Origin of the sequence: Apibacter sp. B2912, from assembly GCF_009827835.1 — a bacterium.
Classification (GTDB): domain Bacteria; phylum Bacteroidota; class Bacteroidia; order Flavobacteriales; family Weeksellaceae; genus Apibacter.
The window spans coordinates 1-57,671 of record NZ_WINV01000004.1 but is presented as its reverse complement, the minus strand read 5'-3'; the positions used below and the strand labels follow the sequence as shown (position 1 = coordinate 57,671).

The window sequence follows — 57,671 nt, the reverse complement described above, 5'->3', positions numbered from 1 at the left end:
AAAGCAAATAGTTGAAATATATTCAAATTTATCTCATTCAGGTTCATGGAAATTAGTAATAGTAGGAGAAGGAGTTGAAAAAAAATTTTTAGAAAATTATATAAAAGACCATCCTAATTGTAATATAGAGATTACAGGAAACAAAACAAAAGATGAAGTTTGCGAGTATATGAAAAATAGTAAAATACAAATATTAGCATCGGAGACTGAGGCATTTGGTTTAGTATTAGTTGAATCTATGTTTTGTAGTAATGCTTTAATTTCATATGACTGTGAATTTGGTCCGGCCTCCATAATTAATGAAAATAATGGATTTTTAATTAAACCACATGATAAAAAAGATTTTACGGAAAAGTTGCAATTATTAATAGATAATGAAAATTTATTAAAAAAATTAAATATTTCTTCGTATCAAGAATCTCAAAAATGGAAAAAAGATAATATTTTAAACTTATGGGAAAAATTGTTAAACAAGTAAATAAAAAAAAGAAAATACTCATAAGAATAGGTTCATTAAGACATGGTGGAGCTGAAAAAGTTTTAGTAACCTTTTTAAAAAATTTACCCAAAGATAAATATGATATAGATCTGCTTTTAAATCTTAAATCAGGAAAATATTTAAAAGATGTCCCTTCATGGATTCCCATATACCATCTACATAAAGGAGAAATGATAATTACTAATAAGCCTTGGGAAATACCCATAAAAGCTTATAGAAGATCTTATGAAGAAATATTAAAGTTATTTCCAAAACTTCTTTATAAATTCATTTTAAAAAAACAAGATTATGATATTGAATTAATAGCCAATCATAGACTTTTAGAAGAAGTTCTGAAAAGTCCTATTAAATCTTCTAAAAAAGTTGTCTGGGTTCATAATGATTTATTTAGTATATCTGATTATACACCGAAACGATTAAAAAACTTTTTCAAAGCAAATGAAATTTGGGTAATATCAGATAAAATAAAGTCTGGATTTGAAAAATTAGCTTCAACAAAGGAAGATCTTGATAAAATAAATAAAATTTATAATCCCATAGACGCAGAAGAAATTATAAATAAATCAAAAGAACAAATTAACTATAATTTCAAAAAAGAAGAAGGAGAAAAAATATTTGTTGCCGTAGGAACGGTTACTCCACAAAAAGGCTTTGACAGGCTTATTAAAGTGCATAAAAAAATTCTTAATGAAGGTTTTAAACATAAAATTTATATAGTTGGAGATGGATACTTTAAAGATTTACTAAGCCTCATTAAATCTTTGAAAGTTGAAGAAACTGTAACTTTAGTCGGTTATCAAGAAAACCCGTATCCTTTTTTTAAAAATTCAGATTATTTTATCTTATCATCCCGTTATGAGGGATATCCAACCGTTTTATTTGAAGCATTAACCTTAAAAAAGCCTATAATAGCTACCGATGTTTCCGGTGTTAATGAAATATTAGAAAATGGAAAATTAGGGAAAATCGTAGAAAATTCTGAAGAAGGTATTTACAAAGGAATGAAAGAATTCTTAACAAATTCAAATATTCCCAGTAAATATGTCGAAGAAATGAACAATAATGATTTGCCCTTTATGCTTAAAAATGCTGTTAATCATTTAAGCAATAGTTTAGATAATTTATAAATAAGACAATATTATTTAAATTAATTATAAAGGAATAAATTATCAATAAAACATTTCACCTAAAATTATTTAAAATTTCATAGTAAAATATTATTAAAATCCTTACAAAGAGATATATAGGATAATTATATTCGATTAAATCATAAATGAAAACCATACTATTTATACTTCCGGATTTAAATATGGGCGGGGCGGAAAGAATAATTACTTTGCTTATAAATAATTTGGATAAAAATAAATTTACTCCAAAGCTCCTTCTAATGAGAAAAGAAGGATATTATCTTGAGCTTTTAGATAAAAATATTGAAATTATAGATATAAAAACATCTCGAATAAGAAATGCATTTTTTCCCATAGTTAAGGCTCTTAGAAAATTAAAACCGGATATTGTTTTTGGCGGATGGGGAGAAGTATCGGCCTATTTAGCACCCATAATACCCTTTTTTCCAAAAATACGTTTTATAGCAAGAGAAACCAATATAGTTTCTCAACATGTAACCCGACCGGAAATAAGATTTTTTTATCGTTTTTATAATAATTTTGATACAATCATTGCACAGAGTGATGATATGAAAAATGATCTCATAAACAACCTAAAAATACGTGAGAAAAAGATTATAAAAATCAATAATCCGGTGGATGTAGATGCAGTTGAAACAAAATCACTCGAACCTATGAATTTTCCATTTTCCGAAGGCTTTAAAAATGTAGTGGCTATCGGCAATCTTTCCTATCGTAAAGGCTTTGACAATCTATTAAAAGTTTTTTCATACCTTAAAAATGAAAATATATTTTTATATATCATAGGAGAGGGAGACGATAAAGAAAAATTGATAGAATTAAAAGATTCTTTACAAATTAATAATGTAAAATTTTTAGGAAAAATAACTAATCCCTATCCATATTTAAAAAATGCAGATTTATTTATCCTCTCTTCCAGATATGAAGGTTTTCCCAATGTATTGTTAGAAGCAGGAGCTGCTGGAACATTTTCATTAGCAAATAATTGTAAAGGAGGAATCAATGAAATAATTGAAGAAAATGTTAACGGAAGGATAATTTCCATTGAAGATCATAAAAATTTTGCAGAGGAGATAAAAATAACATTAAGTAAAAAATACGATAAAAATCGTATAAAAAATTCCATAAAAAATAGATTTTCAAAAGATAAGATCATTTACCAATATGAAAAAATTTTGGAAGCTAATAAAAACTAAATTAGGCGAATAAAGCCCGTTAACATAAAGTAAAACTCCTTAAAAATAAATTTTCTGTAAATTTGAACTAACTTTGATTTTTTTTAATCAATTAACTAGATGAAATATTATGCAGCTCAACATAAAAAATGAAACATCAAAGCTGAAAGTGGTTGTTCTGGGTCAACCCTGTTCTATGGGAAAAACACCGGAACTAAATGAAACTTATGATGCAAAGTCTTATGAAAACGTAAAAAACAACAGTTACCCTATAGAAGAAGACGTAATACATGAAATGAAGGAATTTAAAAAAGCCCTTCAAAAATATGATGTTACGGTTTTATCTCCCGAAATTTTAAAAGATTATAACCAAGTATTTGCAAGAGATGTAGCCTTTGTTATAGAAGATAAGATCATTATATCTAATATGATTGCAGATCGAGCAGAAGAACTCTATGCTTATAAAGAAATATTCAAATCCATATATTTTCAGAATATTTATAATCTTCCTAAAAAAGCAAAAGTTGAAGGAGGGGATATTATACCTCACAACGATGTTGTTTTTTGCGGAGCTTATGAAGGAAAAGACTTTGCGAATATTAAAACAGCGAGAACAAACCAATATGCTATAGATTACTTAAAAGATTTATTTCCTAATAAAACCTTTATAAATTTACCGTTAAAAAAAGATGATAAAAATCCGAGAAACGGAATTTTACATCTCGATTGCACCTTTATGCCTGTTGGAAAAGATAAAGCTATTCTTTACAAAGGAGGTTTTGCAAATGAAAAAGACTATCATTTCTTACTTGATTTTTTTGGCACAAATAATGTCTTTGAAGTAACTGACGAAGAATTGTATTACATGAATACTAATGTATTTTCCATTTCACCGGAAGTGGTTATTTCGGAAAATAAATTTGAAAGGCTTAATAATTTTCTGGAAAACGAATGGAATATAAAAGTAGAAAAAGTTCCATACCATGAAATATCAAAAATGGGAGGCCTTCTAAGATGTTCCACTTTACCTTTAATACGTACAAATGAGTAATAAGCAGATAACAAATACCGTATTGATGATAGAACCCGTTTCCTTTGGGTATAATTATCAAACAGCAAAAAATAATTTCTTCCAACAAAATGATTCGGTTTCTGTAGAATCTATTCAAGAAAAAGCAAAGGAAGAATTCAGAAATATGGTTGATAAACTTAGAAAATTCGGAATAAATGTTTTGGTTGTTAAAGATACGGAGCAACCGCATACACCGGATTCAATTTTTCCAAATAACTGGATTTCTTTCCATTCAGACGGTAAAGTAGTGCTTTATCCTATGTATGCTGAAAATAGAAGAGTAGAAAGAAGAGAAGATATATTGGATAGTATAGAGAAGGAAGGATTTATAATTAATGAAATAATAGATTACAGCCGGGCTGAAGAGGAAGATATTTTTTTAGAAGGAACCGGAAGCATGGTATTGGATCGTACTAATGAAATCGCCTATGCTGCCATTTCAGAAAGAACCAACGAAGAACTTTTTATAGAGTTTTGTGAAGATTTGGAATTCTCACCTGTAGTTTTTCATTCTACACAAGAAAAAAATGGTAAAAGATACCCGGTGTATCATACCAATGTAATGATGAGCGTAGCAGAAGATTTCGCCATAATTTGTAAAGAATCCATCCAAGATGTAAAAGAAAGAAAACTAGTAATAGACTTTTTACAAACTACGAAAAAGGAGGTAATTATCATTTCAGAAGAACAAATGAATCATTTTTTAGGAAATACCTTACAACTGGAAAACGATAAAAAAGAAAGATTTTTAGTAATGTCCAATACAGCCTATCAATCCTTGAATCCAGGTCAAATAAATGCCATAAATAAATACAGTCAAATATTGGTATTTGATATTCCCACAATTGAAAAATACGGCGGCGGTGGCGTACGATGTATGTTAGCAGAAATATTTTTACCTAAAGCAGAAAGTTAAAAATCGGCTTTTACTATTAAATAATTTTGTAAATTAATGAAATCCCGTTATATTTGCACCTCCAATTAATTGGCGAGGTAGCTCAGGTGGTTAGAGCGTTGGATTCATAACCCAAAGGTCGGCAGTTCAAGTCTGCTCCTCGCTACAAAATTATAACCCTCATATAGAATTATGAGGGTTTTTTTATTTAAAAATATTTTTGATTATAAAGTAATTAATCATCTTGTTTTCCATCAATACTTTGTCGACACTCTATTTTTTGGGAAAAATAGGGTATGAGAAAAAAAATGAAAAATAAACAAGAAGTAAAACTGATCTTATATAAAAATAAATAGAATATATAGTATAGTTATATTTTAATTATATATAAAAATATATATTTTATTAATATAAAATAAACATTTTTTTGATTTTTATTTGTTTAAGTGTTTTTTATCATTACTTTTCACTCATAAATATTATATGAATTGAATTAACATTTTATATGTATATTTGACCAATTTTTATAAAAATATAGAAGCTTTTAACCTTTGGAAATGCTGGTAAATAAAGTAAATATTTATCTATATGAAGTTGGAGATTTTTATAAATTTTAAGAATATTTAAATTTATAATTAACAGTCGGATCTATATGTTTATAAACAGATCATTATATTTTAAATTAAATTTATTATACAAATAGTTTATTATTAAATAATTTTATTTTTTTATGGAAAGGAATAAATCTTTAGATTCCGCTAAGTTCATTTTAATATTTTTTGTTGTATTAGCACATACTTGTGAATATGATTTATTTACATCTAAAATCAAACTTTTAATTTACATTTTTTCTTCAACCTTTACAATACCCTTATTTATAATCATTTCAGGTTATTTCTCAAAAAATTTAACATGGGATAAGTTTAAAAAATTCTTCTTAGGCTTTGTTTTAGTATATTATTTATTTCAGCTTTTTTATTCAATCCCCTCCATGGCTGCCGGGCATTTCAATATCGTACGATATATACTATTACCCATAGGTCCTCTCTGGTATCTTGCGGGATTAATACTTTGGAGATATTTTATAATACTAATAAAAAAGTTTAATATACCGGCATGGGCAAGCTTACTAATTTCAACGGTTATTTCGTTATCGGTTGGATTTATAAAGATAGATCCTATTTTACATCCTGATTATGTTTCTGCATTAAGAATCTTGGTTTTTATACCTCATTTTTTTGTAGGATATTATGCTCCACAGGATATATGGTTTAGAATAAAAAGTATTAAAAAAATATATTCCGTATTATTTTTTACAATTTTTGGTATTTGGGTTTGTTTATATGGTACAACCTATCATGCATTCACAACATTTGGTGGATATTCCTATAGTGTATTTCCTACCATTACCGATGGATTAGTTCAAAGGATTATTTTTCTTGTTTTTGCCATATTTAGTTCAGCAGCATTTTTTAATATCATTCCGGATACATTCTATAAATTTGGTTCCGCTAGTTTGGGTATCCTTTTATTACATATTATGATTGTATATCCTGTATATTGGGGGATAGTTACTAAACATTTTAGTCATATATCACTTATAGTAGATATATTAGCAACTATAACAATTACTTTAATATGTCTGTTTTTAACTAAGCTAAAAATTATTCAATTAATAATGAATCCTTTGAAATTAATTGAAATGATTTTTTCAAAAAATAAAAAGATAATTAATAAATAAAATAAAAGTTCATAAAAAACAATCATATAAAACTATATGATTGTTTTTTACTAAATAATATTAAACTAACAAAAACTAATTGAAAAATAATTTATTAAAAAATTAAATTGTTTAATTTCACTTTGTTTATAACTCAATTAAAGTATATGAAGATAAATTAAATATAATCAGTTAAATAATTTATTATATCATAAGACTTTCAATTTGCTTAACATATCATTTATTCATTTTTCTTCTTAATATGAACCAGTTTATTAAATAATAATTGATTAAGATTAGTTTGTTTAACTGATCTGGTTTTAAAAATTAATAAAGGAAAAACAACACCAAATGCAAGTGATAATAAAGTAAACCCTGTACGAGTAGCTTTTTCAAGCATTTCTACTAAATAATTAAATTGCAGAGGTTCCCCTTCTTTTAAAGTCATAACCTCGATCAAAGAAATCATAAACTCATAACCCATTTTACCGGGAATAATATTAATGACAGCGGGAATCGTAAATACAATAGGAGGGGTGTGTACTCTATGAGCGAAATATACGCCGGATATACCTACTAAGCTGGCAGCGGCAAAACTTGAAAATACAATTTGATTTTCAAAATAATGTAATAAAACAGCTCGGCAGCTAAACCCCATAGCTCCTAACAAAGCCACCACCCACATCGAACGGTAAGGCGTTCTAAATATAACGGCAAAGCCTATGGATACCCACATAGACCAAAATACTTTTTCCCAAATAGTTACATTCTCACAAACGGTAAAAAAATTAATTAAATCCATATCCAAATAAAAATAATGATAAAAATAGGCCCATAGCGATAACAAAAATTAACATTGATCCGTGTATTCCCCTGGCAATACCTTGTGTAACATATCCTTCTAAAATATCTATGAAAGAATTAATTAAAGGCACACCCGGTATTAAAAATAAAACACTGGCAGCAAAAGCACTTTTAAGATCAAGACCGGTGATTAATCTAAAAATATTCACCACAGATACGGCAGTAAAAGAAGCAATAGTAAAAATTATAAAAATGTTGAATTTTTTTTGAGTTAAAAATTGTCTGGAAAGGATTCCCAAAACAGTCGCAAGGAAAGTTATAAAAAACTCAATCCAACTACCATTAAGAATCCTGCATAAACTAGCTCCGGCAAGACCTACAAAAAACCAAATGGCGGGTTTTGGGTAATGATTAATTGTCTTTATAGAATTAAATTGTTCATTAACGGCATTCACATCCATTTGTTCATGAATCACTCTCCATGATAATATGCTGATCTCGGAAACAATTTCAAAATTTACTCCAATATGAGGTATAGCACGAACTATAGTATGCATAACATGAGTTTTCTTATCTCTCACACTAAGTACAACGCCTGATAACGAAAAAAATAAATCAGCTTCATAACCAAGAGCCCCGGCTATTCTTTGCGTATTTTTTAGTGTTCGCGAAGTATTAGCACCATTCATGATAAGGCTTATAGCAATATCTGAAATAACTTCACTTACAAATTTTATTTCGATTGAAGTATCAGTCATATAGAAGTATTAATTAACAGGTGTAAAATTATAATAAGGAAGTAAAGTTTTGAGATAAAATAACGTAAACCTGATAACAATCACATAAAAGGTACATAATTTAGATAGGCAAGTAAAATATGACTAAAATATTAGTAAATTTGTTACTTATGTTGAATGTAAATTATATAAATATATGAAATCACATTGGCTGTTATTTATTTTACTAATTACATTGGTTTCATGTCAAACCAATAATCTATCAGTAGATTATGATTCAGGATATAATTTTTCTACAGTAAAAACCTATAATTATTATGCAGATAATAAAGTAAAACTTAATAATAAAATAGACAGTACCAATTTTATGAAAAACCTGGATGCGGTGTTGCTTTCCAAAGGTTTAATAAAAGATGTTGATAACCCCGATGTTTATATAGCCGTGGAAGTTTATACCCAACTTACACACCCTGCCAACAGTTCGGTCAATTTAGGAATTGGAGGAGGAAGTGGCTGGTTTGGATTAGGTACTAATGTAGATATTCCCATAAAAAATAAAAGTAAAATTGTTAATTATTCGTTTAAAATCGATTTTGATGATGCAAAAACCAAGAATTTAGTTTGGACATCAAAAGTTGTAGATTCTAAACCTTTTAATACTTCTACCGCTTCTAGAGCTTCCTTTTATAATTCATCAATTAATTTGTTGTTTAAGAAATATCCGCCTAAGAAAATTAGAAAATCCAAACCAAGCAAAACGAACTATTACAATTAGTTTAAATTTAATGATATATACCCCTATATTAATATAATAGGATATTAGAACAAAGAATTATTAGGTTAAGATTATATAGCTTTCTTAAGTAAGATTGTATGATGTATTTTAATATATAAGAATTATAAAGCATATTTAAATCTATAGCAAATGTTTAATCGTTTAAACAATAAATTCGAAAAGATAAAAGATTTATATTTTTTAAACTAAATATCTTTTTAAAGTTAAAGAATCATTTTTTTCAATTTAACAATATTTAAATTTAAGAATTCATTTTGTTTACATTTAATAAAATTATTTTTGAATCATTTGAAAAAATAAGAGATATAATTTTGTACTATCAATCTCCACGCCTATAAAAATATTATCTTTCTTTAATATGATATAACTCATTTCAAATAAAATCATTTAATCGGTTAAATGATATAATTTTACTGCATGAAACCACAAACATAAATGTAATATGAATACAAAATATCTATATTGGATTACTTTCGTTGCAGTAAATGGAGGTTTATTGTTCGGTTTAAATATGGCAGGAATTGCCGGAGCCAATGATCTCATAAAGCAAGATTTCAGTTTAAGCGATAGCGGATTAGGTACGGTTGCCAGTTTTTTAATGATTGGTTGCTTAATTGGAGCTTTTTTTACCGGTAGTATAGCTGAAAAATATGGTCGTAAAAATGTTATGATCATAACAGCAATCATATATATAATTTCATCTTTAGGTTGTGCTTTTGCAACCGGCTTTATAGGATTAACAATTTTCAGGGTTCTTTCCGGTTTCGCTGTAGGAGCTACTTCAGTAGTGGGTCCCATGTATATTTCAGAAATCTCCCCGGCCAATAAAAGAGGAACGTTGGTATCATTCAATCAATTTGCAATAACCATCGGTATCTTTTTAGCCTATGTTTTTGATTATTTCTTGATTAATTTAGGTCAAGAAAGTTGGAGGTATATGTTGGGAGTTCCGGCCCTGTTCGGAATCATTTTTTTACTATATTTAATATTCTCATTTCCGGAAAGTCCGCGTTGGCTCTTAGCTAAGGGAAAAAAAGACGAAGCCGTAGAAATTCTTAATAAAATAGGAGGAGATAGTTATGTGAAAAACGAACTTCCAGAAATGGAAAAATCCATAAATGCTGAAAAGAACAAAGAAAAAGCCAGCAGTAAAGAATTATTTAACGGAAAGACTGGCAAAATAGTTGCAATAGGAACCCTTATAGCAGCATTCCAGCAGATTACCGGTATAAATGCTGTATTAATATTTGCACCGGATATTTTCCGTTCTGCCGGAGTAGGTGGAGATACAGCTTTACTTCAATCCATGATCGTGGGAATTGTAAATGTATTAATGACCATAGTTGCCTTGAAATTAGTGGACTCTAAAGGTCGTAAAACTCTTTTATTATGGGGCGCTTTTGGAATGGCTGTTTCATTAGGATATTTGACATATGCTTTCTTGCAACCTGAAAAAAATAGTGTGGGAGTTTTAATAGCCTTATTAGGATATATCTCCTTTTTTGCTGCATCCTTTGCTCCGGTAATGTGGGTAATTATATCCGAAATTTATCCTAATAGAATTAAAGGATTAGCAATGTCTTTTTCAACTGCTGTTAGCTGGGGTTGTACATTTTTAACTGTGTATTTTGCACCAATTATACGAGCAAATTTAGGAGACAGTGCATTATTTGGAATTTTTGGAATATTTACTGTAATTGCCTTTATTTTTGTTAAATTTTGGATTCCGGAAACCAAAGGAAAATCTTTAGAACAAATTGAAAAAGAATTAGGGCTTATTGACTAAGCTATAAAATACAATTACTATGAAAAGAGTTTCAATTAAAGATGTTGCTTTAAAAGCAGGGGTTTCGACTGCGTTGGTTTCATATGTTTTGAACGGTCGTCATACCGATAGAATAAGTAAACTAACAGCAGAAAAAATAAAAAATGCAGCTAAAGAACTTAATTACCGACCCAATAGCATAGCGCGAAGTCTCAAAGCCAAAAAAACTCATACCATTGCCTTGTTGGTTGCAGATATTGCCAACCCGTTTGCTTCTCAAATAGCAAGGATTATTGAAGATGAGATAAGCAGCAAAGGATATGTAATATTAATTGGAAGTTCCGATGAAAACGCAGAAAAATTGCAGCAATTAATAGATATTTTTCTTACCAGACAGGTAGATGGTTTTATAATTCTACCGGTAGAAGGCTCAGAAAAGTATATATTGGATTTAGCTAAAACCAATGCTCCGATAGTTTTAATAGACAGATATTTTAATAATAATATGGAAATACCCGTAATTACTACTAATAATTACGGAGCATCCTATCAAGCCACAGAACATTTAATAAAAAAAGGAAAAAAGAATATAGGCATACTATCATTTCAAACGGAATTAATTCATATAAATGAAAGAGTAAATGGCTATAAAAGAGCTTTGTTGGATAGGGGTTTAACTATTAAATCAGAAAATATAAAATACATTAATGAAGCGAAAATAGATATAGAAGTTTCCCATGCTATAGATGAATTACTATCAAAAGAAGAACCCATTGATGCCTTATTTTTTGCAACAAATAAATTAGCATTGGCAGGACTTAAAAAATTAATGACGTTAAACATAAAAATACCCGATGAATTAGCACTAATTACCTTTGATGAATCAGAAGCCTTTGACATCTTTAAAGTACCGGTGAGCCATATAAAACAACCTTTGTATGAAATATCCAAAGAAGCTGTAGAAATAATTACCGGCATGATTGAAGATAAAAATTTAAAATTCAAACCGAGAGTGTACAACTCCAAATTAATAATAAAACAATCTTCTTAATAAGATACATAATGAAAAATAATATGAATACGAAGCCCATCATTTGTTTTGGAGAAATATTATGGGATATATTCCCATCAGGAAAGAAAATAGGAGGAGCTCCATTTAATGTTGCATATCATCTTAATAAAATGGGTGTTGATGGAAGAATGATTAGTTGTGTTGGAAATGATGAATTAGGCAGAGAATTGCTTAACAAAGTACAAGAAGCAGCGATTCCGACAGAAGAATGCCAGATAAGCGATAATTACAACACAGGTACTGTAATAGCAGAAATAGATAAAAATAACGAAGCTCATTATACCATTGTAGAACCCGTAGCTTGGGACTTTATAGAATGGAAAGATGAATATGAAAATTTAGTAAAGAATTCACAAGGATTTGTATTTGGAAGTTTAGGAAGCAGAAATAATTTATCCAAAAACACTTTGTCAAAATTAATTGAAGTTGCGCCATATAAAGTTTTTGACATCAATCTACGACCCCCATATATTTCTCAAGAATCGATTATCGATTTTATGAAAAAAGCCGATTTAGTAAAGATGAATAAGGCAGAATTAAGGCTTTTGTTAGAATGGATGGGGAAAGAATATACATCCGAAGAAGATGCCGTTAAATATGTTCGTAAAACATTCTCTTTAGATGGACTAATTGTAACCAAAGGAAGTAAGGGAGCAGTATATTGTGATCAATATCAATATATATATTCAGAAGCTATACAAGTTGAAATTAAAGATACAGTCGGTAGTGGTGATTCTTTTCTGGCCGGATTTTTAGCTAAACGAGCTCAAGGATTTTCAAATTTAGAGGCTATGAAAGAAGCGATTGCTTTAGGAGCATTTATAACCAATCACATAGGAGCATGTCCGGTATATGATTTAGAAGAATTCCAAAAATTCAAACAGGACAAATCGATAAACAGTAACACATTTATAGAAGATCAAACAATCAATTAGCATACTCTAATCTTATCTATATATAGATAAAAAGCAGCTTATATTATTAAGCTGCTTTTTAAATATAAAGATAAAATTAATTAGCAGTTACACGAAGTATTTTTTATCTGTTGAAAGAAATCATTACCCTTGTCATCCACGAGAATAAAAGCAGGAAAGTTTTCAACCTCTATTTTCCAAATAGCTTCCATTCCCAGTTCGGGATACTCCAAACATTCTAAATGTTTAATATTAGTTTGCGCAAGAATTGCAGCAGGTCCCCCTATACTTCCTAAATAAAAACCGCCGTATTTATGACAAGCGTCTGTAACCTGTTGGCTTCTGTTTCCTTTTGCAATCATAATTAAGCTGCCTCCATGGGATTGGAAAGAATCCACATAAGAATCCATTCTTCCGGCAGTTGTAGGCCCCATAGATCCCGAAGCATACCCGGCAGGTGTTTTAGCCGGTCCGGCATAATAAATAGGATGATCTTTTATATATTGCGGTAACTCTTCTCCATTATCCAATTTTTCTTGCAGTTTCGCATGAGCGATATCCCGTCCTACAATAATAGTTCCGGTTAAAGATAGTCGAGTAGAAACAGGATATTGAGACAATTCGGAAAGAATCTCTTTCATCGGTCGATTTAAATCAATCGCAACACCTCCGGCTTCTCCTGCCTTTTGATATTGTTCAGGAATTAATCGGGCAGGATTATCTTCCAATTTTTCAATCCAAATACCGTCTTTATTTATTTTTGCTTTAATATTTCGATCGGCAGAACAAGAAACACCCATTCCAACCGGACAAGACGCTCCGTGTCTTGGTAGTCGTATAACTCTGATATCATGAGCAAAAAATTTACCTCCGAATTGTGCGCCTAACCCTAATTCTCGAGCGGCATTCAATAGCTTTTTTTCCATTTCAAGATCCCGAAAAGCCCGCCCGCCTTCATTTCCTGATGTTGCCAAGTTATCATAATATTTAGTAGAAGCAAGCTTAACTGTTTTCAAGTTAGTTTCAGCCGATGTTCCTCCAATTACAAAAGCAATATGATATGGAGGACAAGCAGCAGTACCCAACGATTTCATTTTTTCAACTAAAAAAGGAAATAATTTATCGGGATTTAATAATGCTTTAGTCTCTTGATATAAATAAGTTTTATTTGCCGAACCTCCTCCCTTTGCAACAAATAAAAATTTATATTCCTGTCCGTATACAGCATATAAATCTATTTGAGCGGGAAGATTGGTTCCTGTATTCACCTCTTTATATAAGTCTAAAGGAGCATTTTGAGAATAACGCAGATTATCAGATGTAAAAGTATTATAAACTCCCTTAGATAAAGCTTCTTCATCATTTCCTCCGGTCCATACCTGTTGTCCCTTTTTTCCCATTATAATTGCTGTTCCGGTATCTTGACAAAAAGGAAGAATTCCTTTAGCTGATATTTCAGAATTTCGTAAAAAAGTAAGAGCCACAAACTTGTCGTTTTCACTGGCATTCGGATCTGATAGTATACTTGCTACTTGTTTTTGATGTTCCGGACGAAGTAAAAATTCAACATTATGAAATGCATGTTGAGCCAGAAGAGTTAAACCTTCCGGTTCTATTTTAAGAATTTCTTTTCCTTCAAATGTAGAGGTTGAAATATAATCTTTAGTTAGTAAATAGTATTCTGTAAGATCTTTTCCTTGTTCAAAAGTTTCTTGATACTTAAAATCCGGTGTTGCCATATAGTACGCCTAGTTTTATAAATTTAACAGCGCTAAAATTATATATTAATAGATTTATAAAACATGACATTTACCGCTTTTAAAGACTATTACGAAATTTATAATCATTATAAATAAAGGAAAAAAAATTTTTAAATAGTGGTTTATATTTACAATTTTATAAAAGAAATATTTAGAAAAAGATTAAAAAAGAGGGTTGATAATTCATCAACCCTCTCTCTCTATAATAAATATCTATTGAAAATTAAATCAATTTCGCCTATCTTAATGTAAAAAGTAATTCTCTATATTTTGTTAATGGCCACATTTCGTTGTCTATTAGCATTTCCAACGCATCAGAATGTTCTCTGATCTTATCAAATAAAGGTTTAACTTTATTACAAAAAGTTTCAGCTTGTTTAGCAGGATCTGAAATAGCGATCGCCTTGTCTCTTTCTTTAAACAATTTATCTACTCCGCTTTTAATTTCTGTAATATGAGAAGAGATATTTTTAATAAGATCCAATTGCTCTTTACACATGGACTTCATTTCATTTTCACCAAAAATATCTTTTAAGCCTTTTGCATTTTCAATCAATTTAGTTTGATAATCAACAGCCACAGGGACAATGTGATTACGAGCCATATCTCCTAATACTTTAGCTTCAATAGAAATCATTTTAGAATATTTTTCCAATTTGATTTCATTTCTGGCCTCAATTTCCTTGTGAGATAAAATATTTAGCTTTTCAAATGGCTCAATATATTTTTTGTTTAATTCAAATTTTAATGCCTCAGGAGTAGTTTTTTTATTTTCCAATCCTCTTTTTTCCGCTTCTTTTACCCAATCTTCACTATAACCGTCTCCTTCAAATAATATAGATCTTGATTCAGTAATATAGTCACGAAGAATATTAAATATTGCTTCATCTTTTTTAAGTCCTTTAGCAATCAATTCATCAACCTCTTTTTTGAATTTTTGTAATTGATAAGCCATTATAGTGTTTAAAACGGTCATAGGCTCACCACAATTAGCTTGAGATCCGACAGCTCTGAATTCGAATTTATTTCCGGTAAATGCAAAAGGCGAAGTTCTGTTACGGTCTGTATTGTCAAGTAATAGTTCAGGGATTTTTCCGACAATATTTAATTTTAAATCCGTCTTTTCATCCGGAGAAAGTTTTCCTTTAGTAACTTTTTCCAATTCATCTAAAACAGCGGTTAACTGAGATCCAATAAATATAGAAATAATAGCAGGGGGAGCTTCATTAGCACCTAACCTGTGATCATTACCTGCCGATGCAATCGAAGAACGTAGTAAGTCACCATAGTCATGAACAGCCTTAATAGTATTGATGAAAAAAGTAAGGAACTGGAGATTTTTCTTAGGATTCTTTCCGGGACTCAATAAGTTTTCTCCGGTATCTGTTGAAAGCGACCAGTTATTATGTTTTCCGCTTCCGTTAACACCATCAAATGGTTTTTCATGAAATAAAATACTTAAACCGTGTCTGCGGCTTACTTTTTTCATGACATCCATTAATAATGAATTATGATCTACCGCTAAGTTAGCTTCTTCAAATAATGGAGCTAATTCAAATTGATTTGGAGCAACTTCATTATGTCTGGTTGTTACAGGTATACCCAATCTCATACAGTCAATTTCCAACTCTTTCATAAAATTTCTTACGCGAGTTGGGATAGAACCGAAATAATGGTCTTCGAGTTGCTGTCCTTTAGCAGGGGCATGACCTAGAAGAGTTCTTCCCGTTAAAACCAAATCCGGACGGGTTTGAAAAAGTGAAGAATCCACTAAAAAATATTCTTGTTCCCAACCCAAAGTAGAATAAACTTTGCTTACATTTTTATCAAAATAGGCTTGACATACTTCAGTAGCTGCTTCATCTACCGATTGTAATGCTCGTAATAGTGGGGTTTTATAATCTAAAGTCTCACCGGTATAAGAAACAAAAATTGAAGGAATACATAACGTTGTATCAATAATGAAAGCAGGTGAAGTAGGATCCCAAGCGGTATAACCTCTTGCTTCGAATGTATTACGTATTCCACCATTAGGGAAGCTGGAAGCATCCGGTTCTTGCTGAATTAATAAGGATCCGCTGAATCTTTCAATGGCCCGACCTTCTCCAATAGGATTAAAAAAAGAATCATGCTTTTCAGCTGTCTCTCCCGTTAAAGGTTGAAACCAATGAGTATAATGGGTAGCACCTTTAGACATAGCCCATTCTTTCATGGAAACAGCAACCTGATCTGCAATTTCTCTTGTGATTTTCTTTCCATATTTTATCGCATCTAAAATGCTTTGATAAGCTTCTTTAGTCAGATATTCACGCATGGTGGATTCTGAAAAGACATTTTCACAATATAATTCAGATAATTTTTTTGGAATTTCTATATGTTTAGGCTGTAAATAAGGAAGCCTTTTTAAAGCATAAAAACGTAATGTTGACATAAAAGGTATTTTTTTTAGAGGGTAAATATAAATATAATATTAAAATAAATCAAATGCCCCTCATTTTTTATACATTATTAATGAAATTTTTTAATAAATCACTCATTGAATTCTTAACATATTATCAAAAAAAAACTTCAATTTTAATAAATAAAATAAAATAAACAAGTAATAAGTATTTTAATATGAGAATGTCATAAAAGCAGAATGTATAAAAAAAATAAATTATTTTATATTCATTTATTTGTTATCGGACTTTATTAAGAAAAAAAATAGATATCTTATTAATAAATAGTTAACTTGTAATACGTTACGAATGGATAAATTTTTCTCTGTATAGTAGATAAAATATTTTAATACGTTTTTTATATGAAATAAAATGTGAGAAACAGAATTCAAAAAGATAGAATATTTAAAATAATTATAAAAACTGGATAATTGTAAAATTTTTGTTTATAAAATCTTGCGTTGGTATAATATTTTCATTAATAATTTTAAATAAATCTCATAAAAGATAAGATTAAAAAGATAAAAATAACAACAATAATTAAAATTAATCAAAAACCTAAAAAACATGGAACATAGAAAAATAGGCGATTCAGATTTATCTTTATCCGTAATAACTTTTGGAGCTTGGGCTGCCGGAGGATGGATGTGGGGAGGAACAGAAAGAAAAGTTGCCGTTGAAGCAATCAAATCAGCTCACGATGCAGGAATAACATCTATCGATACGGCTCCTATATACGGACAGGGAACCAGTGAATCTATAGTAGGAGAAGCTATTAAAGGAATTCCTAGAGATAAAGTTCAAATTTTAACGAAATTTGGAATGCGTTGGGATTTAGCTAAAGGAGATTTAGCCATGCACAGTAAAGACAATTCAGGAAAAGATATCGATATATATAAATATGCCGGAAAGGAAAGTGTTATCTATGAATGTGAACAAAGTTTAAAACGTTTAGGAACCGATTATATAGATCTATATCAACTGCACTGGCCGGAAACCGTTACACCCATAGAAGAAACGTTTGAAGCAGTTGCAAAATTAATCGAGCAAGGTAAAGTACGTCATGCATCCGTATGTAATTGCTCTACATCTCAAATTGAAGCAGCAAATAAAGCATGCAAAATACTTTCCGATCAGGTTCCTTATAGCATGTTAAACCGTAAAATAGAAAAAGATATAGTTCCTTATTGTATTAAAAATAAAAAGTCTATCTTAGCTTATAGTCCAATGGAAAGAGGATTATTAACCGGTAAAATTAAACCGGATCATAAATTTGAAGAAGGTGACGCTAGAAGAGACATGAAGATGTACCAACCGGATAGTATTAAAAGAATTGATGATTTCTTGGCTAAAATTAAACATATTGCAGATGATCAAGGAGCAACACTGGCTCAGTTAGTACTAAAATGGACTGCTGAACAACCGGGGATTACCATAGCCTTGGCCGGTGCAAGAAATGCAGAACAAGCAAAACAAAATGCAAAAGCTGCTGAAGTAAAAATCAGCAAAGAACAAATGGATTTTATCGATTCTGAATTAGCAAAATTATAAAATCATATAAAGAATTATTATGGAAAAACTGACAGGTAAAAAAGCAATAGTTACAGGTGGAAACAGAGGATTAGGAAAAGCAGTGGCTTTAGCTCTGGCTGCTGAAGGGGTAGATGTAGCTATTACAGGAAGAGATGAAAAAACAGTTAAGGAAACTGTAAAGGAATTAGAAGGAAAAGGAATACAAGCTGCATATTCAATTTTTGATGTTTCCAATCAAAAAGAAGTTGAAACGGAAATGGAAAAATTACAAAACAGTTTCGGATCCTTTGATATTTTGATCAACAATGCAGGAATTTCAGCATTTCAAAGTTTTTTGGATATGCCTGTTGATCAGTGGCAAAATATTGTACAAACCAATCTCTTCGGACCTTATTTCATGTCAAGAGCAGTTTTGCCTGCAATGATTGAAAAAAAAGGAGGAGATATCATTAATGTTTCATCCACGGCAGGTTTAAAAGGAGGAGCAAACACTTCAGCCTATAGTGTTTCAAAAGCCGGTTTAATATCCTTGTCGGAATCATTGATGTATGAGATGAGAAAGCACAACATAAGAGTTACAACTCTTACACCAAGTACCATTGCATCAGACATGTCTGTAAAATTATTAAAAATTACGGATGGAAATCCGGAAAAAGTTTTACAGCCGGAAGATTTTGCAGAATTAGTGGTTGATATTCTTAAGTTAAATAAACGAGCCTTGTTGGCAAATGCATCTTTATGGTCAACCAATCCTTAAAATTATAAACCCATAGATAAAGTCCGGCTAATAGTACCGGACTTTATTATTTTAACATTAAAAATAGATGAAAGTATTTATATCCGGCAAAATACCGGAAGTAGGAATAGACATGCTGAAAAAGGCAGGTTATGAGGTCGAAATGTGGACAAATTCGGAACCTATTACCCTTGCAGAATTAATAGATAAATGTAAACAATCCGATGCATATATAAATGTAATGTCTCCTGTGCCGGAAAGTTTTTTTAAAGAAGTTACAAATTTGAAAGTTATTTCCACATTTTCGGTTGGTTATAATCATATCGATATCCAATCAGCCACACGTTTGGGCATACCAGTGGGAAATACCCCGGATGTTCTCAGTAATGCAACGGCAGACATTGCTTTCTTATTACTGTTGAATGTTTCCAGAAAAGCTTTTTTTAATTATCGAAGAATAATCGAAGGAAATTGGAAGCCCGGTTTTTTATCGGTAGAATATTTAGGGCAAGAATTGAATGGAAAGACCTTAGGCATATTTGGAATGGGACGTATAGGAATCAAGATGGCTCAAAAATGTAAAAATGCATATGGGATGAATATACTTTATAATAATAGGCATAAACAAGAAGATGCCGAAAAAGAATTAGGAGCGCATTATGTTTCTTTTGAAGAATTATTGGAACAATCGGATGTAATAAGTTTACATGCGCCTTTAACAGATGAAAATAAAGGTATTTTTAATGCCTCAGCGTTTAAAAAAATGAAGAAAACATCTATTTTAATAAATACGGCCAGAGGTCCTATGGTTAATGAAAAAGATTTAATACAGGCGATCCAAGAAGGTCAAATTTGGGGAGCCGGATTAGATGTAACAGATCCCGAACCCATGAAAGCAGATAACCCTTTATTATGCATGGAAAATGTTGCAGTAACGCCTCATATCGGATCAGCAACTATACAAGCGCGAAATGCGATGTCGGCTTTGTGTGCTAAAAATATTATTGCCGGTTTAAAAGGAGAAAAATTACCTTGCGTCGTTAATCCCGAAGTATATAAATAATTAAAATATTATATTGATTTATAGTAGTGTATGAGCTTGTAAAATCTATATGTGTTTATTTGAAAATTATAATTCCATAGTTAACTTGATAGACATATTTTGATCTAAATTTCCAACTTTATAAGCACCTAAACGAGCATATACGCCAACACCTACCAGGCCTAATAATAGCTTATTTGCTTCAAATCCAACTTCCTGATAATAATCTTTAGGAACATCGAATTCAAAAAGCGAATGAACATCTTTATTCGGCATCCATCCTATAAGACCATTGTATAATACGGCAAAATGTAGAGATTTAAATTCACTTACGCGTAAAGGACGGAAATGGTGGGTAAATTGAAAAGAAATAAATCTATCTGAAAAAAAGGAGGAAGGTCTCATAGTTTCAAAACTTTGAAAGCCTTTAAAAGCAAATCTTCCCCAAATACTGTTTCCGTGCTTCGCAACCCCGTTGCCCTCGAAAGAATTTATAATTGGAGTATCTCCGAAAGTGGCTCCTATATTCCCGATAATTTCGGTTTTGCCTAATTTGGACAAAAAAGTATATAAAGCCGAGAGGTATAAACGATGAATACCTGTACTGTTCTCAAATAATTTCCAAGATTTAGCGTAAGTAAAATAATAATAAGGAGGCTTATCTTGTAATGTATATTTTCCGTTATTCGATTCGATATATTTTACATTGGGAGCATATCGTAAACGTATGGCCGTATTAACATAGTTAAACCAAGTACTTTCATCGTAATCTTTAAATTTATAATGAAAATTCACCCGTTGTCTTTGGAAATCAACCGCAAAAGTAATATCAATATTTTTTAAAAAATCTTGTTGATACGATAATTCTACTTTCCTATAGCTAAAATAATCACCATTGTAAATATTATTTGTTTTAGCCGTAAGCTCATCTTTTGGAGTTAAATATTTAATTTTGGTTCTTCCCACCGGCAGCACATCGGTTTCTGCTTTTATAGATAATTCTCCCCCTTGGTGCTTATTTACAAAAAATGTTACATCTGCTCCTCCCTTAACTTCTTCATCTCGAGTTCCTTTAGCTATATACCCTCCAATACGAGTATTTTTACTGAATTTATGGTTAGTATGTCCTCCTAGTTGATAACGGAAAGATTCATACAGGTTATGACTGAATATACTGTATATATCAAAATTAAAAAATCCCAATTCCAAATCCCCCTCGGTAAGTTTTCTTAAAAATCGTAATTTAGGTTCCAGTTTATATTCTTTTGATATTCGATATAATTCATTATAAGTTGTAGCTTCTCTATGAGTTAAAGAATCATCTCGCAGTGCTGAAATTTTTTCATCTGCATTGTGGGAAACTTCTTTTGAGATAACATATTCATATCCTTTGAAATCATTAGCAGTATAAGAAACATCGTTGGTGAAATTGGTTACATGAGAATCTATGGTTGCCGTAGTAGTTAATCGAGTTATCGAATGCAATCCCTTAGGCAGTAGTTTATTTATTTTTTTGATGAAATTACTGCTTAAAATTTCTGTCTTCATATATTCATCTTCTGTATACCAAATTCCTTCATAGGGAGCATAAGTTATTTCGTAGTATATATTGGAGATTTTCGAATTATTGCCAATTAATTTTACGAGCGCATACGATTCAGAATCTACAAAAACAGTTAGATTTTTGTAAAATTGAGCTTCACTTTTTCCATGAGAGTAGGTATAGATAACATATGTTTTTCTGTTGTTAATATAGACACTATCTACCAATCGGGATATAGTTCCCTGCGTTTCCCTGGGCTTAAGCATTTCAGGATAATCATTGACCATTGATTTTGCAATGGAAAAATTAAAAAATTGCGGATTACTAAATCCTCCTGCTTTATAAGCTGTTACAATGGCTTTTTTACCATATTTTTTATCATATTCATAAAGCATAGTTCTTTCACCAATAAAAACCATGCTTTTTTCTAAAAATCCTTTTAATTTATTGTTTAAAGTATCCAGTTTTCTTTTAGGATGGTTAATATAAGTAACAGAATCAGAAGGCATGTCTAAAGTAAATTTCACATACGAATCAAACTTATATGCATTGAGATGATCAACATTATTTTTACTACTGTTTTCCCATACTTTTTTTAGTATAGATACAGCCTTAGGATCATTCTTTTTTTTAATTTTTTTAAATAAATAAATAGTTTTATCCAGTTTGCCGATCATTTCTATTTTAGGCAAGTAACCATCAACACGAATGATTATTTTGTTTATATTACTATCTAAAGTAATCATTCCTTCAGCATTGGTAAACCCTAACAGGCTATTTGATTCATTGTAAATAAAAGCTTTATCAACAGGTAGATTGGTTTCAATATTTACAATTTTAATGTGTATTTGACAGAAAAGATGTAGTGAAAAAAAGAGAAAAAATAATAGAACTAAGTTGCTTCTTATAGATGTTTGCATTTATAGAAATAATCTTTTTTGCTTCAATTGATTAAAAAATCCAAATATTTAGCTTGTACTGAGATCGTAAATTTATAAAATTATTTTTTATACAAAAATGGTTTAAAGTATTTTAATAACTAAAAAAGCCGATTTATTATAAACCGACTTTTTTTATATCTGAATTAATAATATTTATTAGAATAAAGAAGTGGCGATTTGGACTCTTGCTTCTTTGCGTGAAGGATTCCACATGGCGGTGGCAGAAACAGGTAATTTATATCCGAGAACTGTTACATCTTTAGAAGCTGTAATTCCGGCATTTACAATGTCGAAATCGTGTTTTTCATTACCATAGAAGTTAGATTTACCTGCAAGACCAAAAGCAGCACCGCAGAATATATCTAGATCCACCACTTTCCCTTTTATAATAGGATAATTTAGTCCGGTATAGGTAGACCATCTTTGATCTCCTTTTTCATTTCTGTCTGCCCCGTAAAAAGAGGTTCCATAATCTAGTTTTAAAGGAAAGCTGTCACAGAAGACAAAATATCCTCTGAAATCAAATCGATGTCCGGATGTTTTATGATCATAATTCCAAATGTCATTATCCTTAGCATCTTTTAATCTTCCGGTAGAATTGAATACATCCCATACACCGACACCCCATTTTCCCGTACTATAGTGCAGATAATAATTAATTTCATGATAGTGTTGTCCGTTTGTATCCCCGAGACCTATACCGCCCCAAACTCCCAATTTGAGATATTTTTTATGGTCTAAAGCATAATTAATGTCTACGTCGGCCATAGCACCGTCTGTAACAGTTATACCTCTCCAAAAGTGGTTGGATCGTAAACTTAGATTGAAATCTAATCTTTCTATTTCTTGACTATATAATGAAATAGAAGAAATAAGAACTGTAAGTAAAATAAGAGTTTTTTTCATATTATTGGATTTTAGTTTTTTTTTATTTTAAATCAGCATTGAAATTTGAATGTAAAAATATAAATATTCTACCGGAATAAATAATTTCTTACTAATTATTCGGAAATATATTGAAACTTTTGTATCAATTAGATTAAAAAAATAGGATATTTAGTACAAATATTTTAGAGATTATTATAAAGCTGATAATTATCTTGTCTAAATATTATAATATATTTTTTAGATAGATTTACAGATGCCGAATTCTGCAAAAATTTGAAATTTAGGTTCAGAATTAGCATCAGTAAAACCATCTATATTCTATGGGTACGATTAATCAATCCATGGAAACTATATTGTTAGTTACTGTTTCCATTTGTAATTAGTTTTACAAAAAAATCACAAAAACTAACGCTAAGAACTTTTAGAAGCATTTAATTACTTCTTTTAATTGCTTTATATAATTTATAGTAAATGAAAGTCTTTGAGTGAAACTTTATTTGTCTTCATCATCAACCCAATTAAGTACTCTGCTTACCGCTCTTTTCCAACCTTTTAAATAATGTTCGGCTTTATCTTTATCCATTTCAGGTGTAAATACACGGTCTACAGATCGTTGAGCTTGAAGTTCATCAATGCTTTTCCAATAACCAACAGCTAATCCGGCCAAATAAGCAGCACCTAGAGCGGTTGTTTCCAATGTTTTAGGTCTAATTACATTAAATCCGAAAATATCAGATTGGAATTGCATCATTAAATTGTTAGCACAAGCACCCCCGTCAACTCGAAGTTCAATTTCATGAACGCCGGAGTCAGCTTCCATAGCTTTTATTAAATCATACACTTGGTAAGCAATACCTTCTAAGGTTGCTCTGGCAATGTGTCCATCGGTAGTTCCTCTAGTAATTCCTAAAATTCCTCCACGAGCATAGGGATCCCAGTACGGAGCACCTAAACCGGTTAATGCAGGAACAAAATATACCCCTCCATTATCTGGAACAGTTTTAGCTAAATTTTCAGTGTCAGCAGAGGTTTTAACAATTTTAGCTCCGTCTCTTAGCCACTGAACTACAGCTCCACCAACGAATACACTACCTTCAAGCGCATAATAAGTTTTACCGTTAATTTTCCACGCAATGGTAGTTAATAAATTATTTTTAGATAAAACCGGTTTTTCACCTGTATTCATTAATAAGAAACACCCTGTACCGTATGTATTCTTCGCCATTCCTTTATTTGTACACAATTGGCCGAATAAAGCAGCTTGTTGATCTCCGGCAATACCTGAAATAGGAATTTTTGTTGAGAATAGAGTAGTGGAGGTTTCACCATACACTTCACTGCTTTGTTTTACTTCAGGAAGCATAGATTTAGGAATGTTGAATAATTTTAATAAATCTTCATCCCATTCCAAAGTATGAATATTAAACAATAAGGTACGAGAAGCATTAGAAACGTCGGTAACGTGCATTTTTCCTCTGGTAAGTTTCCAAACCAACCAAGTATCTACTGTACCAAAACAAAGTTTTCCTTGCTCAGCTTTTTCTCTAGCACCCGGAACGTTGTCCAATATCCATTTTAATTTAGTTCCTGAGAAATAAGCATCCAGTATTAAACCGGTTTTTTCACGGATCATATCAGTTAAACCTTGTTCTTTAAGTTCATCACAATATTTGGAAGTTCTTCTGTCTTGCCAAACAATTGCATTGTAAATGGTTTCACTGGTTTCTCTGTCCCATACAATTGTGGTTTCCCTTTGGTTGGTAATACCAATCGCAGCTATATCCAATCCGGATATACCTTTTTTAGCTATTGCTTCGGCAGCAACAGACATTTGCGAAGACCAAATTTCTTCAGGGTGATGTTCCACTAATCCCGGTTTTGGAAAGTATTGGGTATAATCTTTTTGTGCAACCGATACTATTTCTCCTCCATGATTAAATAAAATAGCTCTGGAAGATGTAGTTCCCTGATCTAAAGCTAAAATGAATTTTTCTTTCATCTTTATTGATTTTAGTTATTTAATTTGTCCGTATAAAATAAAACAAAAAATACATTTAAAATAGGATGATTAGTAATTTAATGATCTTTTTTTAAATGTATTTTAAATTTTATATGTTTTTTATTATGTTAAAAAACTCCTTTCGTATTATTGTATAATACGATTTGGTAACTCAATCCGAACCAATCATTAGCAATGCTTGGTCCACCGGTTTCCGCTCTATGCTGATAGAACGCTGTTATTTTTGCCATTCTTGGACTGTTAGGGTATAAATAAAAATTCACCCCGGCAGTATATAAGTAAAGCTTTTCATAGTCAAATCCGGAAATATCTTTATTTCCTTGATTGAAATATTCAAATCTTGCAACAGGTTCAATTTTTGGAGTAATATTAAATCCTGCTAATAAAGAGTAACCTAACTTATTAACCTTAACAAAATCATGTTTAGTATAATCCATATTGTTAGGGGTTACAAATATAGTATTTCCATTTTCATCAACGCTTGTAAATCGTACATTTTTGTAAGTACCGTAATCAAATTTAAATTTGTATTTGTTAGGATTTATATAATATAAAAACCCTGAATAAGCCCAAGCTTGTTTAAAGCCCATTCCCGGAAGATTAACAGCACCCATATGACCACCGAATTCAACATTTTTTACAGGGAAAAAACGTAGGGATGCATCCCAGCTTTTAAATTCTAAACCGTGGTTTCCTTGTCCTTCCGATGGACCATCGTTGAATGAAGACCAATATCTGTCTCGATTGCTGTCGCTATTATGCAAAAAGAAGGCATATCGTACAAAATTTTTAACGTTACCTGAAACGTTAATACCATAATGTCTTAAATCAGGAGCTCCTTGAGCAGCACTTTGATTTTCAGATGTATAAGTAAAGTCGGCTAGATCTAAGTCATAAGCAGATGTTTCATTAGCAGCTCTGTTTCCGGCTCCTTTAAAACGTCCTAACTGTAAATTAAGCAACGGATGGAAATTATATTTAATAAAAGCATCAGAAATTTTGCTTGCGTGTAGGTTCCAAGTTATGCTAGCGCTCAATTTAGGAGATATAGCCATATCTGTATGTAAAAATCCTATTTTGAATGCAGCCGGTTGAAAATTATAGCTTGAATTTGCTTCTTTATGAGGTCCTTTTTCACTAGGAACTTGTTGGTAAATAGTTTCCAGAACCATACCGATTCCGTATTTCAGAGTAGGAGTAAAGCTATTTTCATCTCCTCCCGTTAATTCTTTAATAAAATTTAACTTAATACCTTGAGAAAGTTGGGAGCTATCGCTGTTCATACGTTCCACAAGTGAAGGTCTTTTTTTAATAGAATCGCTGTCTTGTTGGAATTTATCCAGGGAGGCTTTTTGGCCATAGCCTAAAATAAATGCTGCCGTAAAGAAAAGAGATAAAATGCGTTTAAATTTCATGTTAGTTGTTTTTGTTTAGTAATTAATTGGTTTCGTAATGTAGTTGTTGAAATAAGGCAAAGATTTGGTATTTAATGCTTTGCCTTATCTTTTTATGTTAATAAGTGGAACGAAAGAGAATTATTTTTTAGTTTTTTCAAAAATATACAATTCGTGAATTTCTCTGTCATAGCCTGGGTAGAATCCGGACGGCATACCCATTTTAATGATTGCTCCTCTATTATTAAGGATAACGAGGTCATTGGTTACAGGATCAATTGAAAGACCTTCAATTTCTCCGGCTCTTTTAAATTCAGGAATTGATCTAAATAATGAAACTTCCGCACGAGTTTGGTTCGGATCGCTTACGTCAGCAATATAAACATTATCTGCTTCCGGAATATCGGAATCCCCGTCATCAGAAGTTATTAAAAGTTTTCCATCAATATGATAAACCCCTTGTTGCCATTGCGGAGAGGGTTGTAAATGAACTTTACCAATATATTTTCTAGTTTTTAAATCATATTTATATACATACCATCCGGAAGTCCAATCAGACATCCAAGCAATGTTGTTCTTTCTGTCAATAGTAATTCCACTAACTTCCGGTTGTTCAATTTCTCCAAAGTCTATAGAATATTTATAATCTAAAGTTTCAGCATCGTAAACGGCAATTTGAATATTGCGTACAACTCCTGAATCAAAAAATTCTACTCCGGTATAAACTTCTCCATTATAAATATCGATATCTCCGAAATGATTTACTTGTTTTTCAAATTTGGTAAATGGTTTATCGTTTTTTGTAATTAGATTCCCATTTTTATCGTATTTGAATAAAGCGGTGCTGCTTGATACATAGTAGTAATCTTTGTCTATAGCAATACCTTGTCTTCCTTCAACAGGAATAACTTTTTTTAGTTTGTAGCTACTCCCTGATTTTGCTAATTTTTGAGCATTCATGGAAGTGAATCCAACTACTAATAGTGCAAGTATTAGTTTTTTCATGATCTTTTTTTTGTAACGTTAATATTTATTTTATTTTTTATTTTGACTCGTTTATTTATTCTTTATTGATCAACTAATGGCTAGATTTTTTACTTCGTGTTTTTTTATAAGATTATTTTTATTAATAGGATCTGATTAAAAAATGAAATGTGATAGTAAACGATTGACGCGTATCTAATTTTTAAATTTTAATTAGGTGAAATTTTGATAAGTAGTTTTTTACTGTTTGATGAAAGGGTTATTTTCAATTTTGTTAAACTTCTTAAGAAAACAACATTTAAACTATATCGAAGTAATAAAATTGAAAATAACCTATAATTTTTTTGTTTAGTAGCCTAAATCTGCCAATATAGTTTTAGCATCTTGATAAGCCGGTCCTCCTTCTCTGAGTTGCTTTTCATGATAGAAACGAATTGTAAGATCCGATTGATTGGTAAACATTCCATCATAAAAAGAAAAATATTTAATCATTTGTCCCTCATTATCGAAAGAATAAGGATGTATTTTCATACCTGATTGGTGTATTAATTCTGCTTGCCAAGGATTTAATAATTCCGGCCAATTGTCGGGTGGAGTTCCTCCGGCAATAGAAGGACCAATAAACTGTGCTAAATTTTCAATTCCGAAATTAATATGTTTTATATAAGTGGCTTGTTGATCATCATGTATATCATCCGGCCCGGTACCTTTCCAAAATAATAAAGCGGTTGGAATTTTTCCTTTAAATAAATCTTTTAAAATCAGTAAGCTATTATGAGAAAAAGTCTGTAATACAACTTTTCCATTGGTATTTCCGACATTTACTTTACCGTTTTTGAAATGGGCGGTTTCTGTAGCCGGTTTTTCAATAATGTTCCATCCATGTCGATTCAATTCCTTTACTAAAGCATGCTCTATCCCGGGATTTAAACTGGGCTCTTTAGTTTCAATATAAATTCCGGGTCTGTTTCCATTATCTGCCGGGTCATCTTCATATTCAAAAGTATATTTTCCGTTTATTTTTTTCCAAATTCTTTCTCCGTTAGAATCTCTTTTTAAACGTTTTCCTTGTGCAAACATTAGTAAGTCTTCCAAGGTACTGATATATTGTTTTTGGGAAGAGAAGCTTGGTCTAGCTCTGTCGGGAGATGTATTTTTATCATGGTTAAACCAAGTACCGGCATCCAACTTTAATAATTCTTCATAAGTAAAGGTAGAGGCAGGTTGAGTTGCTCTGTCCGGATAGATATCTTTTATATTGGATGTTCGGGTCAGTACATTGTCATGCACTACTAAAATTACGCTGTCTTTGGTAATTTGAAGATCTGCTTCCAAATAATCGGCTCCCATATTTCGCGCCCATCTATATGCGGACTCTGTAGACTCCGGTGCCCAATAAGAGGTTCCTCTATGACCTATTACGGCATTTTCAGGAACATAATCCCTTACTTTTTGCATTTCAGGAGATAAATGAAGAACTTCTTCTTTACTGTTTGTGGATGCGTTATCATCGCTACTGCATGATAAAGCTATCATACTTAAACATGCTAATGTAACCAGCTTATTATTTCTCATATAACTATTATAAAAAAGTGAATTTAGTTTGAATTTAATTTTTGAGATATCTTGCTACTTGATGGTATTTCTTTTCAATGCTAATAGGTTTTGATTGTGAAAAATTTTATTGGTGGCTCTATTTACATCATATTTAAAAACAGGATTTTTAACTAACTCATGTTTTATCTTTTATCAATCATTATTTTTTCAAATAATTTTCAATTAAACCAGAGCTTTTATTCAGTAATGGATTTATATATCCATTTGTAATTCATTCCAAAAAATTTTATCACAATCAAAACTTATTAAAAACAGAAAAAGAATGTATTTTTATATTGTTATTTATTTTTATCCAATTCTTGTTCTTTTTTGTAAGTGAAAGCCATAAATATAATGGATAAAATGCCGCTGCCAATTAACAATTGGAAGCTTGCCGACCATCCAAGGGATTCAACTACTTTTCCCATAACTATATTAGCAAGTAATGAAGTACCGATAAAATAACCGAAGAAACCGGTAAGACCTGCAGCAGTTCCTGCAGCATTTTTAGGAGCTAAATCTAATGCTTGAACACCTATTAACATCACCGGACCATAGATAAAGAATCCAATTGAAGTTAATGCTATTAAATCAACTAATTTACTGTCCGGATTTTGCCAATACACAACTATTGATACAATTACCAATAACATAAATATAATGGTAGTCATGGCTCTTTTCCCTTTAAATATCTTATCACTAACCCAACCACATAATAAGGTTCCCGGTATAGCAGCCAATTCATAATAGGTATAGGCATTGCTGATATCACTTTGGGAATACCCTTTTACTTCTGAAAGATAGGTAGGAGCCCAGTCTTGTACTCCGTATCGGATAAAGTAAACAAAGGCGTTTGCGAATGCAACGAACCAAAGCATTTTGTTATTTAAAACGTATTTGAAAAATATTTCTTTAGTCGATAATACTTTTTCGGAATCTTTAGAATAATTAGGAGGGAAATCATTTTTATATTCTTCAATGCTCGGCAAGCCGCATGCTTGAGGATTGTCACGAATAAGAATATAAGAAATTATGGCGATTAGGATGGCAATTCCTGCAGGAAACCAAAACATTCCTACTTTCCAGCTTAGAACACTCATACTAAGAGATGAAGCGAAAAGAATTCCCCATTTGGTTACCTGACCTAATAATCCACCACCAACATTGTGAGCTAAATTCCATATAGCCATTTTTGTTCCCCTTTCTTTAACAGAAAACCAATGAGTCATCACTCGTCCACAGGGAGGCCAACCCATACCCCCGAACCAACCCACTAAAAATTGGAAAACGGCCATTACGGTAATATTATACATTCCTATGGAAGTTCCTGCTATAATGGTTGAAACCGCAGCTAAAATTAATCCTAAAGGAAGGAATTTTCTTGCATTACTTCTATCTGAAATCCCCCCCATGATGAACTTAGATAAACCATACGCAGTAGCATTGAATGAAAAGGCAATTCCGAGGTCTGATTTAGAAAAACCCATTTCAACTAAATAAGGCATAGCCAATGAAAAGTTTTTTCTAACAAGATAATAGGCGGCATATCCTATAAATATTCCTATGAAGACCTGAAGCCTCAATTGCGTATAGGAAGATTTAACTTCCGATTCCGGCTTACGTTCAATAGGCTTAGGTGGAGCTAAAAAATTTGACATTTTTTTAATTTTATAATAGAGTTAATTATTTTTTTAATGAAAAAATGATAGACAACTTATTTTAGTAATTAACTAATAAATATCCTTTGGCTAAATCTTGGAACTCTTTAGTTTCTTTAGCAACCCAATTGTCATCATATCCTAATTCGTTAGCTATAATTTTTGCTACCGATTCAGCTGCATCTATAGCAGCGCGCGCATCAACAAATAATAGTCGAACTCTTCGGGCTAATATATCTTCAACTTTTTGCGCCATCTCTTGTCTAACAGCCCATACAATTTCAGCTTTTGTATAGTCATGGTTTGGATGGATTTTTTCTGCATATTCAGGATTTTCTTGCTGAAGTTTTTTGATAGCCGGTATATCGGAACCATAAACATATAAATGATTGGTTCTGTCTACTTGATTTGCCGGCATATTCCCGTGAATGGAAAGATTAACTGTTTTACAAGGTTTACGGTCAATTTTTCCGGTCTCTATGGCTTTATCTATAAAGTCTTCTGCCATTTGTCGGAAGGTAGTCCATTTCCCACCGATAATACTTAATAATCCGGTTTCTGAAACTAAAATTTTATGATTTCTAGATACTTCTTTAGTGCTTCCTCCTTCTTTATCAGGAGCCGCTAATGGTCTTTGTCCCGCAAAGATGGATAATACGTCTTTTCGAGTAGGTTTTTTAACAAGATATTGAGATGCTGTATTAAGTACAAATTCAATTTCTTGTTCCAAAGCTCTAGGCTCTAAACTTGGGTGATCAACTAACACATCTGTGGTACCTACCACTAGTCTGTTATGCCATGGAACGGCAAATAATACCCTTCCGTCACTGGTTTTAGGAATCATCAAAGCATTATCTCCCGGTAAGAATGATTTGTCTAATACTAAGTGGATCCCTTGACTTGGAACAACTGTTTTTTTATGGTTAGGGTCATTCATATTAAGGATGTCATTAGTAAATACACCGGTGGCATTTAATACTACCTTTCCTTTTACTTCGTATTCGGTACCGTTAATTTCGTCTTTAACTTTTACACCTGTAATTTGGTTTTTATCATCTTTGATTAAACCGGTTACTTTCATATAGTTTAAGATGGCTCCCCCATTTTCTACAGCAGTTTGGGCAAGATTTACAGCCATACGAGAATCGTCAAACTGTCCATCGTAATATATTACCCCTCCATGTAGACCGTTAGGTTCCACGGTAGGTAGCATTTCCAGCGCTTTGTTTTTACTGATATGCTCGGATTTTCCTAAGCTAAGTTTTTTCGAAAGCATATCATATATTTTTAGCCCAATGGTGTAAAAAGGACCATCAATCCATTTATAGTTAGGTATAACAAAAACTTGTTTTTTCGCAAGGTGACTGGCATTTCTTTCCAAAAGACCTCTTTCTCTTAGTGCCTCTTTTACTAAGGCAATATCTCCTTGTGCTAAATATCGTACACCTCCATGAAGTAATTTTGTAGAACGACTTGATGTTGCTTTTGCAAAATCATGAGCTTCAAATAAAACGGTTTTATATCCTCTTGTTGCTGCATCTACAGCTGCTCCCAAACCACTTGAACCGCCACCAATTATAATTACATCCCATTCAGAATTTGTATTTAGTTTTGATAATTGATCACTTCGTTTCATTTTGTTTTAATTTAATTGTTTTTTGCTTCTTTTCTGTTGTCGGTAAAATTACAAAAAAAACAATACGAAACAGTATGAAATTTTTTAATATACAATTTTCTGTTGAAATTCCTATAAATTTTAGTTAAAAATTTGATAAAATAAAGGTACAGGCTGTTAATTAATGGAATAAAAATAAAATAATTTATTGACTATATAGTTATTAATGATAATTTAATTGACATATTGATAAAATGTAATAAAGATTTAGATTTTATTCTTAACTTTAAACTTTCAAAAATTTCTGATCATGATTAAGCTTAATAGAAGGCAGCAACTTATTATCGATGAATTAGATGAGCATAATTTCACTAAAGTTAATGAGCTTTGTGAAAAATTAAATGTTTCGGCGGTTACTATCAGAAAGGATCTTCAATATTTGGAAAATACCGGTCTTTTATATAGAACACATGGTGGAGCAAGTAAGCAACCTCTCTATGCTTTCGAAAAAAATATTAACGAAAAAGAATTTGTGCAAGTAATGCAAAAACAAAAAATAGCGAAAGCTGCACTTAAGTTCGTTAACGATCAGGATTTTATTATTTTAGCTTCAGGAACTACTGTATATTATTTAGCAAAAATCATTTCAGGATATGAAAAATTAACGATCATTACCTCTTCGTTAAGTGTATCTATGGAGTTGAGTAAGGATTCTTTTATTGATGTAATTCAGCTGGGGGGAAATCTAAGGAAAAGCTCCATTTCCGTGATAGGATCTTTAGCAGAATCCGAATTAAAAAAATTTTCATGTAATAAATTGTTTTTGGGGATAGATGGCATAGACCTGGACTTTGGTCTTTCAACCTCCAATTCAACAGAAGCCCATCTTAATAAAGTAATGATAGAGCAATCGGAGAAAGTCATAGTTTTGGCTGATTCAACTAAAATAAATAAAAGAGGGTTTGGTCAGATTTGTTCCCTTGATAAAGTAGATGTTTTGATTACAGATAATGATATTACGGAAAAAGATCTTACCACTTTAGAAGATAACGGAATAGAAGTAATTGTTGCCAAATAAATTTTGATTTGTTTATAAAAAAACCCTTATGAAAAATCATAAGGGTTTTTTACTGAAAATATAATATCAATCCTTTAATGCATTGGCAATTATACTAAGGGGATGTTCACATTTTTTAGTGGTAAACATTTCAATTTGCCATTTACAAGTTTCGCAATCGGTTGCAACAAGATCGAAACCTCCCGTTTCAATTTGATTAAATAATGGATCACCAATTTTTTTAGAAACTTCGTGATTTTCTTTTTTAAATCCAAAAGTTCCGGCAACTCCGCAACAATTAGATTCCAAAACGGTTACTTCTACATTTGGTATAAGTTTTAACAATTCAACGGAATAATACGTCCATCCTAATTTTGCCATGTGACAAGGGGTATGATACGCAATTTTTAAAGGTTTATTTTTAAACTTAAGTTTAGTGTCAGAAGAACTCAGTAATCGGTAAATGTATCGAGTAGCTAATTCTACTTGATCTTTAACGGAACTATTATCTACTCCCAAAAGATGAGAATGTTCATCACGTACAGTAAACGTACAGGAAGAAGAAGTAGTGATTACCGGAAGTTTTTTGTCTATTACGGATTTGCGAATTTCAGCTTCATCGATAGTCGCGTTTTTCTTAGCTTTATCTATAAAACCGTTTGATATTAAAGCAATACCACAACATCTTTCTTTTTCAAGAAGTTGAATCCCTATGTTCAATGAGTTAAGAACTTTGATCATATCCTTTCCAAGCTGCGGATTATTATAATTTACATAACAACCGTGAAAATAAGATACTTGTGTTGGATATTTTTTTTGTTCTTCAGCAACATTTTTGTACCAACTTCTGAACGTACCGAATGAATATTTGGGAAGGCTTCTTCTCTTATCTATTTTTAAGATAGGCTCAATTAAGCTTTTAACCGGTTTAAAAGAAGTCATTGCATTCACAATAGGAGCAAATGGAGTAGCCAGTGTACCCATAAAGTCCGTGTGAGCAAGAATTACATCCCTTAAAATAGGTTTTTTCTTGCTGTATTTAATGCGAGCCATTTGGATTATATCTCCAATCTTAACGTTAGAAGGACAAGCAACTTCACATCTTTTGCAGTTAATACAATATTTTAAAGACTCGTCATAAAATTCAGGGTCTTTTAAACGTAATCTTTCTCCATCAGGGCCGGAATGTTTTGGCCCCGGATAATCGGGATTTACTTTGGATACGGGACAATACACCGTACAGATCGTACATTTAATGCATTGTTCGAAATTATTTTCACTTTTATTGAGCAATAGGTTCATAGGTCTTTTCTTTAATTAAAATTTGTTCAGCTACATATAATGCGGATAAAAAGGAAACACCTGCACCGCATCCTTCTTTTAATGGATTGAACCCACTAAGAATGGCACCTGCCACATATAGATTATCGATAGGCATATCGTTTTTTATACCGTGAAAATTTTTGTCAGTTTTAACACCAAACTGTTGATAATTTTGCTTTTCAAATAAATTACTATTATACCAATCTGCTCGATCTTGTAAATAATCCGTATCAAGGTCAAATACAGGTTCATAAACTTGTTTACTATCAGCTAATAATCCTTGACTAAAAAAGCTTCCGGAAGAAAGTATTACGTTTTTGGAAGAAATTGGAATATTTCCGTGGTTAAGTGTATATAATTCGGTAACTTGATTTCCTTCAATGTTGGCATGGGTTACGCTGTCTCCCAGCATAAAAATACCGCCCAATTTTGTGAAATAATCTTTTAGATATAATTGAGTACTAACACCTACTAGGGAAGGAGGGAAGGTCGGTATTAAATATATAGGTTTTCCTACCTTTTGAATGAGTTTAGGTAATACATCCGCATTTCTAAAGCCAATACAATCAGGGAAAATAATAGCATCGCATCCTTGACTTTTTTCAGTGAGAATTTTAGCCAGAAGATATTGGTTAGCTTCTTTGTCAAATACAAAGGACAGGTTAGTAGATCTAAATTCGCTCGGATTTTTTCTGATTGTATTTAATTCCGGTAAGTTGAAATAGTTGATGGTAGTTTCCACACCTATTTTTTCAAATGCTTCCGAAATAAAATCAGGATTAAAATCTAAAAATCCCTCAACATTTATAATTGCTGCTTTTTTAATTGGAAATTTTCCATCTTCAAAAAAAGCAAAATTTGGCATGGTTAACCAAGTGGGTTTTATCATACCCATAGGGGTAATTCGATAATGATTTTTAGTTGAAGACCCTTGGATTTTTATTCCAATTCCATTTAGAAAATTTTTAGCTTCTTGGGCTAATTCTTTAAATTTAGATTCGCCCATTTTGGTATATGGATGATTCGGCGCTTGTTTAGAAAGTTCTGATAGGGAAGCTTCCGGGTTATTAACAGGCGTTCCGTCCGGAAGATTGTTTAACAAATCGAAAGAACCTGAAAAAAAATGTAAAGCACTTTGTCCGGAAGAGATAATAGCACATTTTTGCCCTTTCTGAATTAATCTAATTCCACTAACCAATCCGGTTAAACCACCTCCTACTATTACTGTATCAAATTTCATCTTTTGCTTTTTTAATTTGTTCTTGTGTCATATCTAATCCGCATACTCCTTCATAAACCCAACTGGTAAATTCACTCTCTCTTAAAGTATCGCCCCAGGCAATAGGACGTATACCTTTCCATCTTTCATTAAGGAAAATGGTTAAATCTTCTTTAGATTTATCCGGGCTTAAAACTTGATAATGGTTCATTAATCCGGCTGCTCTACAGGCACAAAGTTCTCCTTGACAGGTTCCCATGCCAACACGAGTTCTTCTACGAAGATCAATTAGATTGTTGACATGTAATTCATTAATAGCATATTCGACTTCTCCGACTGATACTTCCTCACATTCACAAACTAAACTATTTTCCGTAACCTTGTTTGCTTTTAAATTCTCTGCCATATCTCCCAATCTGTAAATGGCAGATTTACGTATGGTAGTTGGTACTGAAGTCATTTTTTGATTTATTTCTTCAGTACTTTGTTGAGATCCCGGAAGATTGGATTCAGCGGTTGTACAAGGAGTTGTATTATTTAATTTTTTACATACTAAGTCTGTAGCCCATTCAGCCATTAATCGGTACGTCATTAATTTACCACCGGTAATGGTGATAAAACCTTCCAGACCATCTCTTGTAGCATGGTCTAATAAAACGATACCTCGGCTAACATTACGTCCTGAAGGATCATCATCGGAAGCTACTAATGGTCGCACCCCTGCATACCCACGTAATATTCGGGTTTGAAGCAGGGTAGGGGATAGTTTTCCACCTTCACGGATTAAGATGTCTACTTCTTCAGGAGTAACATACATATTGTCAATTTCTTCGTAAGGGACATGGGTGGAAGTTGTACCTATTAAACAAATGGTGTCTCCGGGTACGAGGATATCAGAATCTGCAGGTTTACGACAACGGTTTAATACCATATTGTTAACTCTGTGTCCAAAAATAAGAAGCGATCCCTTCGCAGGAAACATTTTTATTTTTAAATCAGCATATTCCGCAATTTTTTGCCCCCATATCCCTCCGGCATTTACTACCACAGAAGCATATAAATTTTTTTCTTGTTTGGTTATATGATCATAAACTTTTACTCCGATGACTCTGTTTTGTTCTTTAATTAATCCTAAAACTTCATGGTAGGTTTCAATAGTTGCTCCATGTTGTTTAGCATCTACTATATTAGAAAGAGTTAAACGGAACGGATCTACAGTTCCATCCGGTACAACTACAGCACCGATTATGGAAGAATTCGCAGAAGGCTCTAAATGTAATGCCTCTTTAGGGTCGATGGCTTTAGCATCAATTCCTGCAGTATGACAAGCCTCTATAAATTTAGATTGAAAAGCAATATCGTCTTCCGGTAAGGTTAAAAAAAGACCGTCTGTTTTTTCAACACAATGGCTGGCGATACGTTTTAAGATCATATTTTCTTTGATACATTCTTCAGCGGATTCTCTATCAGTAACCGCATAACGGCTGCCGCTATGTAGTAATCCGTGATTTCTTCCCGTAGCTCCTGTAGCTATATCGTGACGCTCTAACATAAGCGTACGCAATCCTCTCCTTGCACAATCTCGGGCAGTTCCGGCACCGGTCGCACCTCCTCCGATAACAATTACATCCCAAGTGTTAGTTTTACTAGAATTAGATAATTCTGTTTTCACAAATGTTTGGTTTTATTTTAGTAGCAAAATTACGAAAGAAAACGAAACAATATGGAGTTACTATTCTGATATTAATCATTTTTTTAAAAAACAGATAAGATAATTTTTTCTTATCAATATATGATTGATGAATTAGATTAATTATTACTTAATTAATTGTAAAAGTTTTAATTAATTAAAATTTATTTACAAATTATTATGATGAAAATTTTTCTAAAAATTTTCTAATAGGGTCTACTATTACTTTTGTTTTTATCTGAAAAAGCGGTTTTAAAACGTAAGTAATGGTAAAATATTATAAGGGAGAAATGGTGATATTTAACGATGGAAAATAAAATAGATATATAGATATAATGACCTGTATTTTTTTGTATACTATCTTTATAAATTATAAAATGAAAGATAAGAGTATATAGAACTAAAAGACTTGATAATCAATGAAATTATTTCATCATTTAAAATAAGGTTTCTAATAGTTAAAAATTATTGTTGTAGTTTTAAAATTGTTGTAGTTTTAAAATGACATTGTTTTGTATGAACGATATAAAACGAAGTATTTTCATATTCAAATAAAAAAAGTTCCTTAATCAAGGAACTTTTTTAATATTATTAAGGAAATTTAGGGAATTTTTTAAAATCGGGTTTACGTTTTTCCAAGAAAGCTTTTTTACCTTCTTGGGCTTCATCCATTAAATAATACATAAGGGTAGCATCTCCGGCTAGTTGCATTAGACCATGCTGCCCGTCAAGTTCAGCATTTAAACAACGTTTTATCATACGTAATGCCATTGGACTTCGTTGCTGCATAATTTCACACCATTCTATGGTGGTGTCTTCAAGTTGTTCCAAAGGAACAACTTTATTTACCATTCCCATTTCTCTTGCTTCTTCAGCGGTATATTGTTGGCATAGGAACCATATTTCTCTTGTCTTTTTTTGACCAATACTTCTGGCAAGGTACGATGAACCAAAACCACCGTCAAAGCTTCCAACTTTCGGACCGGTTTGTCCAAATTTAGCATTTTCGGAAGCTATTGTTAAATCACAAACGACATGAAGCACATGTCCTCCTCCGATAGCATATCCGTTTACCATAGCAATTACCGGTTTAGGAATTTCCCTTATTTTTTTATGTAATTCCAATACATTTAATCTAGGTACTCCATCTTCTCCTACGTAGCCGCCAACACCTTTTACATTTTGATCACCTCCGCTGCAAAAGGCTTTATCTCCCGCTCCGGTTAGAATAATTACATCAATTTCGGGATGCTCTCGACAGTATTCCATTGCTTCAATCATTTGAAAATTGGTTTCCGGTCGGAAAGCATTATAAACTTCCGGTCGATTAATAGTTATTTTTGCAATTCCATTCCAGTATTCAAATAAAATATCAGAGTATTCTTTTATGGTTTGCCAATTTCTAGCCATATTGTATTAGATTTATTTTATTGATAATTTTCAAATTTAGGTATTTAATACCTATTATAAAAGTAAGAGTAGTATGCCTTCTTGTGTTTTACCACCAAACTATGGCAATTTTAGGGATAACGGACAAAGCTTTTTAAATTAACTTTGTACATAATTTAAAATCTTAAATGATTAGTAAAGATCAATTATTGTTTGTACTGATTGATTTTAGAAAATCTTTTTACTTGATAAAAGGTATAAAATTCTAAAAATGTGCTTTCCACTGGTTTTTTATTTGCTTTGGAATTATTGAGTAGCAAATTCCCAATAATACAAACCATAAAGGAGTAAAAATGAGAGCCTGTCTTGTGTCTTCTTTAAACCAAAAAGCCACAATGAGAAATAAGAAAAACAATAAGGATAAATAAATGGATAGAAGACCTCCGGGAACTTTATAATTTGATTTTCGGTGAAGTTCGGGTTTTCTCTTTCGGAATGAAATATAGGATATGAGGATCATAGACCAAATAAAAATAAAAAGTACGGTAGCTACCGTAGTTACCAATGTAAAGGCATACATTATATTTTCGTTTCCATAGCAAAGGATTAGTACGGAAGGGAGCAAACAGATGCAGGAGAACGTTAACCCATAGGAAGGAACAGAAGCTTTGGAAAGTTTTCGGAAATAAACAGGTGCTTTTTTACTTAACGAAAGACCGTATAACATTCTACTGGTTGAAAATATCCCGCTGTTAGCAGAAGAAGCAGCGGAAGTAAGTACTACAAAATAAGTTATACTGAATGCAGCAGTTATTCCGGCAAAAGAAAATAAAACAACAAAAGGACTTTTGTCGGGGTCTATAGTTCTCCAAGGCATTACCGACATGATTACGGCTAAAGAAAGTACATAAAATAGAATAACTCGAACAGGAATGGCATTAATGGCTCTAGGAAGAGTTTTTTCCGGATCTTTAGTTTCAGCAGCTGTCGTTCCTACCAATTCTACTCCAACAAATGCAAAAGCGGCGATTTGAAATCCTGCAACAAATCCGGTAAATCCGGTAGGGAAAAATCCGCCATCGTTCCATATATTGGAAAGCGAGGTAGTTACTCCGGATGGAGATTTGAAATGATTAATTATGAATAGTATACCGATTGCAATAAGGGAAATTATGGCAATAATTTTAATTATGGCAAACCAAAATTCTGCTTCTCCAAAAAGCTTAACGGTTAATAGATTTAAACATAAGAATAATATTATACAAGCTAAGGCAGGAATCCAGGGCGCAACCATATTCGGAAAAAGATATTCTACGTATCCGGAAATAGCGATTAAATCAGCGCTTCCGGTAACTATCCAGCAAAACCAATAAGTCCATCCCATAAAAAAACCTGCCATAGGGCCTAATAAATCGGTGGTAAAATCGACAAAAGATTTATAGTTAAGATTGGAAAGGAGCAATTCGCCCATGGCTCTCATGACAAAAAACAAAATAAAACCTATAATGGTATACACCAATAAAATTGATGGACCTGCCAAGTTTATGGTTTTTCCCGATCCCATAAATAATCCCGTTCCGATAGCTCCTCCAATAGCAATGAGCTGTATGTGTCTGTTAGTTAAACTCCTTTTTAACTGATTGTTGGAATTATTCATGTATTCAATTTTTTTCTTAGTTATGTAATAATTAATTGTTTTGTTGATAAAATATAGTATAAAATTACATTTTTTTATGAAGTTTCACATATAAATTAAAACCTATTTGTGTTTCTATTTAAAAAATAAGTATATTTAAGAATATCCATATTTTTGTAAAAAAGATAATTCAATGGAAAATCGTGTCTTAAATTCAAAAATATTTTATAATCCCGGAAAAATGCCCTTATTGATTTTTCACGGTTTATTTGGAATGTTGGACAATTGGGGGACTTTAGGAAAAAAATTTTCTGAAACCAATGAAGTACATCTTATCGATTTACGAAATCACGGTAGAAGTTTTCATTCGGATGAGATGAGCTACACAACTATGTCTGATGATATTGTTAATTATATGAAACATTATTCATTAGATAAAGCCATTTTATTAGGACATTCTTTAGGGGGAAAGGCTGTTATGGAATGCGCTGTTAAACACCCTGATCTTGTTGAAAAATTAATAGTTGTTGATATGGCTCCTAAAGCCTATCCTCCACATCATCAGCAAATTTTCAAGGCATTGGAAAGCGTTGATTTTTCAAAGGCAAATGAAAAAAAAGATGTTGAAAACATGTTATCTCAGCATATAAGTGATGCCGGAATACTGATGTTTTTAATGAAAAATGTTTACAGAACGGAAGATAACCGTTTCGACTTTCGTTTTAATTTAAAAACCTTAAAAGAGAAATACAATCAGTTAATAAATAATACAATTTCTTTTGGAAAATATGAAGGTCCTACTTTATTTATTGCCGGAGAAAAGTCTAATTATATTTTGAAGGAAGATGAATTTTCGATACGTCAACAATTTCCAAATGAAAAAACAGTTGTTATCCCCCATGCAGGGCATTGGGTTCAAGTAGATAATCCTACAGTTTTTTATGAAACTGTAAGCACTTTTCTTCAGTCTTAATTTATAAAGATTTTATCCGCTTTTAAGTTATAAGAAGAAATTTTTTACACGTACATTCTAATCTAAGGATTATAAAAGTTAGTATAAGAGAAATTTAATATACGTTGGAGACAGATTGATTATTGGAAAGGGGGAAGAACGTATCTTTACAAGAGTAAGAAGGATGGATCGAACATTTTCTACCTTAAATTTTAAATAATATGAAATACTACATAATTGCGGGAGAGGCCTCAGGAGATTTACATGGTTCTAACCTCATGAAAGAAATTAAAAAAGAGGATCAAAACGCAGAATTTCGTTTCTGGGGAGGAGATTTAATGCAAGCCCAAGGGGGAATAATGGTTAAACATTATAAGGATTTATCTTTTATGGGTTTTCTTGAAGTAGTGGCCAATTTAGGTACTATACTGGGTAATATTAACTTATGTAAAAAAGATATTACTGCATATAAACCCGATTGTGTCATCTTTATTGATTATCCCGGATTCAATCTTCGCATTTGTAAAAGTGTGAAAAAATTAGGGATAAAAACATTTTATTATATATCTCCTCAATTATGGGCCTGGAAATCCGGAAGGGTAAAGATTATTAAAAAATATATTGATCGAATGTTTGTAATTCTTCCTTTTGAGAAAGATTTTTATGCTAAATATAATTATCCGGTGGATTTTGTGGGGCATCCTTTATTAGATGCTTTAAATTCATTACCGGAACTTGATCAAAATAAGTTCAGAAAAGAGCATGGTCTCTCGGATAAGCCCATAATAGCATTACTTCCGGGTAGTAGAAAACAAGAGATTAAAAAGATGTTATCTCAAATGTTATCGGTGGAAAAAGATTTTTTATCTTATGAGTTTGTCATTGCAGGTGCGCCCTCTATTGAAATAGAGTTTTATCAACAATTTTTGAATTCACATGTAAAGATCGTTTCCAATCAAACGTATAATTTATTGAGGATATCTCAAGCTGCTTTAGTTACCTCCGGAACAGCTACTCTGGAAACGGCTTTACTGAATGTGCCTGAAGTGGTTTGTTATAAAGGCAGTAGAATTTCTTATGAAATAGCCAAAAGATTAATAAAGCATATACAATATATTTCTTTAGTTAATTTAATCATGGATCGAAAAGTAGTAACCGAGCTTATCCAAGATGATTTAAATTACAATAATTTAAAGAGTGAATTAACTAAAATATTGGAGCCGGAAAATGCAGTAAACATTAAAAAGAATTATTTAGAGCTCAGGCATAAGCTGGGAGACTCCGGAGCTTCCTCTCGAACGGCAAAACTGATAGTTGAAGAATTAAAAAAGGATTCCTAATTTAGGAATCCTTTTTTTGTAGTTATTTGAAAATTATTTTACTCTTTAACGATTTTAAATACTTTGTTTTTATATTTTAAAATATAAACACCGGAATAATAACCGTTAAAATCGACTTCTTTAATTTTTTCTCCCGGAGCAATGGTGGTTTCCATAATTAATCTACCCATAAGATCATACATGCTAATTGCTTCTTTTTTAGCCAGTGGTTTTGAGAAAACTATTTTTAAAGTAGTTGAAACCGGATTCGGTGCTATTTTAATTTCTTCATCTTCAACTGTAATATCATCTACTCCCAGGGAATTCTTATTTATAACTAGTTTTACATTTTTAGAAGAAGATAAATAATTTGAACTTTCATTAGCGGTAATGGTAATATCATAAGAACCTTCTTCAATATATCCTTGTTGAGGAGAATAAATTAAATTAGTTTCTTTATGATTTAAATTGGCTTGGACATTTTTCATCGAACCATCATAAATGAAAGTTTGTATGTCATCAGCAGAAATAACAGACTTAGCCTTATCTATTATTAAAGATATTTGCTTAGATACTTCCAAATAATTTTGAGTTTCAGGAGCACTTACGGTTACTTTATGTATACCCGCATTAATAAAGCTCTGTGGCGTATAAATTAAATTAGTTTCCGTATGATTCAAGGTCGCTGTTACATATTTTGCAGAACCGTCATATGTAAATTTTTGACTTTCATCAGCAGAAATGTTTGCCACTGCCTTTTTAATTATTAGAGTTATTTGTTTGGATGCCTCTTTGTAATTTTTGGACCCCGGAGCAAAAACGGTAATAACATATTCTCCTGCATTTCTAATTTCTTGTGGACTATAAATTAAATTTGATTCTGTATGGTTCAGGGTAGCTGTCACATTTTTTACAGAACCATCATAAGTTAATGTTTGCGTATCAGAACCGGAAATAATGGACGGAGCTTTATCGATGGTGAGAGTCGCCGTATATTCTGCAGTACCATAATTAGGGTGATTTAATTTAGCTTTAACTAAATAGGAACCGGCATTTGTATGACCATTGTTTTCATAAGAAACTTGAGTTGATTCCGGTATACCTGTAAGCGATAAACTATGTGGTTTGCCATCATATATAAATGATTTACTTTCCAATAAGACAGAAGCCGGAAATGAATTAGTTGCAACAATTTTTAATTTAATATCTTTTGAAACTTTATTGTAATTAGTAGTTTCAGGAGCACTGGCGGTAATTATATAAATTCCTATATCTGTATATCCTTGTTGAGGTTCATAGGAAATTACCGCTTCGTCATGATTAAGTCTGGCAGTAACTTTTTTAACGGTTCCATCATAATCATATGTTTGGAATTCCGGCGCCATAATTTCAGCATCAGCCTTATTAATTTTTAATGTTACAGTTTTGGATGCTGCCTTATAATTTTGAGTGGCTGGAGCTTCAATGGTTATTTTATAAGTTCCTGCATTGATATAGCCGCCTTCATTAGGGACAAATTTGATTGCTGTTTCGTTGTGATTTAGGTAAGCATTAACTTTTTTAACTGTTCCATCATAGGTGGCAATTTGTATCTCTTCGGCTGAAATTATTGTAGTAGCTTTTTCAATTTTTAAAGTAATTATTTTAGAAACTTCCTTATAATTATCAGATTCAGGCGCACTCACTGTTATAGTATATTCCCCGGCATTAATATAACCTTGTGAATAAATTAAATCAGTTTCCGTATGATTAAGGGTAGCTGTCACATTCTTAACTAAACCATCATAGATAAATGATTGTACATCATCAGCGGAAATAATTGCCTTAGCCTTATCAATGGTTAGGGTAGCGGTATACTCTGCTTTACCATAATTAGGATGAGTTAATATCGCTGTAACCAAGTATGTGCCCGCCTTTATATGTTCATTATTTACATATGTAACTTGGGTAGATTCCGGTAATCCGGAAATTACTAAGCTATGAGGTTCTCTGTTGTATGTGAAAGATTTATTTTCCAACTTCACAGAAGCCGGGAATTTGTTAGGATAATTAATTTTCAATGTAATTTCCTTAGAAACTTTTTTATAATTAGATGTTTCAGGAGCATTAGCTGTAATTACATAGGATCCTACCTCAGTATATCCTTGTTTAGGACTATATGTTACATGAGCTTCTTTATGATTTAAAATAGCCTTTACATTTTTAACAGAACCATCATATGTAAATATTTGCGTATCATCAGCAATAATGGAAGCCTCTGCTTTTTCAATTCTTAAAATTACGGTTTTAGAAACAGATTTATAATTATCAGTTGCTTTAGCAGAAATGGTAATTGTATATTCTCCGGCATTTGTAAATCCGTTTACCGGTGAAAAGGTTAATTCGGTTTCATTATGATTAAGTGTAGCTGATATCTTTTTTAAATTTCCATCATAAGTAAATGTTTGTACCTCATCGGCCGAAATTTCAGCATTAGCTTTTTCAATGTTTAAAACGATTTGTTTTGAAGAATGTTTATAATTATTGGACTCTGCAGCTTTAGCGGTGATTGTATATTTACCCGCCTGACTGTATCCTTGTTGTGGAAAATAAGATAAGGATGTCTCATTATGATTTAGCGAAGCCGTTACAACTTTTTCTTTACCATCATAAGTGAAATTTTGTAAATCTTCAGCGGATATAATTGAAGGAGCTTTATTAATAATTAATTGAGCGAATAATTGAGCGTCTTTATAATTTTTATGTATTAAAGTGGCGGTTACTGTATATGTTCCGCTTTTAATTTTATCATTATTTTCATAATTAATTTGTGTGCCTTCCGGATAACCTTCAACAAATAAACTATGTGAATTACCATCATAAGTAAATGTTTTACTTTCTAATTTAATCTTTGACGGATAAGAAACAGCTTTATTAATATTTAAAGTGATGGATTTTGTAACAGCTTCATAATTAGAGGTAGAAGGAGCACTAACAATAATTTTATAGGAACCGACATCTGTATATCCTCTTTGTGGAGAATAGGTTAGTATGGCTTCGTCATGGTTTAATTGAGCAACTACATTTTTTACTGTTCCATCAAAAGTATATGTTTGAATTTCGTTAGCGGTGATTAAAGCCTCCGTTTTTTTAATTATAAGTTTAACTTTCTTTGAAACGGATTCATAATTTGTTGAAGCGGGTGCATTTATAACAATATCATAAGAACCTGATTCCGTAAAGCCTTTTTGAGGGCTAAAGGTTAAATCTACCTCGTTATGGTTTAAAGTTGCAGAAATGTTTCTTTGTTTACCATTATAGAAAAAGGTTTGTATATCCTCGGCAGAAATTATGGATTGTGCTTTTTCAATAATTAATTTAACATCTAATGATGCTGCTTCATAATTTTTGGTTTGTTTTGTTTTTAATGTTATTGAATATTCTCCGGCATTAATATATCCTTTTTGGGGATGAGAATCAATGGTGGTTTCCTTATGATTAATAGAACCGGTAACAGTTTTTTCCTTGCCGTCATATGTATATATTTGTATGCTTTGGGCTGTAATTACAGTTTTTGCCCTTTTAATTTTTAATATTACTTTCTTGCTGGCCTTTTGGTAATTATCTGATTCCGGAGCTTCAATGTTTATTTCATAGTCTCCTGCATTAATGTATTTATTTTTAGGTAAATATTGAAGTTGGCTTTCCAAATGATTAAGAGTGGCACTTATATTTTTCTCATTACCATCATAAATAAAACTTTGTTCGTCTTCAGCTGTAATAATTGCTTCAGCTTTGTTTATTATAAGGTAGTTGTTTAGAATCAGTGTATTATAATTATTGTTTGTTATAGTGGCTGTCACCAGGTATGTACCGGAATTAATCGGTTCTTCTGTATTTTTAGGATATGAAGTATGATTAATTCCTTCGTATTCATATTTTATTTCGGTATTGTTGGGAAGATTATCTGAAACAGTGATAACATTATTATGTTTATCACCATTGTAAGTAGTTACTTTCTCGTTAAGTTTAATACCGTTAAAATTTGCCTTATTAATTAGTAATTTACCTTGTATCAACAGTGTATTATAATTAGGGTTACTTACTGTTGCCGTTACAAGGTAAGTACCACTATTTACAGGTTTATTTTTTTGTTTAGGGTAGGATGTTGCATTAATGCCTTCGTATTCATACACTATATCGGTTTCTGCCGGTACAGTTCCGGTAACCTCCATAGATTTTTCTAAACCATCATAAGTAACACTCATTTCAGGTAATGATATATTAGTAAAGTTTGCTTTTTCTATAACTAATATAATATCTTTTTTTGCGGCAAGGTAATTTTTTGTTTCAGCAGATTTTGCTGTTATGGTATACCCTCCGGCATTTATATATTCTTGTTGAGGTTCATAGGTAATTGAAGAATCAGTATGATTAAGAGAAGCGAATACTTTCTTTTCTTTTCCATCGTAAATGTAGGTATATAAATCATCCGAAACAATTTCAGTTATAGCTTTATTGATAGTCAAATTTGCCGTAAGAGTTATTTCGCAATCGGTTGATTCAGAATTATTTTTTAATTGAACGATTACTAAATAAGTTCCGGCATCAATAGGAGCGTCAGAACTTTCATTATAAGAAGTATTCCCGATACCTTTATATTTGATTTCTGCACTTATATGACTTGGAAGTTCATTTAAAAAAAATTCTTTAGTTTTTCCATCATAAGTTACTTCTGTGTCATTAATGGTAATATCTTTAAAGCTGTTACATGAAGCTTCATTTTGATATTCATAAGCACCTATATCTACGGTTTTGTTAACAATTCGAGGGCTGTTGTCTAAGTCTTTATTCGTCGAAATTATATATTCATTATTACCCTTATTTATAACCGGGCTGTTTGGATTTAATTTATATCCGTCTTCGAATAAAGGATCAGTTTGACCGCTTAAATTAAAATTATCAGTGGAAAAATTATACTGAATTAAGCTATAGTTAAAAATAGGTTTTAGACCTTCTTCATTAGAGGTTGTATTGGGTTTGTTACCCCAAATTATACTATTGTAAATTGTAGGGTTTGCATCATTACAATATAAACCACTGCCTTTATTAGCCGAAACTTCATTATCTGAAATGGTAACATTTGTAAATTCAGATTCATTTGAACGTTCGATATAAATACCTCCTCCTTCGCCGGATTTATTTCTAACGACTAGAGAATTTGTTAACAGTAAGTTTGAGTTTTCAATATAAATACCGCCTCCTTTACCAATCGCATTTTTATATTTATAATTAATAATAGCATTATCGGAAATTATTACATTATTTAATCTAGGTTTTTCTGAATTTAAATTATATACTCCGGCACCTTTTGCTTTAACATTTGTAGTTTCTATATTGTTATTAGTAATGGATACATCCTGTAAAAAAGGAGATGACTTAAGAGTATAGACACCGCTTCCCCCTATGGCATTATTACCAATTAATTTATTATTTGTAATAGTTATATTGTTTAAGAAAGAGTTAGATACGTCAATTGTTATACCTGCTCCGGCATCTACGGCATTATTATCCGATATTATCAAGTTTTTTAATTTGGGCGATGAATTAGAAAGATAAATACCTCCACCATATCCAGTATAAATCCAACTATTATTAACTGTTATGTGACAAGGAACTTTATATTTTCTTATACAATTATTGCTACGTACACTTGCATTTCCTCCTTTAATAGTAAAACCATCAAGAACTGTTTTTCCGGCATCTCCTGATGAAATTACAACATGGTATACATTATCACCTTGGAGTATAGTACTATTATTTTTCCAATCTCTTTGATTAACAGATGTTTCTGTTCCTGCAAATCCACCATAAATTTCTACATTTTTCGGTAGTACAAAAGAACGATCATTAGCATTACCACCATCACCTGCAATATATAAAGGAGAATAAGAACCATTAGCAACCCATATTTGCTTAATTAGTATCTCATTATCTATATTTTGTTCTTCAGCAATTTTTAAAGCATCAGCTAATTCCCCCAAAGCGTTTTCCCATGAACTCCCGTCTCCATTACTACCTTTTTTAACATATAAAATGTCATGTTTGGGTCTGAAACCGGGCATAAGGATTGAAGTTTTATTAGCATCCAGAGTATAACTGAAAGCTACACTAAAATTATATAACGGATAAGGTTTGCCATGTAAAAAACTTCCGTCCTTGTCTTTAGGTTCATTGTCCGGTCTTAGGGTTTTTTCTGATTTTTCTCTTGGATAGATATATTCGCCATCCTTTTTAGCATCCAAATCTACATAAGTAAAAAAAGCAGGATAGTTATCACTATCCCTTAGATTTCCGGCTTTAATCAATAATTTTTTATTAAGATATATATTTTGCTGTCCGTATATGACCTCTACATTTCCGGTAATAGCATTTGTACAAGAAATAATTATCGTATTATTATTCGAATCGATTTTTACCTCAGATATATTTTGTTCCACCCCGTTATTCTTTATTTTAAATCCATAATTGGGAAGTGCTTGCACAAGATTGGTATCAAAAACAAGAGGGGGTTGCGGTACATGAAATATAATCCCCACTGAATTCGACGATATACGATAGATTTGTTTAGGTTGTAAAGGTTTAAAATCTTCGCCTAATACTTGGGTTTTATAATACACTTTTGCCAACATTTCACCATACCATCTGTATCCATTGGCATCCATATGAATTCCTCTGTGTGGCAAATGATAAATTGGGCCGGCATTTATAATGTCATCATATGTATTTGATAACTCTAATTGAGCAAGTCCAATATTGAGATTATCATCATTTCGTAATGATCCTACTTGATAGGTAATAAAAACCGGTTTTTTAGTTTGCCCATAAGCATTCATGATATCTTTCTGCATATCATTTTTTAGTTCAACCATAAGCTTTTTATAGACATTTTTGTCAAGAGTAGCACCTCTAGTATTATCATCATGAAGAGTAAAATAATTGTATTCTCCCTGAAGCCAAAAAATTGCCGGAGTGACCATTTTGTAACCATTTGATCGGGCAATATTTGCAGCAGATTCAATTGATTTTAAAAAATAATCTTTATAATAATTTTTTTGTAAAACCCCTTTTTTAGATAAAGCTTCAATGCTTTTTCCATTTTCTCCATCGGAAGAAGCCAGATATTTAATCCCTGATTTAGGCTGTTTTAATTGTAAATGGTTTACAAGGCCAACTAAAGGAGTTTCCGCCAACGTGATGGATGCTCGGTTTTTAGGATAATTTTGGTACATTATGGCAGTGGAAGCTTTCAACGGATTAAATTCTGTGAAATGGGTATTTCCCTGCTCGATCCAGACTTGATCTCCTATCATATAGTTTCCCTCAATATTTTCGGTAGATAGAGCGGGATAAGATTGAGCTCCTGTCGACAAACTTTGTCCATACATAATTAAATGTTGGTAGGTTCTGTCTTTAAGTGTTTGAGAAGATTCTGTAAGTATTGGATTTTTTTCTTGTGAATAAAGGAATCCAATGCCTATAGTTTGCAATAAAATAAGAACAAAATATAGATGTTTCATATATCAACTTTTGATCAAAAAATTAAATAATTAATTAAATTATCAAAGTGAATGAAGTAATCTGATTAATAAAGAATATTTAAATAGAATTAAAAAATAAATATAATAAATTGATAATAAGAACTATTTAAATAACATAAACTAAAACTAATTACACACACACAACTATACAAAATTACAAATATTCTGTATTAATTTTAGGAAATTTATTGGAAATTTAATATAAAAACTTGTTTTAAATAATTAATTTAATTAAAATTAAGTGTATTATTGTTAATGATAGTAAATTAAGTGTATAGAAATTATTATAATAATTACTATACTTTAAAAAAAATATTATAAAAAAATAATTTGTAATGCTATTGTAGAAATTATTTTATAAATAAAAAAATATTTTATAAATATCGGGCTACATTAGTATAGAGTAAATGTAATTAGATAAGTTATTGCTATCAACGTTGACTTGAAAAGTATAAAGATTTAGTTTGGACTGTTAATTTGAGAAAACTATTTCCAATCTTTTAAATACAGAGGGTCGAAATAGGCAACATCTTCAAATGTGGTTTGTTGGAATTTTTTATAGGAGAGATCAACCATATTTTTTGCTTGAGGATAAGCATTAATAAAGGTAGCGTTTTCCAAAGGGAATGAAGTTTCTTTCAAGAAATTTTCAGTTTTTTCAACAGCATCTCCAACAAAGAGTACTTTCTTTGAACTTATTTGTTCAAAAGATTTTTCATTTAAAATATGAGCATGAGTCTCAATTAGATATTCTCCTTTTTTATTTAAGACAGACGTGTAAATTTCCATTCTTCTCGCGTCAATAACAGGGATAATATAATCGTACTCGGAATTTAAATAGGGAACGGCTAAAATATATAAAGAGTTTATGGAGATTAGAGGAATATCATTTCCAAAACAAAAGCCTTTGGCTGATGCTAATCCTATACGTAAACCCGTATAAGATCCGGGGCCTTTTCCTACAGAGACGGCGTGGATATCAGAAAGTGCTAATTCTGCACCTTCAAGAGCCCATTGAATAAATAAATGAAGATTTTCGCTATGTTTATAATCTTGGGATATTTCTTCACAATATGAATTTATTTTACCGTCAGTTCCAATCGCTACCGAACAGTTTTTTGAAGAGGTTTCTATATGAAGAATGTTGATTGCCATTACTGTTTTTTCTTTTTCTTACGGTAATTTACAACTAATTGAATGATAATGGCAACTATTCCAATGCAAAAATAAACGATCGCAAAAAAATTATTTTGTGAGGGATCACCTTGCGTGCGGTTATACCAGAAAAACGAACGGATAATAAAATAAATACCAATTATAAATGCTATAAAATTTGCAATCTTTTTTTTCATCGTAATAGTAGTTTAACTTATTTATGCGTATGCGCGTTTTACATACAAGACTAAAGTTATTATGCCGAAAATAATATTAGGGAGCCATACTGCAAACCAAGAAGGTAAAATTCCTTTGGAAGAGAATACTTGTAAGGCTTGGAAAGAAAATATATATAAAAAAGCACAGGATATACCAATCGCTAAATTTATTCCTAATCCGCCTCTTTTTTTGGTTGAAGAAAGAGATAAGGCAAGGAAGGTAAGAATAACTACAGCTACAGATGAGCTGGTTCTTTGATGAAGCTCATTAAGATAGATATTTACATTATTAGCACCTCTCATCTTTTCTTTTTTTATAAACTCTCTTAATTCAGGAGTATTCATAGTTTCTGCTACAAAGGCTTCAGGCAGTAATTCATCGGGAGTAAAATTAAAATGTTTTTTTAACGTACTTCCGTTTTTTAAAGATACTATATTTCCATTAGAAGACATCTCCTTTTCGTAATAGTTGCCTAAGACATAGGTATTGTCTTCTTCAGACCAATAAATTTCAGCAGAACGTAATTCGTGCAGCAATATTCTTTTTTCATTAAATTTCTGATATAAAAATCCCGTTCCTCTCTTCATTTGACGATTATAGCTGTTAACGAAAATATATTCTGTAGGAGATATTTGTGCAGATATATTTTGATTGGCCATATAAGCATCTTTTTTGTTTCCGGTAAGAATTTTTACATTAAACTCATTCTTTTTAATGTTTGCCCAAGGAAGAAGAAAATGATTGGTCATGAAAGAACCTAACGCTATCATGATTCCCACGATAAAATAGGGTCGTGAAAATCTGAAAAAACTGGTCCCTGAGCTGGTTATGGCAACAATTTCCGTATTATTTGCCATTCGAGACGTAAAATAAATTACAGAAATAAAAACCAGTATGGATGCAAAAACATTTACTGCCCAAATAACATAAAACGGATAATACAATTTTAAGGTATCCAATACGGAAAATCCGTTTTCGCTGAATTCCTGATAATGACTTTGAATATCAATAATTACAAAAACAGCAATTAAAAGAAGCAGCATGAAAAACAAGGTTCCCAGAAAGTTTCGAATAATATACCGGTCTAAAATAGTAATCATAATCTGTTTCTTAGCTGCGGAATGACCGATTTTTTCCAACTTGTAAAATCACCTTCTATAATATGTTTACGAGCGGTTTTAACCAAGTCTAAATAAAACGCAAGATTATGTACAGAAGCAATTTGTTTTCCTAAAAATTCATTAGCAGAAAACAAATGCCTAAGATAGGCTTTGGAGTAATCATGGTCAACAAAAGCAGTACCTTTAGGGTCCAGTTCGGAAAAATCATCCGCCCATTTTTTGTTTTTAATATTAATAACGCCATCCCAGGTAAATAGCATACCGTTTCGGGCATTTCGAGTAGGCATTACACAGTCCATCATATCAATACCTAAAGAAATGGATTCCAAAATATTCCATGGAGTACCCACACCCATTAAATATCTCGGTTTTTCAAGAGGCAAAATATCAGTTACCAAATCGGTGATACGATACATTTCTTCTTCCGGTTCTCCAACGCTTAACCCCCCAATAGCATTACCATCCGCATTGACAGAGGAAATAAATTCTGCAGAAAATTTGCGTAAATCATCGAAGGTACTTCCTTGTACAATAGGGAATAAATGTTGTTTGTAATTATAAAATTCCGGATTTTCATCACACCATTTCACACAACGTTTAAGCCATTTATGTGTAATTTCCAATGAATTTTTAGCATAGGAATAATCGCAAGGATAGGGGGTACATTCATCAAACGCCATAAAGATATCCCCCCCGATATATCGTTGGATTTCCATAGATTTTTCAGGTGTAAAAAAATGATACGATCCATCAATGTGCGATTTAAATTTTACTCCCTCTTCTTGGATTTTCCGAGTTTGAGAAAGAGAAAATACTTGATAACCGCCACTATCTGTAAGGATAGGACGATCCCAATGGATAAATTTATGTAACCCACCGGCCTTGTATAATATATCGGTGCCCGGTCTTAAATATAGATGATAAGTATTTCCTAAAATGATTTGGGCATTAATATCTTCTTTTAGTTCTCTTTGATGTACTGATTTTACTGATCCAACCGTTCCTACCGGCATAAAAATAGGGGTTTCTACTTTTCCATGATCGGTTTGCAGAATACCTGCTCTTGCTTTAGAATTTTTATCTTTAACGTTACTACTAAAAAACATAAATGCAAATATATAAACTGATTTAAAAAATATTCTAAAAAAGGATGTTTTTTAACATTTAAGATAACCTGTTAATTTTGACTATTTTGCTTTTTAAATGTTGGGTTTGATATTTAATTAAATAGAGTATTCTTGGATAAAGAATGGTAATTTTTATATATTTGCAAAATTGTAATCATTTTGTCTTTAAAAGAGTGATGATGTCATGCTGATAATGCTTTTTTAATATGATGTTTTAGTGATCATTCACAACTTTAATTATTACAATGAAGTATACTTAGTGTTGTGAATTGCTTCAAATTTTATTAGATATACCGAGTTTTCATAATAACAACTAGTGAACAACTTGATGTAAGGATGTTGTGAATCGCTTTTAGATAATTTAAATCATAATGGTATAAATCAAATCGCAAGTGCCCATAAGGGTTGGAAAATATGTAATGTTGTGAATTGATTTCAAATTTTATTAGATATAGAAATATAGTATTGACTTTTAAATGGGTATTTTATTTTTTTGTTTTGTATAGTTTTCAAAACTGATTGAATAGTACCCTAATTTAACTTTCAATTAATCTATTAATCCATCCATCAGATTCGGTTTACATTTATGTGAAAGAAGTCAATCTTGTTTTTTTATTGTTTAACTTATTTTAGTAGTTTCTAATCAATAAAATTATTTTTTTCATTTTGGAACTCATTTAAAAACTTTGCAAGCCCAGTATGAACTATTTAAAGTATAATGACAATTTCCGCAGCATAATTTAAACTTTCTCCTTCTAAGGCTCCTTTCAAATCTAAGCCTGATTCTTCTCGAGATTGTGCAAAAAAATGTGCTTTTCGAGCACAAGTGTCTAAGTTAAAGTTGTCTTTATTTTAAATTTTATTTAAAAAGGGATTATCGTTTTAATCGATCTGATTTAAATTCATAATCTAATGGTTGTGGTGAATCGGGTATAGACTCATCATCTAAAAATAAATCTTTTTCATTTTTAGCTATTTCATACCATTCTTTAAATTTGGGTAAACCGTAATAATTGTTCTTTTTAAATTCCTTATCATATGTGCCATCATCCATATAATGCCAAAAATGCCCCATAAACATTTGATTATAATCATAAAGTTCATCGTATTTATATTGTTCTCCCCAATACAATAAATGAGCAGCTATTTTTGCTTTTTGCGCATCACTTAATTCTTCGTTAGCATGTAGGTATTCTATATTTGTAAGATACTCAGCTACATACATGATATATAAATTTTCATCCGGTGTAGACATTTCTTTTAGAAGATCTAAGGTATTTTGATGAACTCGTATTTCTCCATTACAATCTTTAGTCCATAATAATTTTCCCAATTCTTCTAAGTCATTTTTTTTTGCATAAGTATAAAAGCGTGGAAGATGGGTGTTTTCAAGTGCCCACTTCAATAGTTTTTTATCTTCCGTATATCCAAAGTCTGTTACCAAACTGCGCATAAAAAATTCATCTTGCGTAACCAACCATGGAAACTGGCTTTTATCGTCAGTAAATAAGTATTTGTTTCGGGAGATTAATTCTTGTGGTAATTTTATTTTATACGAATTATCGGGATTAATTTGGATTAAATCTTTTAGATACGGTATAATTGTCACAAAATGATAATCTTTGCTAAAAAAATAGTTTCCTATTTCTATAAAAGATCCAAATTTAAGTCGTTCAGCTGTTAGTATTTCATTATCCAATTTATATGATAATCCATATAATATATAATTATAATTATTATCATTTAAATAATACCAATTATAAGCACATTTATCACTATATTTCCTTTCATAATTAAATATTTTTTGCATCTTTAATTTGAAATCATTATCTGTTATATCTTTAAAACCATTGTTCAGTAATCCTATATGTATAACTTTTAAGGCTAATTCTAAGTCTTTTTCGGTATATTCATAAGGGTCATCAAACTCTAACTCAGCTGTTTCTAATCTTTTTTGTAATTCTATATGCTTTTTAATTTCTTCTATATTCAACATAGTATCCGATTTTTTTAAAGTAAGGGTATCAATAGATTGAATTTCTTTTTTGTTTTTTTGTACGGTTTCGTTTTTCGGGGTTTCCTGACAAGAAATAGTTAAAATATTTCCCAGTAGAAATAGTATATTTATTATCTGTTTTTTCATAAGTTATAATTAATTTGTTTTTCCTGTTGATGGTTCTGCTATAATTCCAAATTTTATATTTAATGCGTCTGCACTTTCATATATATCGTTATCCGTTAATTTATCTTGATCTTTTATCTCATAGTCTTTAGGAACATAAAATCCATATAATTTTTTTATTTTACTTTTGCTTGTATATTATCCATAAGCATCAAAACGTATTGTATCATCTTGATTTCCACCTAATAAATATATCTTCCATCTTTCGTTTTGCCCATTAAAAATCCCGTATGCCCATTAGAGCCATTGGAATGTTTGTATACAACCAAACAACCATAAATAGGTTCAGATATTTGCTTATAATTATTTTTTGTTGCATCTTTTGTAGGAGCTAAAGAGGCTGCTGATTTTGCATGGTTATATGGCTTATTTGTCTTAGGATTTATAGTCTGTCCTATTACCCAATTCATAAAAGCGGCACACCAAGGGCCCTTTTTCCCATCTGTAGGTTTAGTTTCAAGTCCACAGTATTGTAAATACTTTTTAGCATTTGAGTACATGGGCTCTTTATCTTCTTTACAACCTTTCATTTCTTTAGCTATACTTTCTGCAAGTTCCATCCATGGCGCCCTGCCTTTGGTGTTTATAAACTCCAACTCTTTCTCTCCTCTACAAACAGCCTTATCGTATTTAAACCATGCTTTTAACTTTATAAGCCCTTCTTTACGCTTTTCCCAACCATGCGGATCGGGTTTATCTTTATGATCGGGCGAATATCCGTTAAGTATTTTAGACTGTAACCAAAAATAATTTTCCTCCTCTCCGCTTTCTTCCATAACCAAAGCCAGTCGGTTTAAACTTTGATCTAATCCTTTACTGAAACGCTCTCTTTTCCATGCCTTAACTTCTTTTATTTTAGCCGAATCATAGTCTTTATCTTCCCATGTTGAAACCCTTTTAAAAACCTCCCATTCCCAACCGGCACTGTCTATGGCATAATGTAGATCTTTGGATATC

Annotated in this window: 39 protein-coding genes, 1 tRNA gene and 1 pseudogene (1 of these 41 running past the window's edge); 17 read left to right on the top strand and 24 right to left on the bottom strand. The window is 31.5% G+C overall.

All coding sequences use genetic code 11. The features are described 5' to 3' along the window. From GFV01_RS07740 to GFV01_RS07710, 7 genes are all read left to right on the top strand, one after another. Nucleotides 1-478, top strand: the end of a protein-coding gene (locus tag GFV01_RS07740) for a glycosyltransferase (RefSeq protein WP_160566158.1). The gene continues 656 nt to the left of window position 1, outside the view; the window shows 478 of its 1,134 coding nt (coding positions 657-1,134); its start codon lies beyond the left edge, outside the window; it ends in the stop codon at nt 476-478. Next, nucleotides 454-1,626, top strand: coding sequence for a glycosyltransferase (locus tag GFV01_RS07735; protein ID WP_160566155.1), 1,173 nt, complete (start codon nt 454-456; stop codon nt 1,624-1,626). Before GFV01_RS07740 ends, GFV01_RS07735 begins: the two co-directional genes overlap by 25 nt. A gap of 146 nt (nt 1,627-1,772) precedes the next feature. Then, nucleotides 1,773-2,843, top strand: a complete 1,071-nt coding sequence (locus tag GFV01_RS07730) for a glycosyltransferase (RefSeq protein ID WP_160566152.1) — start codon at nt 1,773-1,775, stop codon at nt 2,841-2,843. A gap of 109 nt (nt 2,844-2,952) precedes the next feature. Further along, nucleotides 2,953-3,873: a dimethylarginine dimethylaminohydrolase family protein gene (locus GFV01_RS07725; protein ID WP_160566149.1), complete on the top strand. Its 921-nt coding sequence runs from the start codon at nt 2,953-2,955 to the stop codon at nt 3,871-3,873. Further along, nucleotides 3,866-4,810 (top strand): citrulline utilization hydrolase CtlX, encoded by a 945-nt coding sequence (ctlX, locus tag GFV01_RS07720; protein ID WP_221411122.1) that lies wholly within the window; start codon nt 3,866-3,868, stop codon nt 4,808-4,810. The genes GFV01_RS07725 and ctlX overlap by 8 nt, the downstream gene beginning before the upstream one ends. Nucleotides 4,811-4,881: 71 nt before the next feature. Then, nucleotides 4,882-4,955: transfer RNA gene (locus GFV01_RS07715), tRNA-Met, on the top strand. A 564-nt stretch (nt 4,956-5,519) separates the two neighbouring features. Continuing rightward, nucleotides 5,520-6,530 carry an acyltransferase family protein gene (locus tag GFV01_RS07710; RefSeq protein ID WP_160566146.1) on the top strand — a complete coding sequence of 337 codons (1,011 nt, stop codon included), beginning with the start codon at nt 5,520-5,522 and terminating at the stop codon, nt 6,528-6,530. Nucleotides 6,531-6,750: 220 nt separating this feature from the next. Here GFV01_RS07710 and GFV01_RS07705 read toward each other — a convergent pair whose 3' ends face one another. Then, nucleotides 6,751-7,311: a threonine/serine exporter family protein gene (locus GFV01_RS07705; protein WP_160557778.1), complete on the bottom strand. Its 561-nt coding sequence runs from the start codon at nt 7,309-7,311 to the stop codon at nt 6,751-6,753. Then, nucleotides 7,298-8,071 (bottom strand): threonine/serine exporter ThrE family protein, encoded by a 774-nt coding sequence (locus GFV01_RS07700; protein ID WP_160566143.1) that lies wholly within the window; start codon nt 8,069-8,071, stop codon nt 7,298-7,300. The genes GFV01_RS07705 and GFV01_RS07700 overlap by 14 nt, the downstream gene beginning before the upstream one ends. A 175-nt stretch (nt 8,072-8,246) precedes the next feature. On the opposite strand from GFV01_RS07700, the gene GFV01_RS07695 reads away from it, so the two are divergent. The 4 genes from GFV01_RS07695 (at nt 8,247) to GFV01_RS07680 (ending at nt 12,618) form a co-directional block, all read left to right on the top strand. Beyond that, complete coding sequence (locus GFV01_RS07695; RefSeq protein WP_160566141.1) at nt 8,247-8,825, top strand: DUF4136 domain-containing protein; 579 nt, start codon at nt 8,247-8,249, stop codon at nt 8,823-8,825. A 463-nt stretch (nt 8,826-9,288) separates the two neighbouring features. Continuing rightward, a complete protein-coding gene (locus GFV01_RS07690; protein WP_160566138.1) occupies nt 9,289-10,632 on the top strand; it encodes a sugar porter family MFS transporter in 1,344 nt (447 codons plus the stop codon). 19 nt (nt 10,633-10,651) lie between these two features. Further along, complete coding sequence (locus GFV01_RS07685; protein ID WP_160566135.1) at nt 10,652-11,662, top strand: LacI family DNA-binding transcriptional regulator; 1,011 nt, start codon at nt 10,652-10,654, stop codon at nt 11,660-11,662. Between the two features lie 11 nt (nt 11,663-11,673). Further along, the gene (locus GFV01_RS07680) at nt 11,674-12,618 is read left to right on the top strand and encodes a carbohydrate kinase (protein WP_160566133.1); all 945 of its coding nucleotides are present in this window, start codon (nt 11,674-11,676) and stop codon (nt 12,616-12,618) included. A gap of 80 nt (nt 12,619-12,698) precedes the next feature. Here GFV01_RS07680 and GFV01_RS07675 read toward each other — a convergent pair whose 3' ends face one another. Both GFV01_RS07675 and GFV01_RS07670 read right to left on the bottom strand, forming a co-directional pair. Next, complete coding sequence (locus GFV01_RS07675; RefSeq protein ID WP_160566130.1) at nt 12,699-14,336, bottom strand: fumarate hydratase; 1,638 nt, start codon at nt 14,334-14,336, stop codon at nt 12,699-12,701. A 259-nt stretch (nt 14,337-14,595) separates the two neighbouring features. Continuing rightward, complete coding sequence (locus tag GFV01_RS07670) at nt 14,596-16,788, bottom strand: glutamine synthetase III (protein ID WP_160542964.1); 2,193 nt, start codon at nt 16,786-16,788, stop codon at nt 14,596-14,598. Between the two features lie 574 nt (nt 16,789-17,362). On the opposite strand from GFV01_RS07670, the gene GFV01_RS07665 reads away from it, so the two are divergent. The 3 genes from GFV01_RS07665 (at nt 17,363) to GFV01_RS07655 (ending at nt 20,127) form a co-directional block, all read left to right on the top strand. After that, complete coding sequence (locus tag GFV01_RS07665) at nt 17,363-18,346, top strand: aldo/keto reductase (RefSeq protein WP_105296448.1); 984 nt, start codon at nt 17,363-17,365, stop codon at nt 18,344-18,346. A gap of 19 nt (nt 18,347-18,365) precedes the next feature. Beyond that, entirely contained in the window at nt 18,366-19,085 is a 720-nt protein-coding gene (locus GFV01_RS07660; protein ID WP_160566127.1) for a 3-ketoacyl-ACP reductase, read from the top strand. 67 nt (nt 19,086-19,152) lie between these two features. After that, entirely contained in the window at nt 19,153-20,127 is a 975-nt protein-coding gene (locus GFV01_RS07655) for a D-glycerate dehydrogenase (RefSeq protein ID WP_160566124.1), read from the top strand. Between the two features lie 66 nt (nt 20,128-20,193). Here GFV01_RS07655 and GFV01_RS07650 read toward each other — a convergent pair whose 3' ends face one another. The 8 genes from GFV01_RS07650 to GFV01_RS07615 form a co-directional block, all read right to left on the bottom strand. Beyond that, nucleotides 20,194-22,569, bottom strand: a complete 2,376-nt coding sequence (locus GFV01_RS07650) for a hypothetical protein (RefSeq protein ID WP_160566121.1) — start codon at nt 22,567-22,569, stop codon at nt 20,194-20,196. A gap of 177 nt (nt 22,570-22,746) precedes the next feature. Next, a complete protein-coding gene (locus tag GFV01_RS07645) occupies nt 22,747-23,496 on the bottom strand; it encodes a hypothetical protein (protein ID WP_160566118.1) in 750 nt (249 codons plus the stop codon). Nucleotides 23,497-23,971: 475 nt separating this feature from the next. Next, nucleotides 23,972-25,477: a glycerol kinase GlpK gene (gene glpK / locus GFV01_RS07640; protein WP_105296443.1), complete on the bottom strand. Its 1,506-nt coding sequence runs from the start codon at nt 25,475-25,477 to the stop codon at nt 23,972-23,974. 128 nt (nt 25,478-25,605) lie between these two features. After that, entirely contained in the window at nt 25,606-26,913 is a 1,308-nt protein-coding gene (locus GFV01_RS07635) for a hypothetical protein (RefSeq protein ID WP_160566115.1), read from the bottom strand. Between the two features lie 120 nt (nt 26,914-27,033). Further along, nucleotides 27,034-27,897, bottom strand: coding sequence for a hypothetical protein (locus GFV01_RS07630; RefSeq protein ID WP_160542970.1), 864 nt, complete (start codon nt 27,895-27,897; stop codon nt 27,034-27,036). 327 nt (nt 27,898-28,224) lie between these two features. Further along, nucleotides 28,225-29,451 carry a glycerophosphodiester phosphodiesterase family protein gene (locus tag GFV01_RS07625; RefSeq protein ID WP_160542971.1) on the bottom strand — a complete coding sequence of 409 codons (1,227 nt, stop codon included), beginning with the start codon at nt 29,449-29,451 and terminating at the stop codon, nt 28,225-28,227. Between the two features lie 320 nt (nt 29,452-29,771). Further along, nucleotides 29,772-31,130 (bottom strand): phosphoglycerate transporter protein PgtP, encoded by a 1,359-nt coding sequence (gene pgtP, locus GFV01_RS07620; RefSeq protein WP_160542972.1) that lies wholly within the window; start codon nt 31,128-31,130, stop codon nt 29,772-29,774. Between the two features lie 61 nt (nt 31,131-31,191). After that, on the bottom strand, nt 31,192-32,766 hold the full coding sequence (locus GFV01_RS07615; protein WP_160566112.1) for a glycerol-3-phosphate dehydrogenase/oxidase: 1,575 nt from the start codon (nt 32,764-32,766) through the stop codon (nt 31,192-31,194). Nucleotides 32,767-33,055: 289 nt separating this feature from the next. Between GFV01_RS07615 and GFV01_RS07610 the strand changes: the two genes are divergently transcribed. Beyond that, the gene (locus tag GFV01_RS07610) at nt 33,056-33,823 is read left to right on the top strand and encodes a DeoR/GlpR family DNA-binding transcription regulator (RefSeq protein ID WP_105296437.1); all 768 of its coding nucleotides are present in this window, start codon (nt 33,056-33,058) and stop codon (nt 33,821-33,823) included. Between the two features lie 66 nt (nt 33,824-33,889). On the opposite strand, the gene glpC is transcribed toward GFV01_RS07610, so the two are convergent. From glpC to cycA, 5 genes are all read right to left on the bottom strand, one after another. Next, nucleotides 33,890-35,104 carry an anaerobic glycerol-3-phosphate dehydrogenase subunit GlpC gene (gene glpC / locus GFV01_RS07605; RefSeq protein ID WP_160566109.1) on the bottom strand — a complete coding sequence of 405 codons (1,215 nt, stop codon included), beginning with the start codon at nt 35,102-35,104 and terminating at the stop codon, nt 33,890-33,892. After that, nucleotides 35,085-36,365: a glycerol-3-phosphate dehydrogenase subunit GlpB gene (gene glpB, locus GFV01_RS07600; RefSeq protein WP_160566106.1), complete on the bottom strand. Its 1,281-nt coding sequence runs from the start codon at nt 36,363-36,365 to the stop codon at nt 35,085-35,087. Before glpB ends, glpC begins: the two co-directional genes overlap by 20 nt. Further along, nucleotides 36,355-38,016: an anaerobic glycerol-3-phosphate dehydrogenase subunit A gene (glpA, locus tag GFV01_RS07595; RefSeq protein ID WP_160566103.1), complete on the bottom strand. Its 1,662-nt coding sequence runs from the start codon at nt 38,014-38,016 to the stop codon at nt 36,355-36,357. The genes glpB and glpA overlap by 11 nt, the downstream gene beginning before the upstream one ends. A 609-nt stretch (nt 38,017-38,625) precedes the next feature. Next, the gene (gene menB / locus GFV01_RS07590) at nt 38,626-39,444 is read right to left on the bottom strand and encodes a 1,4-dihydroxy-2-naphthoyl-CoA synthase (protein ID WP_160566100.1); all 819 of its coding nucleotides are present in this window, start codon (nt 39,442-39,444) and stop codon (nt 38,626-38,628) included. A gap of 244 nt (nt 39,445-39,688) precedes the next feature. Then, nucleotides 39,689-41,080 carry a D-serine/D-alanine/glycine transporter gene (cycA, locus tag GFV01_RS07585; RefSeq protein WP_160566098.1) on the bottom strand — a complete coding sequence of 464 codons (1,392 nt, stop codon included), beginning with the start codon at nt 41,078-41,080 and terminating at the stop codon, nt 39,689-39,691. 172 nt (nt 41,081-41,252) lie between these two features. Here cycA and GFV01_RS07580 point away from each other — a divergent pair, with 172 nt between their 5' ends. After that, the gene (locus GFV01_RS07580) at nt 41,253-42,032 is read left to right on the top strand and encodes an alpha/beta fold hydrolase (RefSeq protein ID WP_160566095.1); all 780 of its coding nucleotides are present in this window, start codon (nt 41,253-41,255) and stop codon (nt 42,030-42,032) included. 200 nt (nt 42,033-42,232) lie between these two features. After that, the gene (gene lpxB, locus GFV01_RS07575; protein WP_160566093.1) at nt 42,233-43,351 is read left to right on the top strand and encodes a lipid-A-disaccharide synthase; all 1,119 of its coding nucleotides are present in this window, start codon (nt 42,233-42,235) and stop codon (nt 43,349-43,351) included. A gap of 38 nt (nt 43,352-43,389) precedes the next feature. Here lpxB and GFV01_RS07570 read toward each other — a convergent pair whose 3' ends face one another. The 7 genes and pseudogenes from GFV01_RS07570 to GFV01_RS07540 form a co-directional block, all read right to left on the bottom strand. Continuing rightward, nucleotides 43,390-50,889 (bottom strand): MBG domain-containing protein, encoded by a 7,500-nt coding sequence (locus tag GFV01_RS07570; protein ID WP_160566090.1) that lies wholly within the window; start codon nt 50,887-50,889, stop codon nt 43,390-43,392. Between the two features lie 507 nt (nt 50,890-51,396). Next, nucleotides 51,397-52,059, bottom strand: coding sequence for a tRNA (adenosine(37)-N6)-threonylcarbamoyltransferase complex dimerization subunit type 1 TsaB (gene tsaB / locus GFV01_RS07565; protein ID WP_160557814.1), 663 nt, complete (start codon nt 52,057-52,059; stop codon nt 51,397-51,399). Between the two features lie 5 nt (nt 52,060-52,064). After that, nucleotides 52,065-52,262, bottom strand: coding sequence for a hypothetical protein (locus tag GFV01_RS07560; protein WP_160566087.1), 198 nt, complete (start codon nt 52,260-52,262; stop codon nt 52,065-52,067). 21 nt (nt 52,263-52,283) lie between these two features. After that, nucleotides 52,284-53,423, bottom strand: coding sequence for an LptF/LptG family permease (locus GFV01_RS07555; RefSeq protein WP_255448671.1), 1,140 nt, complete (start codon nt 53,421-53,423; stop codon nt 52,284-52,286). Beyond that, nucleotides 53,381-54,511, bottom strand: a complete 1,131-nt coding sequence (gene tgt, locus GFV01_RS07550; protein ID WP_160566084.1) for a tRNA guanosine(34) transglycosylase Tgt — start codon at nt 54,509-54,511, stop codon at nt 53,381-53,383. The genes GFV01_RS07555 and tgt overlap by 43 nt, the downstream gene beginning before the upstream one ends. Nucleotides 54,512-55,406: 895 nt before the next feature. Beyond that, nucleotides 55,407-56,675 (bottom strand): hypothetical protein, encoded by a 1,269-nt coding sequence (locus tag GFV01_RS07545; RefSeq protein WP_160566081.1) that lies wholly within the window; start codon nt 56,673-56,675, stop codon nt 55,407-55,409. 221 nt (nt 56,676-56,896) lie between these two features. Continuing rightward, nucleotides 56,897-57,671, bottom strand: a pseudogene (locus GFV01_RS07540) (hypothetical protein); the annotation flags it as partial.

What these genes read in the sequence shown, in the direction of transcription:
- GFV01_RS07710 (WP_160566146.1), top strand. Translation starts at nt 5,520, where the DNA reads ATGGAAAGGAATAAATCTTTAGATTCCGCTAAGTTCATTTTAATATTT.
- pgtP (WP_160542972.1), bottom strand. Translation starts at nt 31,130, where the DNA reads ATGTCAAATTTTTTAGCTCCACCTAAGCCTATTGAACGTAAGCCGGAA.
- GFV01_RS07580 (WP_160566095.1), top strand. Translation starts at nt 41,253, where the DNA reads ATGGAAAATCGTGTCTTAAATTCAAAAATATTTTATAATCCCGGAAAA.
- glpC (WP_160566109.1), bottom strand. Translation starts at nt 35,104, where the DNA reads ATGAACCTATTGCTCAATAAAAGTGAAAATAATTTCGAACAATGCATT.
- GFV01_RS07665 (WP_105296448.1), top strand. Translation starts at nt 17,363, where the DNA reads ATGGAACATAGAAAAATAGGCGATTCAGATTTATCTTTATCCGTAATA.
- lpxB (WP_160566093.1), top strand. Translation starts at nt 42,233, where the DNA reads ATGAAATACTACATAATTGCGGGAGAGGCCTCAGGAGATTTACATGGT.
- GFV01_RS07635 (WP_160566115.1), bottom strand. Translation starts at nt 26,913, where the DNA reads ATGAAATTTAAACGCATTTTATCTCTTTTCTTTACGGCAGCATTTATT.
- ctlX (WP_221411122.1), top strand. Translation starts at nt 3,866, where the DNA reads ATGAGTAATAAGCAGATAACAAATACCGTATTGATGATAGAACCCGTT.
- GFV01_RS07685 (WP_160566135.1), top strand. Translation starts at nt 10,652, where the DNA reads ATGAAAAGAGTTTCAATTAAAGATGTTGCTTTAAAAGCAGGGGTTTCG.
- glpK (WP_105296443.1), bottom strand. Translation starts at nt 25,477, where the DNA reads ATGAAAGAAAAATTCATTTTAGCTTTAGATCAGGGAACTACATCTTCC.
- GFV01_RS07695 (WP_160566141.1), top strand. Translation starts at nt 8,247, where the DNA reads ATGAAATCACATTGGCTGTTATTTATTTTACTAATTACATTGGTTTCA.
- GFV01_RS07660 (WP_160566127.1), top strand. Translation starts at nt 18,366, where the DNA reads ATGGAAAAACTGACAGGTAAAAAAGCAATAGTTACAGGTGGAAACAGA.
- GFV01_RS07625 (WP_160542971.1), bottom strand. Translation starts at nt 29,451, where the DNA reads ATGAGAAATAATAAGCTGGTTACATTAGCATGTTTAAGTATGATAGCT.
- GFV01_RS07655 (WP_160566124.1), top strand. Translation starts at nt 19,153, where the DNA reads ATGAAAGTATTTATATCCGGCAAAATACCGGAAGTAGGAATAGACATG.
- GFV01_RS07615 (WP_160566112.1), bottom strand. Translation starts at nt 32,766, where the DNA reads ATGAAACGAAGTGATCAATTATCAAAACTAAATACAAATTCTGAATGG.
- GFV01_RS07630 (WP_160542970.1), bottom strand. Translation starts at nt 27,897, where the DNA reads ATGAAAAAACTAATACTTGCACTATTAGTAGTTGGATTCACTTCCATG.
- glpB (WP_160566106.1), bottom strand. Translation starts at nt 36,365, where the DNA reads ATGAAATTTGATACAGTAATAGTAGGAGGTGGTTTAACCGGATTGGTT.
- menB (WP_160566100.1), bottom strand. Translation starts at nt 39,444, where the DNA reads ATGGCTAGAAATTGGCAAACCATAAAAGAATACTCTGATATTTTATTT.
- cycA (WP_160566098.1), bottom strand. Translation starts at nt 41,080, where the DNA reads ATGAATAATTCCAACAATCAGTTAAAAAGGAGTTTAACTAACAGACAC.
- GFV01_RS07560 (WP_160566087.1), bottom strand. Translation starts at nt 52,262, where the DNA reads ATGAAAAAAAAGATTGCAAATTTTATAGCATTTATAATTGGTATTTAT.
- GFV01_RS07570 (WP_160566090.1), bottom strand. Translation starts at nt 50,889, where the DNA reads ATGAAACATCTATATTTTGTTCTTATTTTATTGCAAACTATAGGCATT.
- tgt (WP_160566084.1), bottom strand. Translation starts at nt 54,511, where the DNA reads ATGTTTTTTAGTAGTAACGTTAAAGATAAAAATTCTAAAGCAAGAGCA.
- GFV01_RS07680 (WP_160566133.1), top strand. Translation starts at nt 11,674, where the DNA reads ATGAAAAATAATATGAATACGAAGCCCATCATTTGTTTTGGAGAAATA.
- GFV01_RS07735 (WP_160566155.1), top strand. Translation starts at nt 454, where the DNA reads ATGGGAAAAATTGTTAAACAAGTAAATAAAAAAAAGAAAATACTCATA.
- GFV01_RS07670 (WP_160542964.1), bottom strand. Translation starts at nt 16,788, where the DNA reads ATGTCAACATTACGTTTTTATGCTTTAAAAAGGCTTCCTTATTTACAG.
- GFV01_RS07705 (WP_160557778.1), bottom strand. Translation starts at nt 7,311, where the DNA reads ATGGATTTAATTAATTTTTTTACCGTTTGTGAGAATGTAACTATTTGG.
- GFV01_RS07690 (WP_160566138.1), top strand. Translation starts at nt 9,289, where the DNA reads ATGAATACAAAATATCTATATTGGATTACTTTCGTTGCAGTAAATGGA.
- GFV01_RS07645 (WP_160566118.1), bottom strand. Translation starts at nt 23,496, where the DNA reads ATGAAAAAAACTCTTATTTTACTTACAGTTCTTATTTCTTCTATTTCA.
- GFV01_RS07730 (WP_160566152.1), top strand. Translation starts at nt 1,773, where the DNA reads ATGAAAACCATACTATTTATACTTCCGGATTTAAATATGGGCGGGGCG.
- GFV01_RS07725 (WP_160566149.1), top strand. Translation starts at nt 2,953, where the DNA reads ATGCAGCTCAACATAAAAAATGAAACATCAAAGCTGAAAGTGGTTGTT.
- GFV01_RS07545 (WP_160566081.1), bottom strand. Translation starts at nt 56,675, where the DNA reads ATGAAAAAACAGATAATAAATATACTATTTCTACTGGGAAATATTTTA.
- GFV01_RS07700 (WP_160566143.1), bottom strand. Translation starts at nt 8,071, where the DNA reads ATGACTGATACTTCAATCGAAATAAAATTTGTAAGTGAAGTTATTTCA.
- GFV01_RS07650 (WP_160566121.1), bottom strand. Translation starts at nt 22,569, where the DNA reads ATGCAAACATCTATAAGAAGCAACTTAGTTCTATTATTTTTTCTCTTT.
- GFV01_RS07675 (WP_160566130.1), bottom strand. Translation starts at nt 14,336, where the DNA reads ATGGCAACACCGGATTTTAAGTATCAAGAAACTTTTGAACAAGGAAAA.
- GFV01_RS07610 (WP_105296437.1), top strand. Translation starts at nt 33,056, where the DNA reads ATGATTAAGCTTAATAGAAGGCAGCAACTTATTATCGATGAATTAGAT.